This window comes from Butyrivibrio proteoclasticus (assembly GCF_900115735.1).
GTDB classification, from domain to species: domain Bacteria; phylum Bacillota; class Clostridia; order Lachnospirales; family Lachnospiraceae; genus Butyrivibrio; species Butyrivibrio proteoclasticus_B.
In genome coordinates this window covers 1-57,671 of the sequence record NZ_FOXO01000006.1, presented here as the reverse complement: position 1 = coordinate 57,671, position 57,671 = coordinate 1, and the positions used below count along the sequence as shown (strand labels likewise).

42 protein-coding genes and 1 pseudogene (1 of these 43 running past the window's edge) are annotated in these 57,671 nt (G+C 41.3%); 7 read left to right on the top strand and 36 right to left on the bottom strand.

Going from position 1 to position 57,671, the window contains the following annotated elements; genetic code table 11:
* The 10 genes from atpH to BM146_RS19960 all read right to left on the bottom strand — a co-directional run.
* On the bottom strand, positions 1-486 hold the 5' portion of the coding sequence (atpH, locus tag BM146_RS05250; protein WP_074885403.1) for an ATP synthase F1 subunit delta. It extends 54 nt beyond the left edge of the window; only the first 486 of its 540 coding nucleotides appear in the window; it begins with the start codon at positions 484-486; its stop codon lies off the left edge, out of view.
* Positions 487-734: 248 nt separating this feature from the next.
* Positions 735-1,265 carry a F0F1 ATP synthase subunit B gene (gene atpF / locus BM146_RS05245; protein ID WP_242949345.1) on the bottom strand — a complete coding sequence of 177 codons (531 nt, stop codon included), beginning with the start codon at positions 1,263-1,265 and terminating at the stop codon, positions 735-737.
* 30 nt (positions 1,266-1,295) lie between these two features.
* Entirely contained in the window at positions 1,296-1,577 is a 282-nt protein-coding gene (atpE, locus tag BM146_RS05240) for an ATP synthase F0 subunit C (protein WP_022772487.1), read from the bottom strand.
* A gap of 69 nt (positions 1,578-1,646) precedes the next feature.
* Complete coding sequence (locus tag BM146_RS05235) at positions 1,647-2,417, bottom strand: F0F1 ATP synthase subunit A (protein ID WP_074885400.1); 771 nt, start codon at positions 2,415-2,417, stop codon at positions 1,647-1,649.
* A gap of 10 nt (positions 2,418-2,427) precedes the next feature.
* Positions 2,428-2,838, bottom strand: a complete 411-nt coding sequence (locus BM146_RS05230; protein ID WP_074885397.1) for an ATP synthase subunit I — start codon at positions 2,836-2,838, stop codon at positions 2,428-2,430.
* Positions 2,839-2,868: 30 nt separating this feature from the next.
* A complete protein-coding gene (locus BM146_RS05225) occupies positions 2,869-3,132 on the bottom strand; it encodes an AtpZ/AtpI family protein (RefSeq protein ID WP_242949344.1) in 264 nt (87 codons plus the stop codon).
* A gap of 249 nt (positions 3,133-3,381) precedes the next feature.
* On the bottom strand, positions 3,382-5,412 hold the full coding sequence (locus BM146_RS05220) for a methyl-accepting chemotaxis protein (RefSeq protein WP_074885392.1): 2,031 nt from the start codon (positions 5,410-5,412) through the stop codon (positions 3,382-3,384).
* Positions 5,413-5,549: 137 nt separating this feature from the next.
* Positions 5,550-7,139, bottom strand: a complete 1,590-nt coding sequence (locus BM146_RS05215) for an ArnT family glycosyltransferase (protein ID WP_074885390.1) — start codon at positions 7,137-7,139, stop codon at positions 5,550-5,552.
* Positions 7,140-7,346: 207 nt separating this feature from the next.
* Positions 7,347-9,155 carry an aspartate--tRNA ligase gene (aspS, locus tag BM146_RS05210; RefSeq protein WP_074885388.1) on the bottom strand — a complete coding sequence of 603 codons (1,809 nt, stop codon included), beginning with the start codon at positions 9,153-9,155 and terminating at the stop codon, positions 7,347-7,349.
* A gap of 123 nt (positions 9,156-9,278) precedes the next feature.
* Positions 9,279-9,920 carry a hypothetical protein gene (locus BM146_RS19960; protein ID WP_083413411.1) on the bottom strand — a complete coding sequence of 214 codons (642 nt, stop codon included), beginning with the start codon at positions 9,918-9,920 and terminating at the stop codon, positions 9,279-9,281.
* Positions 9,921-10,214: 294 nt separating this feature from the next.
* Here BM146_RS19960 and BM146_RS20160 point away from each other — a divergent pair, with 294 nt between their 5' ends.
* On the top strand, positions 10,215-12,128 hold the full coding sequence (locus tag BM146_RS20160; protein WP_074885385.1) for a flagellin: 1,914 nt from the start codon (positions 10,215-10,217) through the stop codon (positions 12,126-12,128).
* A gap of 17 nt (positions 12,129-12,145) precedes the next feature.
* On the opposite strand, the gene nagE is transcribed toward BM146_RS20160, so the two are convergent.
* Positions 12,146-13,585 (bottom strand): N-acetylglucosamine-specific PTS transporter subunit IIBC, encoded by a 1,440-nt coding sequence (gene nagE / locus BM146_RS05195; RefSeq protein WP_177201595.1) that lies wholly within the window; start codon positions 13,583-13,585, stop codon positions 12,146-12,148.
* A gap of 43 nt (positions 13,586-13,628) precedes the next feature.
* Positions 13,629-14,111 carry a PTS sugar transporter subunit IIA gene (locus BM146_RS05190; protein WP_074885382.1) on the bottom strand — a complete coding sequence of 161 codons (483 nt, stop codon included), beginning with the start codon at positions 14,109-14,111 and terminating at the stop codon, positions 13,629-13,631.
* 228 nt (positions 14,112-14,339) lie between these two features.
* Here BM146_RS05190 and mgtE point away from each other — a divergent pair, with 228 nt between their 5' ends.
* Positions 14,340-15,704 carry a magnesium transporter gene (gene mgtE / locus BM146_RS05185; protein ID WP_074885379.1) on the top strand — a complete coding sequence of 455 codons (1,365 nt, stop codon included), beginning with the start codon at positions 14,340-14,342 and terminating at the stop codon, positions 15,702-15,704.
* 63 nt (positions 15,705-15,767) lie between these two features.
* Here the strand turns inward: mgtE and BM146_RS05180 are convergent, their stop codons facing one another.
* The 15 genes from BM146_RS05180 to BM146_RS05110 all read right to left on the bottom strand — a co-directional run bounded on the left by BM146_RS05180 (position 15,768) and on the right by BM146_RS05110 (position 39,119).
* Positions 15,768-17,303 (bottom strand): glutamate synthase subunit beta, encoded by a 1,536-nt coding sequence (locus tag BM146_RS05180; RefSeq protein WP_074885376.1) that lies wholly within the window; start codon positions 17,301-17,303, stop codon positions 15,768-15,770.
* 62 nt (positions 17,304-17,365) lie between these two features.
* Positions 17,366-21,895, bottom strand: a complete 4,530-nt coding sequence (gene gltB / locus BM146_RS05175) for a glutamate synthase large subunit (RefSeq protein WP_083413410.1) — start codon at positions 21,893-21,895, stop codon at positions 17,366-17,368.
* Positions 21,896-22,149: 254 nt separating this feature from the next.
* Positions 22,150-24,258, bottom strand: coding sequence for a glutamine synthetase III family protein (locus BM146_RS05170; protein WP_074885370.1), 2,109 nt, complete (start codon positions 24,256-24,258; stop codon positions 22,150-22,152).
* A 21-nt stretch (positions 24,259-24,279) separates the two neighbouring features.
* Positions 24,280-25,863 (bottom strand): asparagine synthase B, encoded by a 1,584-nt coding sequence (gene asnB / locus BM146_RS05165; RefSeq protein WP_074885367.1) that lies wholly within the window; start codon positions 25,861-25,863, stop codon positions 24,280-24,282.
* Positions 25,864-26,076: 213 nt separating this feature from the next.
* Positions 26,077-27,846 (bottom strand): ammonium transporter, encoded by a 1,770-nt coding sequence (locus tag BM146_RS05160; RefSeq protein ID WP_074885364.1) that lies wholly within the window; start codon positions 27,844-27,846, stop codon positions 26,077-26,079.
* Between the two features lie 705 nt (positions 27,847-28,551).
* Positions 28,552-29,028, bottom strand: a complete 477-nt coding sequence (locus tag BM146_RS05155; RefSeq protein WP_074885361.1) for a pyridoxamine 5'-phosphate oxidase family protein — start codon at positions 29,026-29,028, stop codon at positions 28,552-28,554.
* An 8-nt stretch (positions 29,029-29,036) separates the two neighbouring features.
* Positions 29,037-29,357: a DMT family transporter gene (locus BM146_RS05150; protein WP_074885358.1), complete on the bottom strand. Its 321-nt coding sequence runs from the start codon at positions 29,355-29,357 to the stop codon at positions 29,037-29,039.
* A gap of 118 nt (positions 29,358-29,475) precedes the next feature.
* The gene (locus BM146_RS05145) at positions 29,476-30,972 is read right to left on the bottom strand and encodes a carboxypeptidase M32 (protein ID WP_074885355.1); all 1,497 of its coding nucleotides are present in this window, start codon (positions 30,970-30,972) and stop codon (positions 29,476-29,478) included.
* Positions 30,973-31,067: 95 nt separating this feature from the next.
* On the bottom strand, positions 31,068-31,862 hold the full coding sequence (locus BM146_RS05140) for a P-loop NTPase family protein (RefSeq protein ID WP_074885352.1): 795 nt from the start codon (positions 31,860-31,862) through the stop codon (positions 31,068-31,070).
* 24 nt (positions 31,863-31,886) lie between these two features.
* Positions 31,887-33,419 (bottom strand): ATP-binding cassette domain-containing protein, encoded by a 1,533-nt coding sequence (locus BM146_RS05135; RefSeq protein ID WP_074885349.1) that lies wholly within the window; start codon positions 33,417-33,419, stop codon positions 31,887-31,889.
* A 261-nt stretch (positions 33,420-33,680) separates the two neighbouring features.
* Positions 33,681-35,891 (bottom strand): beta-galactosidase, encoded by a 2,211-nt coding sequence (locus BM146_RS05130; protein WP_074885348.1) that lies wholly within the window; start codon positions 35,889-35,891, stop codon positions 33,681-33,683.
* A gap of 78 nt (positions 35,892-35,969) precedes the next feature.
* Complete coding sequence (locus BM146_RS05125; RefSeq protein ID WP_074885346.1) at positions 35,970-37,316, bottom strand: MATE family efflux transporter; 1,347 nt, start codon at positions 37,314-37,316, stop codon at positions 35,970-35,972.
* A 37-nt stretch (positions 37,317-37,353) separates the two neighbouring features.
* Entirely contained in the window at positions 37,354-38,397 is a 1,044-nt protein-coding gene (rsmH, locus tag BM146_RS05120) for a 16S rRNA (cytosine(1402)-N(4))-methyltransferase RsmH (RefSeq protein WP_074885344.1), read from the bottom strand.
* Positions 38,398-38,491: 94 nt separating this feature from the next.
* Positions 38,492-38,863, bottom strand: coding sequence for a type II toxin-antitoxin system HicB family antitoxin (locus BM146_RS05115; RefSeq protein ID WP_074885342.1), 372 nt, complete (start codon positions 38,861-38,863; stop codon positions 38,492-38,494).
* Complete coding sequence (locus BM146_RS05110; RefSeq protein ID WP_074885338.1) at positions 38,850-39,119, bottom strand: type II toxin-antitoxin system HicA family toxin; 270 nt, start codon at positions 39,117-39,119, stop codon at positions 38,850-38,852. Before BM146_RS05110 ends, BM146_RS05115 begins: the two co-directional genes overlap by 14 nt.
* 165 nt (positions 39,120-39,284) lie before the next feature.
* Between BM146_RS05110 and BM146_RS05105 the strand changes: the two genes are divergently transcribed.
* Together BM146_RS05105 and BM146_RS05100 are read left to right on the top strand one after the other, a co-directional pair.
* Positions 39,285-39,629: a helix-turn-helix domain-containing protein gene (locus BM146_RS05105; protein WP_074885335.1), complete on the top strand. Its 345-nt coding sequence runs from the start codon at positions 39,285-39,287 to the stop codon at positions 39,627-39,629.
* Between the two features lie 7 nt (positions 39,630-39,636).
* Positions 39,637-40,455 (top strand): TrmH family RNA methyltransferase, encoded by an 819-nt coding sequence (locus BM146_RS05100; protein WP_074885332.1) that lies wholly within the window; start codon positions 39,637-39,639, stop codon positions 40,453-40,455.
* Here BM146_RS05100 and BM146_RS05095 read toward each other — a convergent pair whose 3' ends face one another.
* The 4 genes from BM146_RS05095 to BM146_RS05080 all read right to left on the bottom strand — a co-directional run bounded on the left by BM146_RS05095 (position 40,456) and on the right by BM146_RS05080 (position 46,492).
* Positions 40,456-42,840: a glycoside hydrolase family 2 TIM barrel-domain containing protein gene (locus tag BM146_RS05095; RefSeq protein ID WP_074885329.1), complete on the bottom strand. Its 2,385-nt coding sequence runs from the start codon at positions 42,838-42,840 to the stop codon at positions 40,456-40,458.
* Positions 42,841-42,955: 115 nt separating this feature from the next.
* The gene (locus BM146_RS05090) at positions 42,956-44,617 is read right to left on the bottom strand and encodes an ABC transporter substrate-binding protein (protein ID WP_074885326.1); all 1,662 of its coding nucleotides are present in this window, start codon (positions 44,615-44,617) and stop codon (positions 42,956-42,958) included.
* A gap of 12 nt (positions 44,618-44,629) precedes the next feature.
* Positions 44,630-45,547 (bottom strand): carbohydrate ABC transporter permease, encoded by a 918-nt coding sequence (locus BM146_RS05085; RefSeq protein ID WP_074885323.1) that lies wholly within the window; start codon positions 45,545-45,547, stop codon positions 44,630-44,632.
* A gap of 12 nt (positions 45,548-45,559) precedes the next feature.
* Positions 45,560-46,492 (bottom strand): ABC transporter permease, encoded by a 933-nt coding sequence (locus tag BM146_RS05080; RefSeq protein ID WP_074885319.1) that lies wholly within the window; start codon positions 46,490-46,492, stop codon positions 45,560-45,562.
* A 228-nt stretch (positions 46,493-46,720) separates the two neighbouring features.
* Here BM146_RS05080 and BM146_RS05075 point away from each other — a divergent pair, with 228 nt between their 5' ends.
* Positions 46,721-47,734, top strand: coding sequence for a LacI family DNA-binding transcriptional regulator (locus BM146_RS05075; RefSeq protein ID WP_083413408.1), 1,014 nt, complete (start codon positions 46,721-46,723; stop codon positions 47,732-47,734).
* Here the strand turns inward: BM146_RS05075 and BM146_RS05070 are convergent.
* The 5 genes from BM146_RS05070 to BM146_RS05050 all read right to left on the bottom strand — a co-directional run bounded on the left by BM146_RS05070 (position 47,724) and on the right by BM146_RS05050 (position 55,088).
* Positions 47,724-50,192: an amidohydrolase family protein gene (locus BM146_RS05070; RefSeq protein WP_074885311.1), complete on the bottom strand. Its 2,469-nt coding sequence runs from the start codon at positions 50,190-50,192 to the stop codon at positions 47,724-47,726. The genes BM146_RS05075 and BM146_RS05070 overlap by 11 nt on opposite strands.
* An 84-nt stretch (positions 50,193-50,276) precedes the next feature.
* Positions 50,277-52,061: a type 2 periplasmic-binding domain-containing protein gene (locus BM146_RS05065; protein WP_074885308.1), complete on the bottom strand. Its 1,785-nt coding sequence runs from the start codon at positions 52,059-52,061 to the stop codon at positions 50,277-50,279.
* Positions 52,062-52,142: 81 nt separating this feature from the next.
* Positions 52,143-53,069, bottom strand: coding sequence for a carbohydrate ABC transporter permease (locus BM146_RS05060; protein WP_074885305.1), 927 nt, complete (start codon positions 53,067-53,069; stop codon positions 52,143-52,145).
* 12 nt (positions 53,070-53,081) lie between these two features.
* A complete protein-coding gene (locus BM146_RS05055; protein ID WP_074885301.1) occupies positions 53,082-53,990 on the bottom strand; it encodes an ABC transporter permease subunit in 909 nt (302 codons plus the stop codon).
* Between the two features lie 48 nt (positions 53,991-54,038).
* On the bottom strand, positions 54,039-55,088 hold the full coding sequence (locus tag BM146_RS05050; RefSeq protein ID WP_074885298.1) for a LacI family DNA-binding transcriptional regulator: 1,050 nt from the start codon (positions 55,086-55,088) through the stop codon (positions 54,039-54,041).
* A gap of 238 nt (positions 55,089-55,326) precedes the next feature.
* Here BM146_RS05050 and BM146_RS05045 point away from each other — a divergent pair, with 238 nt between their 5' ends.
* On the top strand, positions 55,327-57,333 hold the full coding sequence (locus BM146_RS05045; protein ID WP_074885296.1) for a right-handed parallel beta-helix repeat-containing protein: 2,007 nt from the start codon (positions 55,327-55,329) through the stop codon (positions 57,331-57,333).
* Between the two features lie 122 nt (positions 57,334-57,455).
* Positions 57,456-57,671, top strand: a pseudogene (locus tag BM146_RS05040) (IS5/IS1182 family transposase); the annotation flags it as partial.

Below are 57,671 nucleotides of genomic sequence, written 5' to 3'. Positions count from 1 at the left end.
TGTTCCGTCAAAGAGCTGTCCCTCAAGATCTACTCTCACGCCACCAAGAACGCTGCCATCAACCTTCTGTCGTAGCAATACTTTCTTGCCGCTTATATTCTCAAGTTTTGCCCTGAGAAGTGAAAGCTGAGAATCATCTAAGGCTACTGCCGTAGTAACAAGGGCATCAGCAATGCCGTGTTCCTCGTTGTAGCATCTTCTGTATCTCTTTTGACATGCAGAAAACTCTCTTAAAATTCCCTTCTCAATGAGAATCTTGATGAAGTTTAAAAGGTACTCCTGGCAACCATCACCAAGTGCCTGGTCAACCAACTGAAGTCTTTCCTTCTTTGGGACTGAGGGTTCCGAGAGGAGTGTTACATAATCCGGATTCTCTTTGAAGATTCCGTTAATTACCTCCATTTCGCCCAATATTTCATCCGATAGGTTTGATTCCGCTGCCAGATCATATAGGCTCTGCCCATAAAGATCTCCAGCTTTACTCATAGTTTCTCCTTCGTCGAAACTCTGATTCGCATGCCATTTAAGTTGCCTTCGGCAAGGGCATGCTCACCCTTGTTTCACTTTCTTACGTCCTCAGCAGTAAATGCTTCGGACTGTTTCTATTTTTTCCTTCGTCGAAACTCTGATTCGCATGCCAACAAATTTGCCTTCGGCAAGGGCATGCTCACACTCGACTCACTTTCTTACGTCCTCAGCAGTAAATGCTTTCGGACTGTTTTTTGTCTCTTAATTTATGCTCCAACTTGATTGATGAACTCATCAATAAGTTTCTTATGATCGGCTTCATTGATTTCTTTTTCAACAACTTTGCCTGCAATATCCATTGCAAGTGAGCCAATCTCGTCTTTGGCCTCGTTGACCGCCTTTTTCCTTTCCTGCTCAATATCAGCAGCCGCCCTGGCTTTGATGCCTGCTGCCTCTTCCTGTGCCTCTTTTACAAGGGCATCAGCTTTGTTCTGCGCCTCTTTCTGCGCGTCAGATACAATCTTCGCAGCCTCAGCATGAGCACTGGTCAGGCTATCTTCGTATTGATCTTTAAGAGAATCGGCTTCTTCCTTGGCCTCTCTAGCTTCCCTGATTGTCTTATCAGCAAGATTTTTTCTCTTTTCAAGAATCTCATTGATAGGCTTGAAAAGAAACTTCTTTATCAGGAACATCTGAATGAACAAGTTGATTATCGTTGCGATAAATGTCCAGGGAACCAATGTAACCAGCTCCTGCGTGTTCTCCGCAGAAAGCATCATTAGAGCCTGTAATTGCATATATATATTCTCCTTTTAAAAAATTAGAGATTAGTTTAAGTATCCCATGAACATTCCAGGTGCTACGAAGATAAGAAGAAGACCTGTAACGAAACCATAAATACCGGTTGTCTCAGCAACGGCACAACCAAGAAGCATAGTACTTGTTACATCGCCCTTACACTCAGGCTGACGTCCAATGGCCTCAAGAGCCTTAGAAACAGCAGTTCCTTCACCAATACCAGGTCCGATACCAGCTATCAGTGCGCATCCAGCACCAATACCGCATCCTGCAAGTGCAATACCTTTTGCTAAAATCTGAAAATCACCCATGTTTTTTGCCTCCTAAAATATGGTTTTTTGATTTAAATAATTTTTCAATATTTAGTTTTTAATTTATGCTTAGCCTTCTTCTGCCGCATTGGCGATATACATTACGGTCAGCATACAGAAAATGAATGCCTGCATACATCCTGAGAACCAGTCAAAATATACGCCTGTAATTGCCGGAATACCTACGCTAAGAATTGGAATATTGGATAAGAATTTTCCAACCACTCCGGGAATGAGTCCGAAAAGTGCTGCGGACGCAAGTCCCAAAGCCCAATAGATAAGTCCGTCGATTACTACGCCCGAAAGAATATTTCCAAAATGACGGCAAGCCATACTAACCGGTGTAGCAAGCTCTGACAGAATATTGAATGGTGTCATTACTGCTATAGGCGTTGTGAATCCCTTTAAGTATCCGCCAACTCCATTGGTCTTGATCTTAGTAGCTGTTATCATGATGAAGACAACTACTGCCCAACCGGCTTCTGTCGATAAGTCTGCTGTAGGACTACGAAGTCCCACAAGGCTGATAAGATTTGATATCACACTTGTGGCAAAAAGAGCTGACACAAATGGTATCAATTTATCAAACTTATTGCCTCCAGTATTGTTACGGACAAAATTATTGCCCATTTCCACAAGCATTTCTGCAAATGCCTGTCGTTTGGAAATATTCTCAATGCGTAGGTCTCTTGTGAGGAAGATACACAACCCTGTGATAATTATCATTACAAGCCAGCTGACGATTAGCGTCTCTGTAATATTGAAGTCACCAAGAATCGGAATTCCTGTGTGGATTGTATAGTATATCTTCGGTCCAACGACTGAGAAATCATTACTCATATCTTCGCCTTCAACCTCCTTTCCCCGCAGACAAGATCCCGCGTAATTTGATTATAATGCTCGGGACGAAAAGCGGTGCAATTCCTGAAGCCAGGTTAAATACCGGCAAGACAATAGCAAGTATCACCCACAGGAACTGGAGCATAGTCCTATATCTATAGCTTACGCTCATAGTCCTTCTTGCTCTCTCTTCATCCTCTATAGATGCAACTTTTTGCACAGATACTGCCATCCAGAAAAAATTTCCGACAGCTACAATATAGCCTCCTATTCCTCCTAAAATGACCTTTATATCAAATGGTGCCCAACTTGGAACAACCATGTGCAAAACATAAAACACAACATATACCACAAGAACCCCAACTGCTGTTCCTGCTGCAATTATCCCCGTTTCTTTCTTAACAGCATCCTGTAATTTCATACTTTCCTAAATCTCCTGTCAATAAAAGCCTCAGAAGTGCTTATTAAAAAAGACTTCTGTGCTGTTTTTTTCTTTTTTCTTTTTCTCTTCTCTGTGAATTACTGCCAGATAAACCTTATAAGCAGTTGTCATAGACCCCCCCAGGCCCAAAATGAACCCCGGTATATAAACCCAGGCACCGACTGAAAGTCTGGTGCATAAAAGATAACAGACAAAAAGGCACATAAGAAGTGGCATAAGGAGCGATAGACCTAGTTGCCCAACCATAGCAAATTGACTTAATATTTCTGACATTCGCTTTGCCTGCATATCCGGCTGATACCCCTTCCCGCTTTTATCGTAAAACCGTATATTGTTAGTGAAACAAATGGTATAACAAGTTAATAATACACTTTTTGCCTTTTTTTCTCAACCTTGTTAGGCAATTTAACTATATATTATATTATTATCAAAAATAAGCCGGATACCGCGTAAATTCTATGAATTTAGCGGCTCCGGCTACAATATTTATAAATATTTTATCAAAATTTCGGTTATTGTTCTTTAAATTTTAAACTGGTTGATGAGCCCTTCAATTGCATCTGATGAGTCAGATACCGCAGCAGCACTACTATCAACACCCTTTGAGTTAACAGCTACCTGCTCAGCACTTGTAGCAAGTGTAGTAGCTGTAGCGCTGACTTCCTGAGTACTTGCTGACTGCTCTTCTGAAATTGCTGCCATAGAAGTTGCAATCTCATCAACATTACCAACTTTGGCAATCATATCGCCAACAATGTCGCTTGCTTCGTCAAGACTTCTGAAGATTTCTTCAAATGTAGACCCTGCTGTTGTAACAGCCTCCATGTTGGAGCTGATTTCTTCCATATTTGTCTTGGACTTATCTGACAGATCCTGAATCTGTGATGTGATATCTTTAATGATCTCTGCAATCTGAGTAGTTGACTCAGCACTGTTATTGGCAAGCTGTCCAATCTCTGTTGCAACAACTGCGAAGCCTTTTCCTGCTTCACCGGCTCTGGCTGCCTCGATAGAAGCATTAAGTGAAAGGAGGTTAGTCTGCTCAGCGATTGAAGTTATCATTTCTATGATAGAGTTGATCTTATTAGCAGATTCTCCTACATCTCCAACAACTCTGTTCATATCTTCCATAGAAGATGAGATATTTGTCATTCCTGTCTGGACAGCTTCCATATCTCGCTGTCCTTCTTTTGCCTTTGTTACCAAGCTATCCATTGTATCCTGAGTCTGATGGCTCTTGTCAGTAAGGTTACTTACTTCCTGCGCAAGTGTTGTTGCCTGATTAGCAAGCTCTGTAACAGCGTCCGCCATATCGTCCATAGCACCCTGAATCTGCTGCATTGCCTTACTCTGTTCATCTGCCTGCTCATTTAAGTCGCTGGATGCATTCTTGGAGTTAGTTGCTTCTGAAGCCAACTTATCCGTAACATTTTTAAGTTCCGACAAAGTATCTCGCATTTGGTTGACATAGTTGAACATGTTGTTGTTCATTACGCCAATTTCATTTTCGTTTTCTCCGCCTTTTTGGATATCAACAGTAAAGTCTCCATTTGCGATTCTTGTAATGTTGTCTGTAAGGCTGCTTACCGGCTTTGTTATCATCTTATTGATGATAATGTACATTACAACACCAATAGCTATTATCATTATCAGGGCTATAAAAACTGTTATTGCTATAAATCTATAAAGAGATGCCAAAACATCAGATACTTTAGTAAAGGATACAAGATACCAGGTTGTTCCTGTTACGTTATTGAATGCAACGTAGTAATCTGTGCCGTCTGTTCCATGAATTGTCTTTATTTCACTAGTTCCACCTGCAGATACAATCTGCGCAACTTCCTGTATAAAAGAATCATTTGGATACTCAGATACATCTTTTCCTATCTGGTCTTCTGCAGGAGATGCGATCATTGTAGTTCCTGAAAACATCATTGTTGAACCTGTTCCAAGAGGCTTAAACGCACTTGTCTCACTTGAAACATCGTTAAGGAACACATCAGATGAAATTACGCCGGATCTTCCATCTTTCAGAGTAATCTTTCTTGATATGGCCGCTACCATCTCACCTGTACTAAGGTCAACTGAAGGTGGATTCAATGTCATTGTGCTGTTAGCACTACCATATGTATACCATGGTCTTGTTGTAGGGTCGTATCCTGCATCGGGAACCCATCCGGATATATCAATATAATCTTTATTGGAAAGTCCAATATAGAAACCTGTGTATGTCTCAGAAAACTGTGACTTCGTGTACTGATAGGCATCAATTAGCTCCTGATCATTTTCAAAAGTGTTATTCTGCACGCTGTCTGCAATTCCATCAAAATAAACTTTGATGCTCTCAATTGTCCCGCTAATCTCAGCAGCATTAGCTCTTGCTTCCTGAGCAAGTCCATTTGTAGCCTGCTGCTCAATTACCCCTTTTGCCTGTATTGCAATAAATACTGTAACAAATGCAATGGCTGCCATCACCATAGGTAACATCACAAGCAAAAGCTGAGCACTAATACTTTTTCCTTGTCTTTTTGCTTTCTTACTATTACCTGACATATCTGCCTCCTTATCTGAAAATGTCACAATAATAGTATACAAAGCAATAATTAACGAAATATAAATTGAATCTATTTTTATTATTAAATAAAAGCCTAGAAAAAATGCGGCTTTACGCCGCATTTAGAATTGAATCTTTATTCATGCAAATAAACTTTATATGGTCCAAAATCATACTCTTTAAAATCAAGTTCAATTAGTGACTCTCTCTCACTATCCTCAGGAAGGTACATCACATAATTACAAGCTGTATCATATGGCTCAGGAGCCCAGAAACTGTATTTTAATCCATCTCCATTGTTGCCATATTTGTTGTGATCGTACTCGTATGGCGAAATTTCTTTTGCCCAAAGATAATAAATATACGCTTCATTAGCACCACCCACGTAAGTAAGCCTTGATTTCACACTTTCCGGTTGGCTATCAAGGAAGTTATACACATCAGTAGGGTCTTCTGCAAAAAGTCTCTGTGGATAAACAGTATCTGCATATTTATTAAAATAGAAATCAACAAACTGAACACCCTTTATCAGGTAGAGCGCCATAAGACAAACAGCAAGGGCAGTTGACGCAAATTTCTGCCTGTTTCTTGCAAAAAGAAATTCTATAGTCGCTACAATAAAGAATGCCAGGCCAAAGAATGCACTGTTTATCCTGTATGTTGTAACACCCTGTATGAACAATCCAAAAAGGAGTACTGAAAAAGTATAGATAAGGATAACACTTTCAAATCTTATCTTCTTTTCGCGAACACTTTTTACAAGTCTTGTCAGCGTAAGAAGCCCACCAAACGCTATAACAGGAAGGGAGAACATATAAAGCGCTCCGAACTGAGGAAATGAATCAAAATCAGTATTATCAGCCCTGAAAAGGCTGTCAAAAGTCCAGCGCAGATTTGGCTTAATCTGATCAAAGACAATGTCATCAAGTCTGTAATTTAAGACAATAGGAATTGTCATAGGCCCGATATGTATTGCCGGAAGTCCGTATATATTCACAATCTGCAAAAGTACCTGCGGAATGGCAAAAATAATAACCGGAACCGCAAAAGAAATTATGGAACTAATCGCGACTTTTTTCCTTGCTGCAATGAGATAAATCACCAAAAAGAGGTAGAACAGCGGAAGTACAACATCGCTGAGAGCATATGAATAAAAGGTTATTCCTGTCACTGTTCCAAGAACAACAAAGCAGATTTTTTTCCCATAGTTCTCGTCTCTAAGACAATATTCCAAAACGTTTAGCATGATGACGCTGAGCCCAAGCATCAGATTACAGTCAAGAGCTATTCGCCCTGCCTGGGTAAAATATGGTATTGCAAGGAAGATAAACAGATAAATGAGACTGGCTCTTTTACCTGATACTATGCGGACAAGGCGCCATCCAAAGATTCCTGCAAGCATTGAAAAAATCATTGAAGGCAGTCTTAACATAAGCGGAGTAAAGCCACCTACAAGAATAAATGGAACTGTCAGATAACAATATAATGCGCTCTGTCCACCTCCATAATTACTTAGATACATCGGAAAACGGTTAAGATATCTGTCTACACCAAAATGAGCTATGCACCAGGAATCATACCCCATGCCTATCTCATCCACATGTAGTCCCCTTGGAATATCGCTAAGTTTATACAATCTGATGATAAGCGCCAAAAGCAGCATGGCCGCGGAAACTACTATATAGAAATATTTTGAGTCTTTTATTTTCTTAAAAGTTGAAATCATTTTTCCCCCAAAAAGTATAATGTAAAAAAGAATGTCGCTTGCGACATTCTCGCGCCGAGCGCGGTTGCATTTATGCAACATCTTCCAATCGCGCGAGTGCGCATCCTTAGCGGAGCGATTTTTTTATAACATAGGAAGCAATTTCCTATGTTATAAAAAAGCACCATCACCATTATATCAGTGACAGTGCTTTTGTTCATCATATTATCAAGCTTCGTCTTCTGTCTTTGTAACAGCAATATGGAGCTCTTCAAGCTGTTTGTCTGTAACGTATCCGGGAGCGCCCATCATAATATCCTGTGCATTCTTGTTCATAGGGAAAGGAATAATCTCGCGGATTGAATCCTCACCTGCAAGAAGCATTACCATACGGTCTACACCAGGAGCAATACCTGCGTGTGGCGGTGCACCATAGCAGAATGCATTGTACATAGCAGGGAACTTAGCCTTAACATCTTCCTCTCCAAGTCTTACCATCTCGAAGGCCTTAATCATGATTTCAGGATCATGATTACGAACAGCACCTGATGAAAGCTCTACACCATTACATACAAGATCATACTGATCAGCAGTGATTGAAAGAGGATCTATTTCACCTCTCTCTGCCTTAAGAAGTGTCTCAAGTCCACCTGAAGGCATTGAGAATGGGTTGTGGCAGAACTCAAGCTCTCCTGACTCCTCACCGATCTCATACATAGGGAAGTCTACGATCCAACAGAATGCATACTGCTCTTTATCCATATGTCCGGGAACAGCAGCACCGAATGTCTTAACGATAACGCCTGCTGTCTTCTGAACTGCACCAAGTTTTCCGCTTGAAAGAACTACGAGGTCTCCAGCCTTAAGTGAAAGAGCTGAAACAACTGCATCCTTAATAGGTGCAACAAATTTGGAAATACCACCAACAAGCTCTCCGTTCTCATCCATTCTGAACCAATAAGCCTTATTCCCTGACTGAACTTCTACATCAGCGATTGTCTTGTCAATGAACTTTCTGCTTTCCTTGAAATCAGAAATAACTACAGCTTTAATCCTTACATTTGTATCGCTGCCGTCCTCTGCCTTTGTTGCAAAAGGTCCAAAGCCGCAATCAGCCAGACTTTCTGTAACGTCATCAACTGTAAGATCTATACGAAGATCAGGCTTATCTGAACCATATTTCTCCATAGCCTCAAGATATGGAATTCTCATAAATGGAGCGCCTGACGCACGGTTGTATGTACCATACTTAGCAAAAATAGGAGGAAGAACATCCTCTAATACTGCAAATACGTCTTCCTGAGAAGCGAAAGCCATCTCCATATCAAGCTGATAGAACTCTCCCGGGCTTCTGTCCCCTCTTGCATCCTCATCTCTGAAGCAAGGTGCAATCTGGAAGTAGCGGTCAAATCCTGCTGTCATAAGGAGCTGTTTAAACTGCTGTGGAGCCTGTGGAAGTGCATAGAACTTACCAGGATGCTTTCTTGCCGGTACAAGGTAATCTCTTGCTCCCTCAGGAGATGATGCTGTAAGGATAGGAGTTGTTATCTCCAAGAATCCATGCTCTGTCATAGCCTGGCGAAGAGCTGCAACAACGTTGCATCTGAGAATAATATTCTTTTTAACTTCAGGGTTTCTAAGATCCAGATATCTGTATTTAAGTCTTGCTGTCTCATCTGCTTCTCTTGAATGATTTATCTCAAATGGAAGCTCGTTGTAACGACAACGTCCAAGAACAGTAATGCTTTCAGGAACAACTTCTATGTCTCCTGTTACCTGTTTAGGGTTCTTGGAACTTCTCTCTCTTACAACACCCTTTACTGAAATAGTTGATTCCTTATTAATGGCCTTAGCTGTCTTAACCATCTCTTCTGTCTCAAGGACGATCTGTGTTGTGCCATAGAAGTCTCTTAAAACTACAAAACCAAGTCCGCTTCCAACTTCACGCATGTTCTCGAGCCAGCCAACAAGAGTAACGCTCTCGCCGACATTTTCCATGCGCAGCTCACCACAGTTATGTGTACGTGATTGCATCATACTTATGTACTCCGTTTCTATATTTTTAAAATGTAACACAAAAAAATAGTTGTGCGTAATTTTGAAAAAATCCAATACTACGCACAACATTTTAGACTATCATCGTAATAGTTTCAAGGTCTTTTATTTTACCTTGTTTCCACCCCATTCAACTACTGTAAATCCATTTCTCTCAGCTCCCTCGATATACTGTGGATTAATCTTCACAAATCTGTCTGTCGGATACCACGCCATAAATACTCTTATAACTGTATCAGGTTCAGGAGAAACTGTAAGTTTAGCGCCATTTTTGTATGTATCAGTTTGGAAACTGACCATATTATATGGGTTGCCTTCCATCATAGGAAGCCAGAAATCAATAAACTCTTCTGTTTCTGCATCGTTAAGTCCAAGAGCATGAAGCTTTTCATCAAGAAACGCTCTTGTATCAGCCCCCGCTACACAGAATCCTGAATAAAAATCATAGGAGAAATTAGGATCGCCTTCCCAGAAAAGGTAGTCATACTGCTTGCCCTCAAAAGTTATCTTTCCATCAGCATTTGCAGTAACATTCCAGGTATTCTCCGCATTAAATTCAGGAATAAGCTCAACTATATTTCCATCATAATCAAGATTTACTGAGATTTCAGTATTATCTTCTGTCGGATACAGATATATTACCGGTTTAAGATCACGACCGGTGACTTCTGTTTTCCAATAAGACAGGCCAACGCCCATTATCAAAAAACTGATTAATAAAACACCCACAATACTCTTCTTACCCATAAAGCAGTACCTCCTATACATATTTATATTATATGCCATTTTCACAAAAATTCAAATGCTAAAATGCAGATTTTTAGCAGATTTTTATAATGTTTCATCATTATTTCCCATAAAAAAATCAAAACACAATATATTCACCTGAAACTTATTCATCCCACAAAATATAGCAGAAAATTAATATCGTTATTTCGCTTATTTTTTGAATATTTATTGCCGATACAATTATTGAAAGCACGGACGCATCATATTGCATGGAAGCTAACCACAAACACTAAATTAAGGAGAGACTTTTACATGGTAATCCAGCACAATATGACTGCGTTGAATTCCAACAGGCAGCTCGGAATAATGCACAACACTAAAGCCAAGTCTTCAGAAAAACTGACTTCCGGATACAAGATAAATCGTGCGGCAGATGATGCAGCAGGTCTTGCTATCAGTGAAAAAATGAGGCGGCAGATACGCGGTCTTACACAGGCTTCTGAAAATGTGCAGGACGGGATTTCCTACGTCCAAGTAGCTGATAGTGCGCTTGCTGAAATAGATCTCATGCTTGCCCGTATGACGCAGCTATGTGTTCAGGCTGCAACAGATACTCTCACTGTTGATGACAGAGACGCAATTGATAAAGAAATCCAACAGATAAAAATGGAATGTAACCGAATTTTCCATGTTACAAGTTTTAACGATAGACCAATTTGGGACGAAAATAATATGAGTCCTATAGTAATAGGCACAGAAAGACGTCCTATTTTTACATCAAGCGTAAATGGTGTGGGCCAAATAACTGAAAAAAACAGGGCAGCCTGGCCCAATGATAATAATTTCCATTTCGAAGCAACTAGCGATGGCGTGAAAATAAAGTGGAAAGGCTTTGACGGAACTGAATATGAAAGCAAGGAAATCAAATGGCCTTCTGAGAATGAATTACGTCAAGGTTTTACCGTAAAAGTAGATGAAACCAGTATGGACTATTCTGTGTATCCGGATGCCAGCAACATAAATCCCAGTTACACTTTTAAGCTTGACAGAGATGCCACTCTGGACATGCTGATCAACAACCTGAATAAAAAATCAGCATATGTTTCATCAAGCTACTCTGTAAGAGGTACTGTTAAAGGCGATACCGGATCATCATCTGTCAGCGGAACATGGCAATACTTATCCGGATTACTGTATCGCAATAATGCTCTAGGTGCTGAAGATAACATGATTCCCGAAAACGGAGGTAATAACCGACAACAAACCAATGTCGCTGATAAATTATCTTTTTCTTTTACCTTCGGAAAAAATGACAATACCAGGCCAAATCCTCCCGACAGCTTTTCTGCCGAAGTAAAATCTACCGGTTCAGTATCTGCAAACAGTTATTCCAAAGATGAGCGCATACGAGGAATCTGGTGGAATTATAATACCAATAGCTCTCTCACTCATTTGATCAGTCAATCTTCAACAGATAGTAACAATCTTGAAAACGCAGTAAGAAGAGCATTTGGCCCACATGAGAATCCATATACACATGAAAAATATGATTTAACTGCTTTTGGAGGAAATATCTCTATTACACTGGGAACATCCTCTCTTGAAACACTGACTTACGGTACAAATGGCTCACAAATCTCGAATGGAAATAATGGTATTGGAACCTTGACACTATCCATGAGTGTTAAGGTTGGAGAAACTGCAGATGATATCATAAAAAGAATAAAGGGAATCACAGGAATCGATCTGACACAAACTACCAATAATGGCTTAAGCCGTGGAAACGTTCCTGTTACTTATTTTGATGGAAACATCTATGGTGGCGCAATGATGCTTAAAATACAGGCAGGTTCTGAAAGCACCCCGGATGATGTCATTCCTCTTATTTATGACGTGCTAAGTACCTATTCTCTCGGAATTGATAACCTCAACACCTTAAATACTTCTGATGCCAAGAATGGTATAGAGCAGATAAAAAGAGCCGGGCAGATTGTTGATGAACAACGCTCTGTCTTTGGTGCATATCAGAACCAAATGGAACATGCCTATAAAAATCTTAAAAATACGGTTGAAAATACTACAAGTTCAGAATCCCTAATACGCGATACTGACATGTCTGCTGAACTTGTAAAGTATTCCAATAGTATGATTCTTGCCCATGCAGGAGACGCAATACTTGCTCAGGCAAATCAAACAAATCAGGGGGTTCTAAGTCTATTACAGTAATTAGTCGATGATGCTTTTCACATCATCTTCTTTATCTCATCATGTACAAACTGAACCTTAGGTCCTACTACAACCTGAACAGTTAATTTGGATGGACGAACCACTCCGGCCACCCCGGCTTTTTTGATTGTTTTTTCATCAACCTGCGTGTAATCAACAACCTCTACACGCACTCTTGTTGCACAATAATCCAGTTCTTTGATGTTTTCCTTTCCGCCAAGGCCTTCCAAAATAATCTTAGCCATTGTAGTGAAATCATCATTTGAAAGCTCAATTTTGTTTTCTTCTTCCTCGTCATCCTCACGGCCCGGTGTCTTTAAATCAAATTTGACGATGACAATACGGAATACAACGTAGTAAATTACTGCGAACACAAGTCCTACCGGAATAAGGAGCCAAGGATTAACTGCCATAGGTGCTTTAAAGCTCAGGAACCAGTCAACAAAACCTGCTGAAAAATTGAAACCAATCCTAAGAGGAAGCATTGCACATACGATGGCAGAAATTCCTGAAAGAACTGCATGTACAAGGTATAGTCCAGGAGCCATAAACATGAATGCAAACTCGAGAGGTTCTGTAATTCCTGTAAAGAATGAAGCAAGAGCTCCGGCAAGGAGAAGAGATGCCGCAGTCTTCTTTTTGCTATCTTTTGCTGTATGGTACATAGCAAGAGCTCCGGCTGGAAGACCGAACATCATAACAGGGAAGAAGCCTGTCATATACTGACCTGTAACACCCTTAACTGCGCCTTCAGCTCCTGACCAGAACAGTCCAAGGTCATTGATTCCAGCTGTATCAAACCAGAATACAGCATTTAACGCATGGTGAAGTCCCAAAGGAATAAGCGCACGATTGAGCATTACATAGATACCTGCTCCTATAGGGCCAAGTCCTAAGATTGCTTTTCCAAAAGCAACAAGCGCACCGAAAATAATTGGCCATATAAAGTAAAGAACGACCGCGCAAACAATCGAAGCTGCGGCAGTTACAATGGCAACACATCTTTTCCCGCTAAAGAAAGCAAGCCAGTCAGGAAGTTTGGTGTCTTTGTATCTGTTGTAGCAACTTGATCCTATAACACCTGCAAGAATACCAATAAAGGCATTGCTGATCTTGCCAAAAGCTGCAGGTACTTCTGATGCATCAACACCTCTGTACATGGCAACTGCGCCTGTGCTAAGCAATGTGGTGATCATAAGGAATGAAACAAGACCTGCAAGAGCACTTGTTCCATCGTGATCTTTAGCCATACCTACTGATACACCAATGGCAAAAAGAATAGGAATCTGGTCGATAATAGCAGAAGCTGCTTTAATGAAAAATGCTGCAACAACGCTGTTAGCGCCCCAACCAGTTGGATCGATCCAATAGCCAATACCATAGAGAATACCTGCTGCCGGTAAAACAGCTACTGGAAGCATCAGGGATTTCCCGATCTTCTGTAAATACTTCATCATACTTTTGTTCCTCCTTATATTATTGTAATTTTCATTACAATGGTCACTGAGTTAAAAGAATTACTGTGTCCCCTGCGGATACGGCTCCGCTCTTCTTTTCGATTTTTGAAAACTTTCCTGAATTAGAAATGATGACAGGCGTAACTGTTTCGAACCCCGCATTCTTAACGCCCTCAAGATCTACTTCGACGATCAGATCGCCTTTTTTCACATCATCGCCCTGTTTGGCATGAATGGTATAGTGTTCACCATTTAACTTAACAGTATCAATTCCTATATGTACAAGTATCTCGGCACCGTCCTTGGTAATCATAGCATATGCATGACCCGTTGGGAAAAGAGCCATAAGTTTCCCATCTGCCGGTGCATAAAATTTTCCTTCAGAAGGCTGAATGGCTACTCCTTTTCCAATCATTTCCTGTGCAAAGGTAGGATCACTAACTGTCTCTATCGGCACCAATTCACCATTTACCGGTGATGATACTTCTATGTCATTTCCTTTAAACAACTTATCAAAAAGCCCCATACAACACCTCCAATGTTACTATTAATATAACGCTAAACCGATAAAAATTCCATTGAAAAACTTTATTTATTTTTAATATAAATTGTGTTACAGTAAACTCGGTATTAAATCTCGTATGAAAGGTGGTGGTTTTTATGAAGTCTGATTCACATATATGCAGTAGTGATTCTGCTCCCGGTCGAAGTACCAGTTTAACCACCATTAACAAATTCATAGGAGATTATTATCATGGAATTACAAGAAGAAAAAACAATCGCTGAAATCTTGCAGGAGCTTCTTGAATCCAGACAGTATACTAAGCTTCGCCAGACTATCTCTGAGATGAACACGGTAGATATCGCTACTGCTATGGGAGAGATGGAAAACGAGGATTCTCTTAAAATGTTCAGAATTCTCCCAAAAGACATGGCTGCAGATGTATTCGCTGATCTGGAATTGGATGCTCAGCAATATATTATCCGATCACTATCTGATCGTGAAGCTTCCAACATTATTGACAATCTGATGGCCGATGATGCTACTGACCTGCTTGAGGAAATGCCCGCAAACGTAGTTAAGCGTATTTTGGCCAATGCAAGCCCTGAGACCAGAGCTGATATCAATCACCTTCTTCAGTATCCTGAGGATTCTGCCGGTAGTATCATGACTGTGGAGTATGTAGATCTCCGCGAAGACATGACTGTAGCAGACGCCATTGAAAGGATCAGGAAAAAAGGCGTAGATTCAGAGACCATCAATATTTGCTATGTAGTTACAAGACAAAAGGTACTGGTTGGTACTGTTGCTCTCAGATATCTGCTCATAATGAAGCCTGATGAGATTATCGGCGACATCATGAACACCAATGTCATCAGCATAAACACCATGACTGACCAGGAGGAAGCTGCAAGAGTCTTCCAGAAATACGGATTCACTGCTATGCCGGTAGTTGATAATGAGAGCCGCATGGTCGGTATCATTACCATCGATGATGTAGTAGACATCCTCGAAGAAGAGGCTACAGAGGATATCGAAAAGATGGCTGCTATCGTGCCATCAGATAAGCCTTATCCAAAGGTTGGTATTTTTGAAACCTACAGAAGCAGAATACCATGGCTTTTGTTTTTGATGATAAGTGCTACTTTTACAGGCGCCATCATCACAGGATTCGAGGATGCTCTTTCAGCATATGTAATCCTCACTGCGTATATCCCAATGCTTATGGATACCGGTGGTAATGCAGGTTCTCAGGCCAGTGTATCAATTATCCGTGGGCTTTCTCTTAAAGAGATTGAATTTGAAGATATCTTCAAGATAATCTGGAAGGAGATCAGAGTCGCTGTTTTGTGCGGTCTGACACTGGCAGGCGCAAACTTCGTAAAGCTTATCTTCCTTGACAGACTATCTATCACAGTTGCCGCAGTAATCTGCTTGACTCTTTTGATAGTAGTTCTTATTGCAAAAATGGTTGGCTGCTGCCTTCCTATGCTTGCCTCAAAACTTGGATTTGACCCGGCTGTAATGGCAAGCCCGTTTATCACAACAATTGTTGATGCCCTTTCACTGCTGGTTTATTTCAACATTGCAACAAGAGCTCTTCATCTGGCTATATAAAAGACATAATAATCCCCCGGGCTGAAAACAAATTCTGCCTGGGGGATACTTATTATAAGACTTTTATAGATTTGTATATCCCATGAGGTACCCATCTACTTCTTTTGCACAGGCTCTGCCTTCGGCAATTGCCCATACTACAAGGGATTGGCCGCGGTGCATATCTCCTGCCGAAAAGATTTTGGTGTTTGGGATGTGGTAACTGTCTTGTTCAGTTACTATGGTGCCACGGGGACTTCTCTTTAGGGAGAAGACATCTGCTGAATAGTCTTCACAGCCGATAAAACCTGCCGCTATAAGTAAGATATCGCACTTTAGTGTTTTCTCTGAACCGGGGACGTCTGTTAGTTTTCCGTCTTTGAAAGAAACTTTTACAGTTTCAAGCTGCTTGATATTACCTTTTTTATCGGTAACTACATTCTTTACAGTAGTTTCAAAAACTCTTGGATCACTGCCATATACATAGACTGCTTCTTCATGTCCATAGTCTGTTTTAAGGATTTTGGGCCACTCAGGCCATGGATTATTTGCTGCCCTTTCAACCGGAGGCTTGGGCATCATTTCCAGTGCTGTTACGGATTTTGCTCCCATTCTGACAACTGTTCCTATGCAATCATTGCCAGTGTCACCTCCACCGACTATGACTACATTCTTTCCGTGAGCATCAATATAACCGCCTTGCTTTGTGAGAGATTCTACAGTTCTGTCTTCACTCTTCAAAAGAGCTTTTGTTGTCCTTGTCAAAAAATCCACTGCAAAATATACGCCCTTTATACTGTCGGGGTCAGCAACAGCAAGCGGTCTTGGCTTTTTTGCACCACAGCACATTACAACCGCATCAAAGTTATCCAAAATATCTTTTGATAATAATTCATTATCCACATTTTTACCTGTTTTAGTCGAATTATCCACAGCGCTACCCCCGATATTTACCCCTGTGTGGAAAATTACGCCTTCCTCTTCCATAAGCTTTCTTCTGCGCTTTATTACGCTTTTATCCAGCTTCATATTAGGTATTCCGTACATGAGAAGACCTCCCACTTCATCTTCTCTCTCAAATACTTCTACCACATGCCCTCTGTGATTAAGCTCATCTGCTACTGCAAGGCCTGACGGTCCGGCTCCTACAACTGCCACCCTTTTACCGCTTCTGATTGCAGGAACAACCGGTTTTATATACCCTTTTGAATAAGCTGTTTCAATAAGGTATAGCTCGTTATCATGAACTGTAACCGAATCACCGTTTTGTCCGCACATGCAGGCTTTTTCACAAAGAGCCGGGCAAACGCGTCCTGTAAATTCCGGAAAATTGCTTGTCTTATAAAGCCTGTCAAATGCGTGTTTTTCATGTCCCTTATATATTTCATCATTCCATTCAGGAATCAGGTTATGAAGGGGACACCCTGTTACCATTCCCCCAAGGTTCATTGCTGACTGACAGAAAGGCACTCCGCAATTCATACATCTGGCAGCCTGCTCCCTTCTTGACTGTGTATCAAGAGGAGTATGAAACTCCTCAAAATTCTTTATTCTTTTTTCCGGTGGCACATCACCATTATTAGTTCTTTTATATTCAAGAAATCCTGTATCTTTTCCCATATTCCTATATTCACCTCTGAAAGCAATATTTTGTCTGCGCTCCTGTTAAAACTATTCCTTAGTCACGCAAGTTCCTTAAATGCCTCAAGAACAGCATGTTCATGGTCTATTCCCTGTTCCTCAAATCTACCGATTGCTGTTATCATCTTTTGGTAGTCGTTTGGAACTATCTTTTTGAAATCAGGAATATATGCTTCAAAGTTATCTAGTATTTCTTTTGCAAACTCAGAGTTTGTTTCTTTTTCGTAATCCTCAAGAATACTCTTAAGCTCTGCGATGTCATACTTCTCGGTTAGTTCATAAAGAGAGGCCATATCCTTGTTCATGCGAAGATATAATGTGTGTTCTTTGTCCAGTACGTAAGCTATTCCGCCGCTCATTCCTGCGGCAAAGTTCTTACCTGTCATTCCAAGGATCACTGCCCGGCCACCTGTCATATATTCAAGTCCGTGATCGCCGCAGCCCTCTGCTACAGCTACTGCACCGGAGTTCCTTACGCAGAATCTCTCGCCTGCAACACCGCATACATATGCCTTTCCTGCTGTTGCTCCATAAAGAGCTACGTTTCCGACGATGATATTATCATGAGCTTTATAGGTTGCTCTCTCGGAAGGTCTTACGATGACTTTTCCTCCAGAGAGGCCTTTACCAAATCCGTCATTGGCATCACCGTAGAGTTTTAAGGTCACGCCCTTTGGAATAAATGCGCCAAAAGACTGTCCGCCACCACCAAAAGCTTCAACATAAACCGCATCATCACTTAAGGTATTGCCAAAGTCTCTTGTAACCCTGCTGCCAAGAAGTGTTCCAAAGCTTCTGTCTGTACTTGATACTTCAACTTTCATTTTTATCTGTGATGAAGCCTTTGACTTTTCAAGGTTCTTCTTGTTCTTCTCATACTCAGGAATAAGGACTCTTGAATCCAAAGTTTTCTCAAGTTCAAAGTTATAGACATCCTTTGGATCAAAATGATTGTCTTTTCGCTCCGTAAATGCCTTGTCAAGAATCCTGCTAAGGTCTGCTGCCTCTTTTCTCTTCTTGATATCAGGGTCTTTGCCATCGTAGCTTCTAACCTTGAGGCAATCTGTACGTCCTACCATCTCTTCTATAGTTCTAAAGCCAAGGACGCTCATGATTTCACGGAGCTGTCTTGCAACAAAGAGCATAAAGTTCATGACATGTTCAGGTTTTCCCTTAAATCTTTTTCTGAGTTCTTCGTTCTGGGTAGCAATTCCCACAGGACATGTGTCTTTTGAGCAGACTCTCATCATCATGCAGCCCATGCATACAAGTGGCGCTGTGGCAAAACCAAATTCCTCTGCACCAAGAAGTGCTGCGATTGCAACATCTCTTCCTGTCATAAGCTTTCCGTCGGTTTCAAGCACAACTCTGCTTCTTAAACCATTGGCCAAAAGAGACTGATGTGCTTCGCTTACTCCAAGCTCCCACGGAAGTCCTGCGTGGTGAACAGAAGATGAAGGAGCTGCGCCTGTTCCGCCGTCATAGCCTGATACCAGGATTACCTGTGCTCCTGCTTTGGCAACGCCGGAAGCTATAGTTCCAACACCTGCTTCGGATACAAGTTTTACAGAAATTCTTGCGTTGTCATTGGCGTTTTTAAGGTCATAAATGAGCTGGGCCAGATCCTCAATTGAGTAAATGTCATGGTGAGGTGGAGGGGAAATAAGCGCCACTCCCGGCGTTGAAAATCTGGTACTTGCAACCCACGGGTACACTTTCTTACCTGGAAGATGTCCGCCTTCTCCAGGCTTTGCGCCCTGGGCCATTTTTATCTGGATCTCTTTTGCACTTAAAAGATACTGGCTGGTAACGCCAAATCTTCCGGAAGCCACCTGCTTAACAGCGCTGTTGCGCTCAGTGCCAAAGCGCTCCACATCTTCGCCGCCTTCACCGGTGTTTGATTTACCGCCAAGTCGATTCATAGCTGTAGCAAGAGTCTCATGAGCTTCCTTTGAAAGTGAGCCGTAGGACATAGCTCCTGTCTGGAATCTTTTTACTATCTGCTCTTCGCTCTCAACTTCATCAAGTGGCACAGGCTCTTTTGCCGGAACAAATGAAAGAAGAGCCCTTAAAGTATGAGGTCTGTCCTCGTCGTCGACCATCTGAGTGTATTCCTTAAAGCGCTCGTAATCTCCCTCTCTTACTGCCCTCTGGAGTGTTACGATGGTCTTTGGGCTATACATGTGGTCTTCTTTGTCTTCACCGCTTCTAAGGGAGTGGAAGCCTATAGAATCAAGTGTCGTATCGCTTGGAAGTCCCAGCGGATCGAAGGCTTTATTGTGCCTTGATTCTACGTCCTCGCCAATTTCTGCGATTCCAATACCGCCAACACGGCTCGTTGTTCCGGTAAAATACTTATCAACAAACTCTTTTGACAGTCCTATTGCCTCAAATATTCTTGCAGACTGATATGACTGGAGTGTTGAGATTCCCATCTTTGCAGCGATCTTCACAACGCCGCCAAGGAGGGCTTTATTATAATCTGCAATAGCAGTGTGGTAATCTTTATCAAGTATTCCTATGTCGATAAGCTCCGCAATGCATTCCTGCGCAAGATAGGGGTGAATGGCTCTTGCTCCAAAACCGAGAAGAGTTGCTATCTGATGAACGTCCCTCGGCTCACCGCTCTCAAGTATAAGAGAAACCGCTGTGCGCTGCTTGGTCCTTACAAGGTGCTGCTCCACTGATGAAACAGCAAGAAGTGATGGAATTGGCATATGGTTTTCATCAACGCCTCTGTCTGAGAGAATGATGATGTTAACGCCATCTGCCACTGCTCTGTCCACTGATACATCAAGCTGCTCAAGAGCTCTTTCCATTGGTGTGTTCTTATAGTACAAAAGAGATATCTTTTTTACCTTAAATCCTGGCTGGTCAAGGGCCTCGATCTTCATCAGGTCAACACCTGTCAGGATCGGATTATTGACTTCAAGGACTCTGCAGTTATCACTTTTTTCTTTTAACAGATTTCCGTCAGAACCTATATACACAGTAGTATCTGTGACCACCTTCTCCCTAAGTGAGTCGATAGGCGGATTGGTTACCTGGGCAAAGAGCTGCTTAAAATAGCAAAAAAGCGGTTGGTGGTGCTGGGAAAGCATAGCGAGAGGGATATCTGTTCCCATTGAAACCGTTGGCTCTATGCCATTCATGGCCATCGGCATGATCTGATTTTTTACATCTTCATAGGAATAGCCAAAGACCTTGTACAGCTTATCTCTCATCACCTGGGAGTGGGTCGGGATCTTTCTGTTGGGAATCGATAGTTTACCCAGATGAAGCAGGTGGCGGTCAAGCCACTCACCGTAAGGTTTTGCCTTTGAGTATTTATCTTTACACTCTTCATCTGAGATGATGCGCCCGGCCCTGGTATCAACGAGAAGCATATGCCCGGGGGACAGGCGTGATTTTTTCACAATGCTCTCTTCAGGGATGTCGAGCACTCCCACTTCTGATGAGAGGATAAGCCTATTGTCATTTGTCACATAGTATCTGGATGGACGCAGTCCATTTCTGTCGAGGGTTGCACCAAACATCTCCCCATCGGTGAAAAGAACTGCTGCAGGGCCATCCCATGGTTCCATCATAGTTGCGTAATAATGATAAAAATCTTTTCTGTCCTGAGCCATGAAGTCGTTGTGCTTCCAGGGTTCAGGGATTGTGAGCATCATCGCAAGGGGAAGGTCCATCCCATTCATGTACAAAAATTCAAGCGTGTTATCGAGCATGGCAGAATCTGACCCTGAAGAAGCTATAACAGGGTATACTTTACCAAGTTCTTCGCCGAATACGTCAGATGACATGGTCTCCTCACGGGCAAGCATTCTGTCGCTGTTACCTCTGATAGTATTGATCTCACCATTATGGGCGATCATCCTGTATGGATGGGCTCTCTGCCAGGAAGGAGTTGTATTGGTCGAGAAGCGGCTGTGAACCATGGCAATTGCTGTAACGTATTCAGGTGATAAAAGGTCTTCGTAGAAATTGCGCAACTGCCCTACCAAAAACATTCCTTTATACACAATGGTTCTGGATGAAAAAGAACAAATATAGGTGTCCTCAGAAGATTTTTCATACTCTCTTCTAAGGCAATAGAGCCTTCTGTCAAAGGGAATCCCCGCTTCAACATCTGATGGTCTTTCTATGAAACACTGCTCAATATGTGGCATGCAGTTTTTGGCAACTTCTCCCAGGATTTCAGGGTGGACAGGTACTTCTCTCCATCCTATGACCTTAAGATTTTCCTTCTGTGCAATAACTTCAAGCATGCGCTTTGCAAACATGCGCTTCATTGAATCCTGTGGAAGAAAGAACATTCCAACTCCATAGTCTCCGGCATTTTTAAGTGTTATTCCATGCTCTTTTGCTTCTTTTGAAAAGAACTTGTGAGAAATCTGAAGAAGTATTCCAACGCCATCGCCTACTTTACCTGTGGCGTCTTTTCCCGCTCTGTGCTCAAGTTTTTCGACGATAGAAAGGGCATCGTCCAAAACTTTATTATCCGGTTTTCCATCTATATTTATTACGGCGCCTATACCACAGGCGTCTCTTTCATTCATCCATGGTTCCATGTGGGCTTCCTTCCTTTTTTGATATAATGACGGCATTTTAAATTACACAATCATTTCAGGGACGCTCCCGCTTCGTCAAAAACGTAGCAGTACTAATGCCCGATAATACTGGGAATAAGTACTGACGTTTTTAAAGACCCTGAAATTGCTTGCGCAATATTAAAATGCCTGTCTTTGTACAGCGAAAAACAAATGATAATATATCTTATTTTGTCAGGTACTATTCTGTGGATAAGTTATCATCTTGGCCATACTTACCTAAGAGAGAACAGCATCTGTCCGTATGTTGGGTAACTAAGATATTTGTCAGGGATAAGGGCTTCGGCCTGATCTGCATATTTTCTTAGTTCATTCATATCCGCAAGAACTATACTCTGATAATATGCCGCTGTTTCAAGTGCATCAGTCTTTTCCTCAGCAATTGTTGTGTCTTCTGCCAGTTTCTCAAGTGCCTTGCTCATTTCAAAGCTTGCATCATCAAGTTTCTTAAGAAGTGATATTTCAAGTAATGCTGCGTTTTCTCCAAGAAGGCTCTTTTTCTGCATTGCTTCTTTTCCAAGATCTTTCTCGTAAGCAACGATGCCTTCTGTAAGGTCTTTTCTTACCATCTCCTGCATGGTGAGAGACTCGATGTGAACTGACTTTGAGTAATTTTCAAGAAGAATCTCGTATCTTGAATGAATCTCTTCTTTTGTGAAGATACCGTGCTTAGTGAAAAGCTCAACTGACTCATCTGAAATCCAGTATGGCATTGCATCAGGAAGTGATTTAAGGTTGGGAAGACCTCTTTTTGCTGCTTCCTCTACCCATTCATCTGTATATCCGTTTCCGTTGAAAAGAACTCTCTTGTGAGCTGCAAGTGTCTCTTTAAGAACTTCTGCAATCTTTGCTTTAAGTTCTTCGCCCTTGAAAGGAGCAAGCTTCTCATAGAGCTTTGCAACTTCTTCTGCAACTGCTGTGTTGAGGACGATGTTGGCATTTGCTACAGAAACTGATGAACCTGGCATACGGAACTCAAACTTGTTTCCTGTGAAAGCGAATGGTGATGTTCTGTTTCTGTCTGTGTTATCTTTTGTAAAGTGTGGAAGGACTGTTGCCCCCATTGCCATCTGAACCTTGCCTGCGCTCTGGTATGCACTTCCTTCTTCTACTGCCTTAAGTACTTCTGCCAGCTCATCACCAACGAAGATTGAGATGATTGCTGGTGGTGCCTCATTTCCACCAAGTCTGTGATCGTTTCCTGCAGATGCAACAGAAAGTCTGAGGATTGGTGCATACTCATCAACAGCTGCAATTACAGCCATAAGGAATACAAGGAAAGGAGTGTTCTCTCCGGGATTTTTGCCCGGATCAAGAAGGTTGATTCCTGTATCTGTGCAAACAGACCAGTTGTTGTGCTTACCTGAACCATTGATTCCTTCAAATGGCTTCTCATGCAAAAGACAAGCGTAATTGTGCTTGTCAGCAACTTTTTTCATAACTTCCATTGTGAGCTGGTTGTGATCAACAGCGATGTTTGCTGTCTCAAATACAGGTGCGAGCTCATGCTGTGAAGGAGCAACTTCGTTGTGCTTGGTCTTTGCAGGGATTCCAAGTTTCCAAAGCTCTTCATCAAGGTCGTGCATGTATGCTGATACTTTTGGCTTGATAACGCCAAAGTAGTGATCTTCCATCTCCTGCCCCTTTGTAGCAGGAGCACCGATAAGAGTTCTTCCTGTGAAAAGAAGGTCTTTTCTCTTTTTGTAATAATCTTTATCAATAAGGAAATATTCCTGTTCTGAACCGATTGTTGTATTCACTCTGTTTACATCCTCATAACCTAAGAGATGAAGGAGTTTTACAGCCTCATAGGAAAGAGCTTCCATTGATCTTAAAAGAGGTGTCTTTTTATCAAGAGCTTCACCGCCGTAGGAGCAGAATGCTGTAGGAATGTAAAGTGATCCGTCTTTGATAAATGCAGGTGATGATGGATCCCATGCTGTATAACCTCTTGCCTCAAATGTTGCACGAAGTCCTCCTGATGGGAAGCTTGATGCATCAGGTTCGCCCTTTACAAGCTCTTTTCCCGAAAACTCCATAATGACTCTTCCGTCATCTGTAGGTGAAATAAAACTGTCATGCTTCTCTGCTGTGAGACCTGTCATAGGCTGGAACCAATGTGTAAAATGAGTTGCTCCGTTCTCAACAGCCCATTCCTTCATAGTTGCCGCTACGCAGTTAGCAACCTCCAGCTCTAAGTGAGTTCCTTTTTCAATTGTCTTATGAACTGCCTTATAAATGTCTTTTGGAAGACGTTCTCTCATTACTTTGTCATTAAATACAAGACTTCCAAATTCTTCTGTTAATTTGCTTGCTTCTATCATCTTTTTCTCCTCCGTTAAAATTTATTTACCTGATGCGCCATAATTGGAAAGGACTCTGGCTGATGGATCGTTGACATTACAGCCTTCCCAGTTCTTATTTGGCATCCAGAAATCTATAACCATATCCGACTGTCCCGGATAGTATTTTTCAAATATCTCTCTATAAAGAAGTGACTCCTTCGTGAAAGGTTTTGCGTGAGTATATTTTTTCCTGAGACTCTCATACTCCGCGTAGGTGTACTTCTCATCTGCATATTCCATGAGGTCGTCCCTAAGGGAATGTCCAACAGCATCTGAGAAAGCCGCTTTTTCTCTCATAAGGATTGAATGTGGTATAACTTCGTCCTTTTCAAAGGCCTTTCGCAAAAGAAATTTACCTATTCCGTAGGTGTTTAATTTCTTTTCAGGGTCAATGCTCATAACATAATCCACAAAATCCAGATCTCCGAAAGGAACTCTTGCTTCAAGTGAATTTACGCTTATGCATCTGTCTGCTCGAAGGACGTCATACATGTGTATTTCTCTGATTCTTTTGGCTGCTTCTTCCTGAAAAGCTTCTGCACTTGGCGCAAAGTCTGTGTACTTGTAGCCAAAGAGCTCATCCGATATCTCACCGGTAAGGACCACCTTGATATCAGTGTTTTCATGAATCCACTTGCACAGAAGATACATTCCTATCGAAGCTCTTATGGTTGTGATGTCGTAGGTTCCAAGAGCATGTATAACAGGTTCTATGGCCTTAATGACATCTTCCTTTGTGATGATAACTTCGTGGTGATTGCTATGGATGTAATCAGCTACTTCTCTTGCATATTTCAGATCAATGGCATCTATGTCCATGCCGATTGCAAATGTCTCAAGTGGCGTATCTGAAAGGCTTGCTGCCACACCGCATACAAGTGATGAATCAAGACCTCCGGACAAAAGAAATCCCACAGGAGCATCAGCGTCCAGGCGCTTTTTTATTCCATTAAGGAGTTTGTCGTGGATCTTCTCGGTTACGACTTCGAGACTGTCTGAAGATACTTCTTTTACCACAGTCATATCTCTATAGCAGACAAACTGTCCGTCTTCATAGTAATGCCCCGGTGGGAAAGGCATTATCTTATCTGTGACTCCCACCAGGTTCTTAGGTTCTGATGCAAAAATGATGTATCCTTCGCTGTCATAGCCGTAGTAAAGCGGTCTGATCCCGATTGGATCTCTGGCAGCGATAAATTTCTTTTTATCTCCGTCGTAGATAACGCAGGCAAATTCGGCATCAAGAAGACCAAACATTTTTGTTCCAAGTTTTTCATATAAAGGAAGCAGTATCTCGCAATCGCTTTCGCTCTTAAAGTTGTAGCCAAGAGATGTCAGGTACTTTTTCAGATCTTTGAAGCCATAGAGCTCTCCATTACAGATAACGGTATTTTTTCCATTATTGAATGGCTGCATACCTTCCTCTGAAAGGCCCATGATTGAAAGGCGATTAAAGCCCATCCATCCGCCTTTTACCTTTTTGATCCTTGTCATGTCAGGTCCACGAGATGCTGTTTTTTCCAGCATTTCTTCAAAGAATTCTTCGCTTACCGATTCTCTTGCGTATGTAAGAATTGCGCACATACTGTTTCCTCCTGGGTGGTTAGTTATATATATATTTGAGTGATATACGCATGACTCCGCTTTGCTCTCGTCATGCTACATACATTCGGAAATCGCACTTCGTGCTTTTTTCCTCATGCTTAATCACTCTGGGATTCTCACTAAGCTCGACAGAACCTCGCTAAGTGTTCACCCATGGTTCGCACTAGGCTCGACAATACCTCGCCAAGTGCTCTACTCAACATCTGCCAGCGCTGCAGCACCTTCTTCTCCGGTGCGGATCTTGACTACATTGTCGAGGCTGTATACGAAGATCTTGCCATCTCCAATGTGGCCTGTATAAAGAGTTTTCTTTGCTGCTTCTATAACGTCTTCAACCGGAATCTTGCTCACAACAACTTCCAGTTTAATTTTAGGAAGGAGTGTGGCATCCATTTCGACGCCACGATACATGTCGCCGGAACCCTTCTGGACGCCACAACCCATGACTTGAGTAACAGTCATTCCGGTTACGCCAAGTTCGTTCATAGCGCGTCTAAGCTTGTCGTAACGGGATAACTTTGCGATAATAACAACTTTGTGAATTCCTGATTCTGTATGTACAGGTGCTGTAACGACAGGAACTGAAGCTTTCTTCTGGAACTCTGAAGCCTCTTCGTAGTCGCTTACACCAAGATCTGTGTTTTCATTTACTGTCATGTTCAATGTGTTTGAAACATCCATGATCGCAAATCCTGAATATGCTGATGCAAGTCCATGCTCTGTAGAATCAAGACCAAGAATTTCTTCTTCCTCTGTAACTCTAAGACCTAAAACTGCTTTGATTAAAAGAAAGGTGATGCTGATTGTAACTGCAGTCCATGCTGCTGTAGAAAACATTCCAAGAAGCTGAATTCCAAGAAGCTTAAATCCGCCACCGTAGAACAATCCAACCATTTCACTTCCTGCAGCATCGACAATTGAATAGCCGGGAGCTGAATTAGTTGCAAAAAGACCTACTGCAATTGTTCCCCAGATACCATTTAGGCAGTGAACTGCGACAGCACCAACAGGATCATCAACGTGAAGCTTGTAATCAAGAAGCCATACACCAAAGCAAACAAGAAGTCCTGCTACGATACCAATCACAATTGCACCAAAAGCATCTGTTACATCACAAGGAGCTGTGATTGCTACAAGTCCTGCAAGAGAAGCATTGAGACACATTGAAACATCAGGCTTTCCATACTTAAGCCATGTAAAGATCATGCATGTTACTGTTGCAAGTGCAGGAGCAATTGTTGTTGTAACAAATACTGATCCAAGCTGCTCTACTGATGTACAGGCTGCTCCGTTAAATCCGTACCAGCCAAGCCAGAGAATGAATACACCAAGGGATGCTGCTACAAGATTATGCCCCGGAAATGCATTTACTTTTGTTACTTTTCCTGCTTTGTCTTTTTCAAACTTACCAATACGAGGTCCAAGGAATGCGGCTCCGATAAAAGCTGAAATACCACCAACCATATGGATGCAGTTAGATCCTGCAAAATCATGGAAACCTATCTGTGACAGCCATCCACCGCCCCATGTCCAATGTGCTTCAATTGGATAAATGATTGCTGAGATAACTGCCGAGTACACACAATAGGAAATGAATTTTGTTCTCTCAGCCATTGATCCTGAAACGATTGTTGCTGTAGTAGCACAGAAAACAAGGTTAAATACGAAGTTTGACCAGTCAAAACCAGCATAATTTGTAAAAATATCAAATCCCGGTTTTCCGATTATTCCGGCTAAATCCTCCCCAAGAAATAATCCGAAACCGATAAGAATAAAAACTACAGTTCCAATACAGAAATCCATAAGATTCTTCATTATGATATTTCCTGTGTTTTTGGCTCTGGTAAACCCCGCCTCACACATTGCAAATCCGGCCTGCATCCAAAATACCAATGCTGCACCTATAAGAAACCAAACACCAAAAACACTACTGTCAATTGCGCTTAAGATTTCCTCACTCATACTTTTTCTCCTCTCTCCCGGGAAAAACATAAAATTCAAACCCTCACAAATCTCCCCAGTAAAAAAAGCGATGCAACGGCACACTACTTTTTTGTAGTATGATGCCCCATTGCATCGCTTAGTCTTAATATACCTGCTGTATTATTTTTTAAGATTTTTACAGAATACATGTATACACAAAAATGTGTAATCCGCGGATCATGCACCCATAATCAAAAAGCGCCTTAGAGAGTACTCTCTAAGACGCCTTTGTCTTTATGAATATGAAGTTTACTCCTGTATAAAAAACATGTCAAGAGATTTTGTATACAATTTTTTCTCAATTTTTCAACTCATTTCTCAATCCGCTTTCTATGTTTGCAGTCATAATTATAAGCACTTGCGATTGACTCAATATCCAATTATACAATTTGCAGTCATATCTAATCATGTTTTCAGATGACTCATAAGCTTCAACCTTCATTTGCGGTCAATCCTTTTCAACTAAATGATTGACTCATTTTGTACCATTGCAATTTGCAGTCAATCTTGATTCCCAAATACAGTGACTCAAATAAGACAAATTGCGATACGAGTCATTTCACCACTGGTAATTGGTTGACTCAAATGAGATGAGGCGTAAATAGAGTCAACTTGCATTTCTATAATATTTTGCTTGAGCCTCAAACACGAAATAAATTCCCGATTCCCGGTTACTTTTTCCACTTATGACTCGTTAACCAGCTTTCCTGTCATATGCTCCGGTGTAAATTCCAGACACTGCACACGAAGGAATGCATTCTTAAGCTCTTTTTCCAGATATTCTTCGTCATCGGTAAACTTCCTGGTTAGTGCAGTACAGATTTCTCTCGCCTTTTTTTCATCTTCAACAAGACTGATCCTGCCAAAAATGATAACACTCTTAATATTTAGAGCCCAATCACCTTCCTTGCGATATCCTTCATCATAAACGCAGTAACTTGCTTTATCGCATGTTTTGATTGCGTCAATCTTATGTCCCTCTTTGGCTCCATGAAAATAGATTTTCCCATCCTCTTCGCAGTACCAATGATCTATGGGAAGTCCATAAGGATAACCATCATCACCGATTAGTGAAAGAACCCCTCTCTTAGTATTCTTCAATATCTCTATACACTCTGAATCTGAAATCTGTTGACCAAATCTTCTCATTTTTCTAAACATGACGTACCTCACTCTTTTGCTAGAATTTTAAGTCCTGCTATTCCAACTACAATCAGAATAACACATATTACCTGAGGAACAGTAAGCTTTTCTTGGAAAAGAAATATTCCCAGCAATGTAGTTCCAACAATTCCCATTCCGGTCCACATAGCGTAAGCAGTTCCAAGCGGCAGATGTTTAAGTGCTATCGATAGAAACACTGCACTTGCTATGTATCCCACTCCGGTTACAATTGACGGAATCAGCAACGTAAAGCCATTAGACATCTTCATAGCTACCGCCCACGTAATTTCAAGAGCTCCTGCAATAAATAGATAGATCCACTTCATTTTTTTACCTCCAAAAAAACGCCATTCCCTTACCTGCTAAGACCTAACGGTAAAGAAATGACGTTAATCCCACTACTCGGTAGCAATGGGCGCCTTTTTATTTAATAATAACATATTATCAAAAGTTATAAATCTTTGCATACTTATCTTTGAAGTGTCTGATAAGCGGCTTTGCAGAAAGTTCTTGTCCGCACACAGCTTCCAGCACTTCGCTTGATATTCTAGTTGCACCATACTGATGTATATTCTCATTGAGCCACTTTGTGATTTTCTTTATATCTCCGGCTGCAAGGATGTCATCAATACTTCCAAGGTCTTTCTCAATTGCTTCAAGGAACATTCCGTCATAGATGCTGCCAAGAAGGTATGATGGGAAATATCCAAAGCTTCCGTCCGACCAGTGCATGTCCTGTAAAACGCCCTGCGCATCAGTCTCAGGAACAACATGAAGAAGCTCATCCATCTTGTCATTCCACATCTTAGGAAGGTCTTTTACATCTGCTCCATCAATGAAAATTGCTCTCTCCATCTCGTATCTGAGGATAATGTGGAGACAGTATGTAAGCTCGTCAGCTTCAGTTCTGACAAGACTGTTTTCAATGTGGTTGATTTCTTTATAGAATTCCTCAAGTGTTACAGTCTTAAGCTCCGGAACAATCTCACAAACCTTTGGCCAGATTGGTTTCCAAAAATTGATGTTTCTTCCAAGGATATTCTCATAGAATCTTGACTGGCTCTCGTGAAGTCCCATGTAACTGATGGACGCGCCTTCAGTTCCCTCGTATTTATGGTCAACATTCTGCTCAAAGATGGCATGTCCACCCTCATGAATAGCTGAGAATATGGCGGAAATGACCTCATTCTCATAGTAATGATTTGTAATCCTGACATCATCAATAGACATGTTAGTAGTAAATGGATGCTCGGTCTCAGCCTGAGCAAATCTTTCCATATCAATTCCCATATACTCCACAAGGAACTTACAGAGCTCAGCCTGCTCGTGAGCAGGTACTTTCATGGTAAACTTGCTGTGATCCGGCTGTGGGCAGGCAAGAATCTTATCCAAAAGCGGGATTAGTTCTTCTTTAAGCTCCTCGAAAACTGCATCAATTTTACCCTGTGTCATGCCTCTTTCATAATCATCGATAAGGGCATCATAGGGCTGCATATCAGGAGAAACATATTTCTTATACTCTTTAACCGCTTTGATAGTTTTCTCAAGCGGTGCTTCGTATGACTTCCAGTCATTGTTCTGTTTAGCCTTTGGCCATGCAATAGAAGAAGCAGTAATGGTTTTTACATACTCTTCGTAGAAATCCTGAGGAACACGTCTCATCTTATCAAGCTGCTCCTTGGTTCTTGTAATGTCAAATTTCATTACGTCATCAAGTTTATCGAATTCTTCTTTTTCAGAAAGTTTGCACACAAGACCATAGAACTCATCGTCTGTTGCTTTCTTAAAATGCTCAGTTGAAAAGAATGAAATGGCATCTGATAATTTCTCTTTTCCACCATCAGGACATGTGGTCTCAAGATCCCAATGCATAAGGGACATTGCATGTCCAAGGTAGTTAAGTTCTTTCTGTTTTGCTTTGTATTTCTCAAGTAATGTCATGTAATTTTCCTCCTATATAATATTTTTCTTTTTCAATATTCAATTTATATTTTCGCAGATGTTTCGGTATTTTTACGAATCTGCTTGTCATAGTATTATAAGCTGTAATTCTTTGAACTTATCACTTTATATTTTCCTTCAAATACTTCGCTGCAGATCCTAAGTTCCAGTTCCTGCCTATGCTTGAAATGATCAAGTAGTGCCGAAGTCCCTGCCACTTTCTTTTCTATAGCATAAGGTGAACTGTCAAAATACCTCATCATAAGCGGAAACCACATTTCATTTCCATTATCATCTGAGCGCTCTTTTCTTATAATATCGATATTGGATGCTATATCATCTGTTTTCAGATACAATATCTGATATTTCCTGCCGGTAAGAGTCTCTTTTACCTTCCTATAAAAATCGATGACCTCTTCGTCAGTGCATTTCTGGAACAGAATCATATCCTCAACAATGTTCTGAAAAATGGAGCATTCGAAGATGTACTTATCTGCGTTCCAGTTCCTAAAACGCTTCAAAATAATATCTTTAAAGCTGTCTTTGTCAATACGCCCGTTATAAATTTCATACTGCTCCAGATCCTTATGAAATCCCGGAATATCAGTAATGATCTGGGTATAACAGATTATCATATGATCATCTGCCGTGGGACTTGTGTCTGTAAAGCTCTTTTCCTCAAAGCTTTTTTCTTCTATCTCACTGCGGATATCACTGTATTTATCAAGAATCTCACTATACTTTCTCTTATCAACATAGGCGCACCAAGCCAGCTCCACCGGTGAATAATCGCCTTCACGTATAGCCTTATAATCAGTATATTTCTCGGAAAGTTTTCTTACAAGCGTACTCTTGCCACTTCCCTGAAGCCCTTCAATAAAATAATTCATATACAACTCCTTTCGAAATGGTCTCTATTCAAGCCCATTCTCTGTCAATGTGTAGACCTTCGTACAAACCTCATCTATGTATTTCCTGTCGTGCGAGATGCTGATAACAGCTCCCGGGAAAAGAGATATCATCTTCCTGATTATTGGCCCTGACAGGGGTGAGAAGTTTCGCGTTGGTTCATCCAAAATAAGAACATTCGCATCAGATAAGCTCATTTTAAGTAGAAGCACCTTTGCTTTCTGCCCGCCCGACAACTCTCTTATAGGGTGGTCCATCTCATCCGCTGTATACTTGAGTGATCCAAGATAAGTCCTGATGCGGGTCCGTACTTTCTTATCTCCTGTTTCATCAAGAAACTCCACAGGCGTCACATTAAGATCAAGAAGCTCCTCATAGTTTTGTGGCATGTACTGAACTTTTATATCACTCCTTGCAAGAAGCTCTTTGACCATCTTCTTTAGAAGAGTCGTCTTTCCAACTCCGTTAGTTCCAACAATGCAGATTTTCTCAGGTCCTCTTACTCTCAGAAATATATCTTTTGCCAAAATTTTCGTATCATCCGGAGTTCTCAGTTCATCAAGGCTATACTCTATAACAGTCTTGCCAGCAGGCATCCTGGCATCATCAGATCCCAGCTTAAAAAATACTGCTTCCTCCTGCTCAGGCATCTTAGTCATATTCTCATCTTCTTTTTCAAAGCGCTTTCCCATGGCCTTAACAGTGTGCATCTTGTCCTTTAGATTTTTACCCTCAGCTGGCGATTGCCTTGAAACATTCGAAAGAGCATGCTCTACACTGTTATATACTCTTGCATACTTCTCATCTCGGCGCTTTTTCTCTTTCCTGTCATTAAGCGCCTGCTGTTCCTGCCTCTGGAAGTCCTCAGCTCTTTTTTCTATATAATTCCTGTAACTGTCCCTGACGATCGTGTACCTGCTCTTAGTCTTCCTCATGATCTGCTCAATATGGATCACCACATTGGCAGTATTCTCGATAAGAGTCTCATCGTGAGATATGAACAAAGCTATGTGCTCCCACCCATTTATAAGCCTCTCCAGAAGTTCCAGCGTACTGATGTCTATATCGTTTGAAGGCTCGTCCAAAAGGAGAACTGTTGGCTTATCCATCAGTATTCTTAACAGCTGAGCCTTTACTTTCTCGCCGCCAGACAGACTTCCCATATTCTGGTCGCTGTAAAAAAAGTCTACGGGTATCCTGAATTCCTTAGCCAGTTCCGCTAGTTCTTTTGGATCCTTGTCAAAAAAGAGATTGGCCTCTGAGAAATACTCATATAGTGTCTTATCTTTATCTGCATCCGGCAGTTCCTGAGGAAGGTATCCCAGAACTTCCCCTGAAGTTATAAGTTCTCCCTCGCATTCTGTATATTCTTCGGCCATTGACGGATCATATATCCACTTCATAAGGGTAGACTTTCCATTGCCCTCTTCTCCTATGATAACTGCCTTATCTTTGTCATTTAATGTTAGATTGAATTTCTCAAGAATAATCCTAAAATCTTTGCGATGTGTTATAGTTAAGTCTTTAATCTGAAGCATATATCGCCTCCTGTTCTGCTGCCTAAAATACCAAAATGAGCCTACCTTGCATACGCAAAATAGACTCACACAAATAGACCCACTAATACAGTAAGGCTAAGAATGCATGATAATCCAGTTTAAGCGTACACAAAACAGCCACTATAAGCAGCCTTCAAAAAAATTATGTGTTCACTCAAGCTAAATTATCTAATAAACATTCCTTCACCTAAACGCAAAAGCGCTCTTTCTTTATATTTTCAAATTATATTCATGATAACATCAGGCATAAGCTGATGCAATATGATTATTACCTAGCTTCAAAACACTTACTCCATATCCTGGAATGGTACACAATCCTGACACCATCTCTCCAGTAATCATATCAGTGACGTTACTCTTAATTGTGTACTTTACTTCGTTCTTTGAATAGTTAAGTATAAATGCGAATTGATTATCTCCATCCCCTCTGACAGCAAGTTCAAGTTCCTCAGGCAGTTCCAGATATTCTCCATATGGGTTCTTCACTCCGAGCTTGTCAAAAAAGACTTCAACTGACTCTTCATTAAAGGCGCTACCGTAATAATAAACTTCGCCATTGCCGTATTTATTTACTGTTAGAGCTCCGTATCCTCGGTAATAATCATCTTCGTAAGTTGCCAGAACTTTGCAGTTCTGTACAGTATTGCTAACATCTTCAGACTTATCATTCATACAACTACTGTCTTCTTCAGTCCGATTTTGTCCACAATCCGCCTCTGATCCGGACTGATTATCCACAGTGAGCTGGTCAGCAAATACACTTGCTGTGAATAATGTATCGTCCCACTTAATATGGACATCACCTGTATCAGGTGCAATGTAGGTATACTCCGGTATATCACAGCCGGTAAGCGGTTTGAGTTTTCCAGGAAGCTTCTCCATTGTACACTTTCCTGTTATTTCCTTGTATCCGCTTCTGCAGCCTATTACAAGCTTTCCGCCCTTCTCAACATACTTTGTAAGAGCAGGTAAAAATCTATCATCAACAATTGTCATATGTGGATAGATCAAAAGATCATACTGGGAAAGCTTTTCAAGCAGCCGCTCTGTGTTCACATGTCCACCGGCATCATCTCTTCTGAGATATCCACTAAGATATACAAAATCAATCGGAGTATGAGTTCTTTGAGAAGCATTTATGATTGCCTTCTGGCTTTGTTCCTCAACGCTTTTATGCCATACATCATACTCAGCATCCCATACATTGTCGTAGTCTTTTAGCACCGCAACTTTTGCAACATATTGGCATCCTGCAACATCAGATAATTTCTGCACTTTAGTATTAATATCAGAAATCTCTTTTAACCTTCTGTTATCTCTTCCAGAATAATCAAGGATTCCATGCCAATACATCTCTGTTCCAAATGTAGCTGTTCTCCATCTAAAGTAGCTGACAAAGTCCGCTCCATGAGCAATTGACTGCATTGTCCATAAAGTAATCTGTCCCGGTCTTGGAGTAGGTGCTCCCATCCCGGAATTCCAGCCATTGGCGCCGGATTGCTGCTCCATAATGCCAAATATAGGTGATATTGATCTTGTCTCTGTAAGATGCCTGCTCCACTTTCTGTCTCTAAGCGCGTCTTCTGAAGGATCATATCCACCAAGAGTATAAGCAAAATTTGGATATGAATCATAGGTTATAAAATCAAGACTTTCGTCTCTCATCCTCTGATAATCCACATGTCCAAATATGCCGTTAGTTGTAATGAAGTCATCTTCTTTTTTGTATTTGCGAATTATATCAGCCTGTATCTTAGCCCAACTGCAGGCGCTATCAGATACAAATCTGTAGTAGTCCAAAGTCTGATGAGGGTTAACAACTCCCTGAATAGTAGTTCTCGGAATGTGAACCTCGTTCCAGTCAGTATAGGTCTGATTCCAGAAAACTGTTCCCCATGCCTCGTTTAATGCATCAAGATTCTTGTATTTATTCTGCAAAAATCTGTTGAAGGCTTTATCATCACTTTCTGAGTAAAACTCGGCTATTTCACAGTTTATCTCATTATCAATCTGCCAGCCTATTACGCTTTTTCTTTTACCATAGTGCTCTGCAAATTTCTCAACAATTATTGAAGACAACCTGCGATAATTTTCAGAATTGTAATTATAATGACGACGCATTCCATGCCTGAAAAGAACTCCATCTTTCCTTGCATTTAATACATCAGGATATTTCTCAGATAGCCACGCCGGAGGCGTAGCAGTTGGTGTTCCCATGATCACCTGCATACCAATTTCATCCGTCAGATCAAGGAACTCATCAAAGAAATCAAAGTTATAGTTACCTTCAGTAAGCTCAACCTTACTCCAGGCAAACTCTGCTATTCTAACTGTCTTTATCCCCACAGACAGCATCCTTTCCAAATCCTCTCGCCACAGCGACTTATCCCAGTGCTCAGGATAATAACACGTTCCAAGAGTTATGCTTTCCCCGTTCAATATTTTTCTCATTTGTTACCTTCCCCTTTTCCATTTGCAGTTGATTCGGTATTTATATTCCAAACCAAAGCCCCAAAAACTCATTACTTCTCACGCAAACACCTTAGTACGCCATTTGCCCTTAAGATATCTTAAGACACAGCCAAGTCCTGTGATTGCCCAGGTAAGTCCGTTTGTATACCAGCATCCCCAAAGTCCAACGCCTGGTATAGCCATGAGTATTGTTGCAAAGCCAATTCTTCCCACTACTTCAATAAGGCCATTTATAAGCGCAAAAGCCGCATCTCCAACACCGTTCAGCATTCCTCTGAATACATATATGAGTCCCAGCGTAAAATAGAATAAACTTGTTATCCTAAGCCCCCTTGCACCAATTCTGATAGCCTCAGCGTTAGGCGTAAAGAATCTTATTATATTTTCTCCGAACGCAAACATAACTATGATCATTAGTATGCTAAATGCCGCAACAAGAAAAACGCTCTTGATACATCCACTTTTTACCCTGTCCAGTTTTTTGGCTCCTGCATTCTGTCCGGCAAAAGTTGAAACCGCAGTTCCAAGAGATCCAAATGGCTGCTGAACAAGCTGCTCAATCCTTCCTGTTGCTGTGTACGCTGCCATTACATTACTTCCAAAGCTGTTAACGACTCTCTGGAGGGCAACGCATGAAAATGCTATAAGGGCATTCTGAAGTGCAAGCGGAATGCCAAGTCTTACCGCTTTATCTATGATATCTGTGTTAAGTTCCTTATGGCTGGGATTAAGTTGAAGATATGGATTCTTTTTAACACCTACAGCTATGGAGCCTATCATGGCAATTGTCTGGGAAAAAACAGTTGCTATCGCCGCTCCCGCAACTCCCATATGAAGTCCTACTACTGTTACAAGATCCAGTACTACATTCACAAAGCATGCCACAACCAGAAAAATGAGCGGTGTCTTGCTGTCTCCAAGTGCCCTTAATATTGAAGAAATCATGTTATAAGCAGCAACCAAAAATGTGGCACCGCAAACTATCCTCATATATAAGAGAGCATCTGCCATACATTCTTCCGGAGTATCCATGATTGTCAGAATTGGTCTTGCAAAGAACACACTTACAACACTCATGAGGATACCTGCCACTAAGGTTATGTATATAGAGTTTCCCACAATCTTTTTTACATATTCATCTTTTCCTGCACCAAAATTCTGGGAAATCATAATACCAACACCGGCACCCATTCCCATACAAAGTGAAAAGAATAAAAAATTCACACTACCTACCGCCCCAATAGAAGCAAGACCATATTCGCCACCAAACTGACCGACTATTACTGTGTCCGCCAGATTATAAAATTGCTGGAACAGATTACCTAAAAGCATAGGAATAGTGAACTTAATAAGAAGCGCTATTTCATTGCCCTGTGTCATATCGGTAACATATCGCTTTTCCATAAAAACTCCTCAATACACCTCAATACAAATTTGATTGTTACGCCTTAATTGCCCATCTCATCTTGGTAGACTTACTGCGAGGATTCAGCCTGCACTCTTCTGCTGACGGTCTTGTGACATCCTCCGATATATCACTGTAAATTCCACCCTTTTTCAGTTCTTTAAAGGACTTCTTTACAAGTCTGTCTTCCCCTGAGTGGAAAGTCAAAATCGCAACTCTTCCACCTGGATTAAGTATTCCGGGGAGCTTTTCCAAAAATGAATAAAGAACTTCAAATTCACTGTTTACATCTATTCGAAGCGCCTGAAAAACTCTGGCACAACTCTTTTTAATAGCCTGTTCTTTCTCTTCCTTGGGAACTTTCCACAGAGCACCTTCAATTGCTTCTCTGAGGGCAGTTGTGGTGTCCATTGGATTCCCCTTTTTCATCAGGTTAAAAACTTTGTCGGCAATTTCCTCAGCATAGGGCTCATCTGAGTTCTCAATGAGCATTCCGACAAACTCATCCCTTGTAATGTTATGGAGCCTTTCTGCTGCAGATACTCCATGCTCAGGATCAAGCCTTAGATCAAGCGGTCCGTCGACCTTATAAGAAAAGCCTCTCTTGGGATCGTCAATCTGCATAGAGGAAACTCCAAGATCTGCCAGAACAAAGTCAAACTTCCCGGCTTCTTTAGCCACTTTATCTATATTGGCAAAATTGATGAGTCTGAATTTGAAATTCTCCTCTCCAAAACCTGCATTTCTTAACCTTTCCACAGTCTTTTTTGACTCTATGGGATCGACGTCAAGGCCATAAACACAGCCCTTTCCCTGCAGCTGCTCCAGCATCTTTCTGGTATGTCCGCCATATCCTAGTGTACAGTCGAGCCCCTGCTCGCCGGGCTGAATTTTAAGCACATCAAGAATTTCTTTTACCATGATGGAAATATGCATACCTGCAGGCGTTGAGCCCTTTGAGATAACCTTCGCCACTGTATCTGCATACTTCTCAGGATTCTGCTCTTTATATTTTTCTTCAAACTTTCTGGGATATTTCCCGGAATAATGTACTCTGCGCTTATGCTGTTTTTCTTCCATTTAACCTCCAATAAAAGGTAGTATTATGGAATAATTGTAATATTATCCTTGCATAAAAGAAAGATATGAATAGTTCAGATCCGTTTGTAGAAAATTAATTCAGTTTATTTGTACTAAGAGCAATGTTTCTTGAAAGGAGATATACACAGTACTGATTCATGCTGATTCCTTCGCGTTTTGATTGCTCAGCCAGTATCCTGTGCAAGCTTTTGGGAATCCTAAGCTTAAATTGACCAGAATACTTTTCTTTATTTTCAGGAATACTTATTTCTATTTGCTCTTCAATTGCAGCCTCTAGCCACGTACGTTTTGCGTCCTCAGCATTCTTTATCGCCTCTTCAATTGTTTCCCCTACTGTAAGGCATCCTGGTAGATCTGGAAAAGAAACTACATATCCGCCTTCATCTAAATCTTTTACTATTTCCATCTTGTAAGGTAGGTCTACATAATCCTCAATCTTTTTCATTCTCATCTTCCTCATCGTCCTCTTCTTCCTCCAAGACTACATTTCTAACCATCTCTACATAAATCTTTTTAATAGGTTCATGAGCAGGGATTGTTATTGGATTTTTGCCAGGTTTTCTAAATGTAAAATGACTACTCCCACCTTTTGTTCCCTGCATAACATACCCATATGCCTCTAAAACCCTCTTAAGCTCTTCAAATCGCATATTTCCTGACATTTTGAGTATATTATTTATTAGTTTTTCCCATCTTGACATTCTCTTTTTCCTCATTGTAATTGGTATCGTATTTGGTGTCAAATGAATATCGTTATTTAGAACAATTCTAAAAACATCTTACTTGTCAATAACAAAAAAATCTGATACTATATAACCGTTGGTTATGTTATCGCAACCATTGGTTATATGTCAAGGAGGAAAATAATGAGCTTTAATTCTAGACGATTAAAGGAAATTCGCGAAAATTTAGGTATTAGTAAAGCTGAAGCCGCGCGACGACTAAACATGACAGCAATGGGATATGGAAGGTATGAAAACGGACAAAGAGAGCCATCCTTTCAGACTATCAGCTATATAGCTCAGGTTTTTGGCACATCCTCTGATTATCTATATGATAAAGTAAATAATCCATCAGCTAATTGCATCACGATATATAAATCTGATGACCCTGTGCTATTTGATCTTATTCAAACCTATCAACAAAATTCCGATTCAGCCATTCGAATTGCAAACTACTATCAAAAACTCAAAAATAATAAAAAGGAATAACTATATAATGGCAAAAACTTTAATCAAAATAGAAAGCTTAAATACTCCTGATCTTCGTGTTTATCACGAGTACTCCGAGAATCAGTTATTTCACATAAATGAACCAGACCTTGGGATATTTATTGCAGAGAGTCCCAAAGTAATAGGCAGAGCTCTGGATGCAGGCTACGAGCCCATATCTCTTTTACTGGAAAAAGATCAGACTGAAAATGAGGCAAAGGAAATAATAGAGAGAATCACCAGTAGATTCGATGTTCCGATATACGTTGCTGAATCTGAAGTTTTGACGCAGATCACAGGCTTTCACCTTACAAGGGGCGTGCTCTGCGCTATGAGGAGAAAAGAACTGCCTTCTGTAGCTGATGTATGTCAAAAGGCCAGAAGAGTTGCAGTTCTTGAAAATGTTACCAACCCAACAAATCTCGGAGCCATCGTAAGAAGTGCTGCTGCCCTTTCAATGGATGCTGTTCTTTTCACACATGGCTGCACTGACCCGCTCTACAGGCGCGCTGCCAGAGTCAGCATGGGAACTGTATTCCAGGTGCCCTGGACATTTCTCCCTGAGGGAAAAGAGTTTGAGAGTTTAAAGGAGCTTGGATTTAAGAGCGTCGCAATGGCACTTAGAAACGACACTAAGGATATTAGCGATGATGAACTCCGAAACGCAGACAAACTGGCCATTTTCCTCGGTGCTGAAGGTGATGGGCTTTTAACTGAAACAATAAGCGCCTGCGACTATTGCGTTAAGATTCCAATGGCACATGGCGTTGATTCTCTTAACGTTGCAGCCGCAAGCGCTGTAGCTTTTTGGGAATTATCAAAATGATCAGATATCAATATTCAGTTCTGATAGTCCTTCTGCCTTAAAACAAACTGTTGCCCTAGAGCCCTGTTCTTTTTTCCTGAAAACTGCCAACAGTTTTCCGGCGAGCATGGCTCTCTTTTCTTCTTTATAACAGGACAGATCAAGCATGTTACCTGCATCCATTCCAATAAACTCGGCTGCATCATCATACTTAACAGCAACTACAGAATCTTCGTTCAGAACACAATTGCCATTTTCATCTGCAGCACTTATTTCCACAAACGTAAACTCTCCGACATTCTTCACATCTGCTGCCAGTTTTGACATTTTGCCTGTAGTTTTGACCACACACTCTTTTACAAGCTTATCTCCTATATAGCCCTCTGCCCGCAGCTCGCCTGCTTCATATGGCACATCCCAGGATAAATGAAGGTCTCCTGTAGTCGGATGATATCTTCTCATCTCATCATCCCAGCTCTGTGTAGCTCCATATCTTGGGCACGCAGCACCGGACTTTTCTGAAATAAGTCGTCCGTTCAGATAGAGCTTAACTCTTTCGCAATTAGTGTAGCAAAGAACCTGCTTAAACTCTCCTTCGTCTCCTTTAAAGTTCCAATGAGGCAAAAGATGTAGTGTCACATCATCCTTATTCCATATAGATCTGAAATAGTAAAATGCATCCTTTTTAAATCCGGCAGTATCGATTGCTCCAAAGTTGGCGCCGCGTCTTGGCCAATGAGCTTCCCCGAGGTAATCTATTCCTGTCCAGATATAATCCCCAGCCACATAATCCCTGCTTGCAGTGAATCTCCACAAAGCTTCGTGGGTCAGTGTCGCTGTAGTATAGTTTGTGTTATTTGGCCCTTCTAAGCTGTAGTCGCCTCTGTCCCCGCAAACAGAGGGATTCTCTGTTCCGATAAAAAGCCTCTCCGGATGAGCAATCTTGTCATCCTCATAGAACCTTTCAGCTCTTTCACGCCACCTTCCTACGTAGTTATATCCCACTACATCCAGAGCCTCAAGGAAGCTGTCTTTGGTGGCAATTGCAGGAAGGGATGCGATGTTATCGCAGGCACTTGTAACAAGCCTTTGTGAATCCTCTGAGTGCACTATGTCAGAGAGCATTTTTACTATCTGTGCCCCAGACGCATAGCCCTGCTCCGGAATCTCATTTCCAATGCTCCAAAGAACAATACTTGGATGGTTATAGTCGCGCCTTATCATGGTTCTTAGCTCTTTTTCCGCATCCAGTGAAAAGAACTGACTAAAGCCGTAGGATGGTTTATCCGAATAATAGTTCTCATTTTTATTCTTGCCCAGGGTCCACTCATCACAGATTTCATCCATTACGATAAAGCCCATTTCATCGCAAAGATCGAGGAAGGCTGGCGCCGGAGGATTGTGTGAGCATCTGATTCCATTTACACCCATATCCTTAAGTGACTTAAATCTTTCACTCCAGACCTCTTTGTGGAAAGCTGCGCCGAATAATCCGCTGTCATGGTGGAGGCATACGCCTTTTATCTTCACCTGCTCTCCATTTAACACAAAGCCCTTATCTTTGGTAAAAAGAGCTTTCCTTATTCCTATTTTTTCTATGCGTCTGTCAACTAATGTTTCGCCTTCGTATACTCTTGTCTCAAGGGAGTATAAATATGGATTTTTTTCAGACCACAAAACAGGGTTATTAACAAACATCATGCTTGCTGCTTCTGCGCTGTCTTTTGACTTTATCCACAGGGATGCCCCTGTAGCAGCAATCTCTTTTCCACTCTTATCTTTTATTGTCCATCTGATAACTGAGTCTTTGTCTGTATCAGAATAATTGTCTATCTTAGTTCTTAAATCCAGTGTAGCTAAGGTTCCATCATCTGTAACTGTATTTGTATCCACTTTTACCCCAAACAGATTGGTGCAGATATCTCCGTGTTTTCTTAAGTAAACATCTCTGTATATTCCGGAGCCTGTATACCATCTGCTGTTTGGCTGCTTGCTGTTATTAACTTTAACAGCTATGACATTTTTTCCTGGAACTATTTTGTCTGTGATATCCACAGAAAAGGTTGTGTATCCGTAGTTGTTTCCACCTACCTTTTTGCCGTTAACAAACACGGTACTCTCCATATAGATTCCCTCAAAAATGAGTTCATATCTTGATTCTTTGACATCCTCGTCTTTTAAGGTCACTTCTTTTCTGTACCATCCGGTTCCGGCCTTTGCATAGCCGCCACCGGCACCGCTTTTGTTATCCTTATCAGGAGCAAAAAAAGTATCCCAGTCGTGGGGCAGCGTCAACACTTCCCATGATGAATCATCATATTCAGCTCCTGCAAAAATATCTCCATTACAATCTTCCAAGTTGAATTTCCAATTTTGATTTATTAAGCTGGTATCTTTTAACTCCATTTCCTCTCTCCTGATAAAGTTTAAAAATATAGGGAGCAGGATTATCTGCTCCCTGAATAATCATTTCGTGCATTTTTGTTGCGCATCACACAAAATCACGATACTGCATATTTTTTTATCTTGTTGCAAGCCAAGCTTCATACTGACTGTAGAATTCATCAAGTACTGTCTGAAGTCCTGAATCGTAGCACTCTTTTATCATCTTATCAAGAGTAGCATCAACATCATCTACAAGACCAAGCTCAAGCATTGGAACATAAGAATTCAATACTGTATTAACTGCTGCTTTTTCATTGGAAACATTTGTGTCATCAAATACAAATGTGATAGTAGGGTTGCTTACAACTCTTTCTTCCCAGCTGTCAGAAACCTCTTTTTCTCTAGGATCTCCGCCTGCCTCTGAAAGCTCGCCGTTCTTGATTGCCCAGGATGCTGAAACTGTCATTGGAGGATAGTTTTCTGTTGCTCCATCAACTTTTGTATACTCGTTGTTTTCATTGATAGTGTAATGCTTACCTTCCTCACCAAGAAGAATGAGACGGTTCACATAAGTATCCATCTTCATAATATCAAGAACCATAGCTGCTCTCTCAGGATTCTTGGAGCTTGCAGTGATAGCCATGTCGTTGTTTGAATATGCTTCGCATCCTACAAGATGTGGCTTTGTAATATCATATGCTGCGCCAACTACACCGTCTGTCTGCTCTGCCTGTCTGATGTATGTGAATACTGAGGCATTCCATGCAATTGATGCACCCTGAAGTGCTCCGAAAGCATCGTCATCTGTTACTGTATTTGTAAGAGCTGATCTGCTCCAGCAGCCTGCATCAGCCATTTCCTTCATGTCTTTTGCATACTGACGGAAAGGTTCATATTCGTATACCAGCTTGATATCGTCCTTTGTAGGAAGTGATCCTTCCTTATACTCATAGATCATGTCAAAAAAGTCTGAATCCAGGGCAAGGAATGTGTCATACTGCTCTCTGTATACATCCCAGAGCTCGTTGTTATCCCCTGCTGCAGCAAGTGCATACACACCTGTCTCAGGAGTTTCTTTTTCTGCAACTGTAAGAGAGAAGTTCTTGTAATCATCCCAGCTTTTAAGCTCTGAAATTCCATACTTGTCAGCAATATCCTGTCTGATTGCTACAATCTTACCCATTGGCTGAGCTGTGTTTGATGGAACTGCTATGGTCTTACCTGAAAGAGTTGTCTCATCCCAGCTCTCTGCTGCCTGATACTTATTTGTAAGTGGCATACATTTTGCAATAAAATCAGAATCCAGTGTATAGAAAGATCCCTTTGCAGCTTCGGTGTACATGTAGCACCATGGAGCTGTGAAAATAAGGTCTGCGTCTCCTCCCTGAAGAACAAGTGAATACATTGTTGAGTAATCACTCCAGCTAAGGAATGTTACATTAAGATCTGTGTTAAATGGCTTAAGATAGTCATTTATGAGGCCAAGTACCTCGTCCCAGTCATTTGGTGTATCGCCGATAAGATACATCTGAACTGTGTAGGGCTTACTTAAGTCAATTCCTGAGTACATCTCAGGTGTTGCGGTTACTGTTCCTTCTCCGATTGCTGCCGGAAGACCTGCCAACAGATCGGTTGATTCTGCTGCTGGTGCCTCTGCTGAAGTCTGTGTCTGCTCTGCCGATCCTGCGCTCTGTGTTGTTGTGTCTGTGCTTGTTGTAGAAGCGCTCTCACCACAAGCTGTTAATACCCCCGCTGTCATAGCGACAGACAAAATAATCGATAATACCTTCTTTTTCATTTATACCTCCTTTTATCCTTTCACTGCTCCTATAGTTAACCCCTTTACAAAGTATCTTTGTACAAATGGGTAAAGCAACACGATTGGTCCTGTAGCTATTACTGTCATGGACATCTTCATACTCTCGATTGGAATTGACGGAAGAGCAATTCCTGACTTTTCGGCAACTATTCTCATTGCTTCCGCACTTCCCAAAAGTCTCTGCAGGTAGTATTGAAGTGTAAATTTATTTTCGTCAGTCACATATAACATGCAGTTATACCAATCATTCCAGTAAGCCAGCGCTGAGAAAAGAGATAAAGTCGCAAGAAGCGGCTTTGAAAGCGGAATGATAAGTTTTGCAAATATGACCAGATCATTGGCTCCGTCTATCTTTGCTGACTCTGTTATTTCCATAGGCAGCCCTGACATGAATGATTTGGCTATTATCATGTTCCAGACAGAGAACATCAGTGGCAAAATAAGTCCCGCATAGTTGTTTTTAAAGTTAAGGTATCTAACACAGAGCAGGTACCATGGAACAAGTCCGCCATTGAACAGAGTTGTGAAGAAATAGAAAAATGCGAACTTATTTCTCCAAGGAAAATCTTTTCTTGAAAGAACGTAGCCTGTCATTGTAGCCAAAAGGACTGATAAAAATGTTCCGACTACCGTAACTCCTATTGTTGTTCCGTATGCCTTAAGTATCGCAATCGGATTTTTAAGGCTGAGTTTATAACTGTCCAAACTAAAGTTTTCAATTGACGGCAAAAGCGGATAACCATTTCTTATAAGTGATGTCTCTGAGGTAAAAGAAGCTATGATTATCAGGTAAAAAGGAATTACACAGATCAGAGCAAAAATACCTATCAGAACAACGCCGACTATATTTACCGCAAGCTCATCTTTACTTAGCCTTCTGCGCTTATTTATAACTACTTGATTTGCCATTTTTTCCTCCCATCAATACAGTGCATAATCAGGATTAGCTTTTTTAACTAAGCCATTGGATATCATTATGGTTATGAAACACAGCACTGACTGATATAAGCTTGCTGCCGCAGATACTCCGATATCTCCGTTGTCTATGAGGAGTCTGAACACATATGTATCAATAACGTCAGTTGTTGGCTGAAGCAGTGCGCTTGACCTTACTGTCTGATAGAACAGACCAAAATCTCCTCTGAAAATATTTCCTATTCCCAAAAGAACCAGTATCATCATTGTCGGCATGAGAGATGGGATAGTAAGATATCTTATCTTCTGCCAGGCGCTGGCTCCGTCAATTGATGCCGCCTCGAACATTTCCTGGTCAAGACCTGTAATGGCTGCCAGATAAACAACTGAGCCATAGCCTGTCTGTTTCCAGATTTTCAAAAAGATTATGACTATGATCCATGCTGACGGTGTGTTGTAGAGGTCAAATGCATTTGCTCCAAGGGATGTGAGCACGTGGTTAAATACGCCTTTTTCATAGTTAAAAATGTTGTACATTATGGCGCCTGCTACAACCCAGCTTATGAAGTAGGGCAAAAACATAAGTGACTGAGTAATCTTTTTAAAGTATTTGGAGAACAACTCGTTGAGCAAAATTGCGCTACCCATTTCAAATAAGACACCCAAAGTTATAAAGGCTATGTTGTACAGCAGCGTATTTCTTGTAACCATCCCAAGTTTCCCTGAGATCAAAAGAGCTTTGAAGTTATTCAGGCCATTCCAGGGAGAAAAGTAAATTCCTCCTGCATACTGATATTTTTTAAAAGCCAGAATTATTCCTGTCATTGGAACATAACTGAAAATGATCACATATAAAAGACTCGGTAAAAGCATCAGTAGAAGTAGCCAATGCCTTTTTATTACCTTCATAAATGGAGTCTTCGTTTTACTTTTTTCCATACCCTCTCCTATGTGCAGTATTTATAAATTTTCGAAATCCATGATTATATTTTAGTAATTGTGCCCAAAAGCCTCTAGATGAATTATTTTCAAATAATTCAAAGTTTTTATATCAAATTTACGAATATTTTATAATCTGTGCGCAATTTTGCGCACCATCCGCGCAATTTCAATTTTTTTGTGCAAAATTGATTGTCATTTTGAATTTGCCAAACTATAATCAAAACTATGGGAAAAGAAATACGGTTAAACGAACTAGCTGAAAAATTGAATATTTCCACCACAACTGTTTCAAGGGCCTTATCCGGAAATGGAAGGGTCTCAGAAGAGACAAGAAAAAAGGTCATTGAAGCCGCAAGAGAACTGGACTACAGCTCTCCTTCTCAGAACAGGCAAAAAAATACCACTCCTTCCAATGGAAAAAGTGGTAATGTTGGCGTAGTCTTATCAAGAGATCTTTTGTATGAATCAGAATTTTTTCACCTGTGTCTTCTTGGAGCCGCAGGGGCTCTGGCAGATCACGGCTATGAAACACTTCTGATCCTGTGTAATACCGATGAGTATGAACCTCTTATCCCCGCTGTGGAAAAAGGGGCACTTGACGGCGTGATATATACTCGCGCCATTACCGGTGAAAAGAGCCACTCATATCTTAAAAAGAAGAATATACCTGTTGTAGTTGTAGGTTCCGGAATTAAAAATGCCGTAATGGTGGAACCCAATACAGCCCTTGCCTGCAGGGAATTAACGTCAAACCTTATGAACAATGGCTGCAAGCGCATAGCCTTTATAGGCGGAAATATGAATTACAACGTCAACATAAAAAGACTTGAAGGCGTTATGATGGGAATTTCTGACTTCTGCATCGATCCTGACCCCAATCTTATTTTCAGAGACGTCTCCAATTACAATTCCTGTAAAATAGCTGTAGAAACAGCTGTTCAGCGCCGTTGCGATGGAATAATCTGCTGCGATGATGTAACTGCCGGCTGGTCCTGCGATGCCCTTACAAAAATGGGCTTATCTGTTCCGGGTGATGTACTCCTGGCTGCCTGCTACGACAGCAGTGACCTTGCGCACCATTCGCCTTCCATCACCGCCGCTCACTTTGACGCACGTCAAATGGGTGCTTATGCAGGCGAAGCCATGTATGGTCTTCTTACCGGCACAGAGAAAAGAACTCTCATAACAGTTGAGCACACCATCCACCTTAGGGAATCCACAAGAGTCTTTACTGTTTGATGGAATTCATCAGATCTTTTTGAATATCATTTAAAAGATCCACAATGTTTACTTCATCTCCAAAAGTAAACACATATCCATGAAGGGATTTAGCTTTCTGCATCAGGTTTTTGGAGTGCTCCCATACGAATATTGCAGATTTACCCTTTCCATTTTTTGCTTCCTGAATGAGATTTGCAGCAGCACTGTTGCCATCAAAGGCAATAACTGCGGAAGGTCTTCGCTCAAATATCTCGTAGTTGAAGCTCTTATATATTCCCATTCCCTGGGCTTCCGGTGATACTCTTACCTGTACTCCGCAAGCTTTAATTTTATCTATTTCTTTTTTATCCATCAGCGAAGGAACGACACTGTATATCCTGAATCCCTTCTTGTTATGATTTATCAGGTACTTTTCATACCCGGCCAATTTGTGTCCGATAACAAAGCACACCTCTTCAGGATTTAAGTACTCCAACAGAGAATCCATCTGCTCTGCTGCCTTTTTGCTGACCTTGGTCGCTCTGCTCTCAGTGTTAAAGCTTCCTCCAATAAGCACAACCGGGAATCTGTCCCATGTGATCTCGCTGATCTGTTCTTTTAATTCCTGATTAGAATCCAGTTTTGGCTCTTTTTTGGTTTTGCCTTTTGAAATCTTTACAGTCTGCATTTTTTCCAAAAGAACTTCTTCCATGTCTCTGTCTTTTATGAGATCAGCAAAGAAAGCTTTCTTTAAAGAATATGCTTCCTGAGCTTCTTTTATTATCTGTGTCTCAGCATCTTTCATGAGCTGAAGCTCAGCATCTGACAATCCAAGCATTTTTGCCAGTGACAGCTGCTCATCAATTGATGATGTTCCGTACAAAGCCGCTCCATCTGTACCCTGAACGCATCGTATGCCCTGTTTCAGATACTGCTTAAGAGGATGATGTTCCAATGAATTTAAGTTATTAAGTCGCACATTACTTGTGATCTGGAATTCAAGGACGACATTATTTTCCTTAAGCTGCTTTAATACCTCTTTTCCTTTCTTGGAAGAAGGACTGTAGGTGTAAAGGCCATGCCCAAGACGCATCCTTGGCATCTTTTGGCCAGGAGCAAGAGAATCTTTTACGCAGGCAATGCTGTGGGCGATATTATCTTTCTGGCTGTCGTTTTCTCCGGCATGGACTCTTATAACAAAGCTAGGGTCCTTGGCTGCGATTTTTACGATTTCCTGAAATGCAGGTTTTAGCGTGATTATGTCATTTATCTCTTCACCGACAAAATCGCATCCTGCGACATATGGATCAAGCGCTGTAGCTTTCAAAACCTCAAGGTTCTGTTCAATGTAATCAGACGGAGTCACTGCATCTTTTACAATGGTCAGAGGAATTCTACGCATAGCTGCCAGGAACCTGATCATTACGCCGGTTTCACGGTAAATATGAGGCATTACCTCATGAAGTTGCCTTAGCATTTCAAGTGACTCATACTTTTTAACAAGAGTAGTATCACTAATCTCTGCGTAATAAACGCCCTGTGCTTTGTAGTTTCTTGCTATCCACAGGAGTTTATCCTGAAAGATTGTATTTTTACAGTAATAAGCATTTTCCTTATCAGTAAGCATCTGCTTAAGATAAGCCTTTACATCTGCATCCGGGATCAGGTCCACACTGTGCAGATTTATTTTTTCTTCGCTCTCTTTTCCCTTGCAAAAGACATAGCGATAAAGATAGACTTTCTCAAGGTTTGTGAAAACGGCCTGCCCATCCTTAATAACAGCAAGGGAACCGCGGATTTTAACTATATTCATCTCTGCGTTATCAAGATTATTTAAGATAAGGTCCGCAAAGTTAATGAACGTATTGTCATTGATTCGTCTGTCGAGATATTTTCCCTGAAGTCCTGATGTAACAAACTGTCTTGCTACCTTTTCTCTCTGGGCATTAACTTTCTCCCACTGCATGGGTGTGAGCTTTAGATCAAGTTTTTTTACATAATAAAGAGGATATCTTATCTGATGAGCTATTCCCAATGCAATAAGCACATCACCCGGAAGATTTCCGTTCATATGCGTGTGAAGGTCCGCACGGAACTTAAGGTCCTTGCGAACTCTGGTCTTAAATATTGTCTTGTCCAGTTCCAGCTTAAAATCTTTTGTCTGACTCATAAGAGTCTTGGCAATTGCAGGTATGGTTGCCTTAACAGTGACATGACCATCCGGGTAAATACTGGCTATCTCTGTTCCACCAAGCATGAAAACGTAGCTCTCTGAATTGCAGGAATCCACAAAGCATGGCACTTCACCGCGAATGACAAGCATGTCATTATCCCCCTTGGAAAGAGGAAGTTTGCATATGCTTGCAAGGTTTCGAATAAGGTTCCCTGTGCCGTGATTGGGCGTTGTCAGTACGTAATACATCTTACCCAGGTCTTTGTACAGGTTTACGATTATATCTTTTTCATTATCCAAAAAGAAACATGTGAAATATGTCATACATTAATCCTCAATAAGCTCAAAAAAACACTCTATGCTTATATTTTAGCATAGAGTGTTTCTGTATTTTTTGCAATGTTGTTATTACTGTGCTGCTTTTCTTGCCTCAAGCATTGGACCATACTTCTCTGTATCAAATGCTGTAAGGTCTGCCCATCCAAGGCCTTCGAGCTGTGAAGTCATGTCATCCCACTGCTTCTCGAAATCTGCATCATCTGTTGCAAATACCATTCTCCAGGAAGCATCCTTGATGATATCGCCGCACTGCTTACGAATAAGGCTGATATCTGTTGTATCGATTGCAAGTGCAATGTTGATACTTGGAACTACTGTCATCATGTTGTTCTTTAAGAGATATTCAACGTCATCAGCTGCGCCAAACTTCTCTGACCACTCTTTTGTAGTCTTTGTCTCGTTCATCTTGATTGTTGATGACCACATATCTGTTCCATAAGGCTCGTTTGTATCTGGATTAATATCGCAGCTTGCTACGATCCACTGGTTGATCTGGTTGTTACCATCGTTCCAGTTTCCGCCGCCCTGATCTTCAGGAACTGCAACTTCTGCTGAGAATCTGTTAAGTCCGTCTTCTGTAAGAACATACTTGCCGTTTTCTACAGTGTAGATAAGGCCTTCTGTGCCGCCGTGCTGGATCTGTACACCTTCTGGTGAAGCATACCAGTCAAGGAACTCCATAAGTCTTGCAAAGTTCTCGTCTGAAACCTGTGAACCAACTGCGATAACACGTCCGTCACCATAATATGTATCTGATGCCTGGTAGAGGTTTGTATCTGCTACAGGAATCTCGATGTAGTTAACACCTTCCTCACCCTTTGCAGGAGTGTTCCAGAATCCATACTGCCAGCTATACCAGTAGAGGTATACTCTCTTGTCCTGCATCTTTGAAACCATCATGTTCCAGTCCTGAGTAGCTGAGTCAGGATCTACAAGGCCCATCTTGTTAGCCTGATAGAAGAATTTAAGCATCTTGTAATATGCACCGGCCTTGTCTGTAAGGGGAACGATTGAATTATCTGTTCCGATAAGAACTGATCCGTTTACTTCCTGTCCATACCACTTTGTAAGCTGAGCTACACACTCCATATACTGGCTATCCCAGTCTTTCCAAAGACTGATAGCATATGCAGGGTCACCTTTATCGTTCTGTGGATGTGCCTTCTGGATATCTGCAAGACAGTTAAGAAGGTCATCTGTGTTCTTGAGCTCAGGAGCACCAACTTCATTGTACATATCCCATCCCATACGAGGATATGTGTAAACGTGAAGCTGTTTATAAGCTGTAGGTCCGTTTGTATTCATCTCAAGTGGAATAGCGTAGATCTTGCTGCCATCACCAAGCATTGCGTTAAATGCCTTGATCTGTTCCATATACTTGGAAAGGTTAGGATACTGAGCGATAACATCTGTAAGATCATGGATAAGTCCTGACTCTACGCATTCCTGCATATCAGCGTTATCAAGAATGATCAGATCTCCAAGAGCACCTGCTGCGCAGCGTGTCTGATAAAGAGCTGCTCCATCGCCTGATACCTGTGGTGCAATGATGTTAAGGTTCATGTTGAATTTGTCTTTTACAATCTTGCCATACCAACCTGACTGTACACCCTGGAAGTTAGCTGCTACATCATAGAAATCTACAGTGTACTCAGAGTCATGTGAAACTTCACTTGCTGCGGCAGTATCCCCACCTGCTGTCTCAGTAGTTGTTGCTGTTGCTGTTTCTGTTTTTGTTTCTGTCTGGTTACTGGTTGTTCCTGTGCTCTCTGCTGCTCCACTTCCACATCCGGCAAGCATTGATGCTGCCATAACTGTGGAAAGAGCAAGAGAAGCAAATTTCTTAAACTTCATTTTCATTCCTCCTTTTTAACCTCTTTTAACATTTATATCAACCCAGGATTGGGTTGGCTTCATAAGGAACTTACGCTCTCGCTAGCCTTTGACTGCCCCAATCATGATTCCTTTTACGAAGTACTTCTGGAAGATTGGGTATACAAGCATGATTGGGAGCACGACGATTACTGTGATGGTCATTCGTACACTGGTTGTGGTCTGCGTTGTGGCTGCTGCAGCTGCAAGTGATGATGTGCTTGTGTTGCTCTGGGCAAGTGATGCAAGTGAGCTTGCCTGATTCAAGTACTGATAGAGCACAAACTGCAGTGGATAAAGCTTTGTATCTGTCATAAGAAGAAGCGTATCCTGGAAGGCATTCCACTGACTTACTGCTGAAAAAATTGCTACTGTTGCCATAATAGGCTTGATTACAGGAATAATTATCTTAAAGAACACTGTCAAAACTCCTGCGCCGTCCATCTCGGCTGCTTCCTGCAGCTCTTTTGGCACTGACTCAACGAATGTTTTGGTCAGGATCAGGTTGAACGGTGATACAATTGCCGGAAGTATGTATCCCCAGAAGTTATTTGTAAGATGCATGGTCTTAATTACGAGGAACCATGGGATAATTCCGGCATTGAAATACATTGTTGCCACAATAAGTCTGTACCAGAACTTTCTAAGCCACATCTTTTCCTGAGTAAACATGAATCCAAGAAATGCTGAAGCAAATACTGTAAGTGCAGTACCAAGAACTGTTCTCATAAGAGATATCTGAAAGGCCCTTAAAAGTCCGTCAATTCTGAAGGCTGACAGGTAGTTCTTAAAATGAATTCCCTGTGGCCAGAAGAGAATATCTCCCTTGGCGCTCAAGTCATTGGCACTGATTGTGTTGATAACTATGTAATAAAACGGATAAAGACACAGGAATGCTGCTATAGAGAAAACTATGTAGCAGACAATTTCAACTGTTCTGTCTCCCGCGCTTACTTTTATTGTTGAACCTTTTTCTTTTGACTGTCCCATCTCAAACCTCCATCAAAGTATGCTCTCGCCACGGATTCTCTTTGATGCTCCGTTAACTATGACCAAAAGCACTACGCTTACCAAGCTCTTAAGCATGCTGATTGCAACTGAAACTGAATAACCGCCGCTGCCCATCGCCATGTTGTAAACATAAAGATCAAGAACCTGGATATATTCTTTGTTGAAAGCGTTCTGGAACACGTAATACTGCTCCATTCCATTATTTAGGAAGTTCGCTACGTTAAGTACCAGAAGAACAAAATAAGTAGGCAAAAGACTTGGAATAGTAATGTGCCATATTATCTGCATTCTGGTTGCTCCATCAACTCTCGCAGCCTGGATCATTTCATCATCAATGCTCGAAATTGCAGCGATATACATGATTGCTGCCCAGCCAAGGTTTTTCCATGTGAGCCATAACCACTGAGTAAACCAAACATGGCTTGATGACTGTAAAAAGAGAATGGGCTGTTCAATGAGTCCTGATTTTAATAAGAGAGAGTTGAGCATTCCTGTGCTGTTAAACAATGAAAATGCTATGGAATAAACCATTACCCAGCTCACAAAGTTTGGAAGTGTTGTAACTGTCTGTACAAACTTTCTGAATTTCACTCCTCTGATCTCATTGAGGAAAACCGCAAAGATCATTGGAAGCCAGCTGGTACCGAGTGTTAATCCACTCATGGCAAATGTGTTTTTCAGCACCTGAACAATCTGTTGAATTTTAGTCTCACTATTTACCAGTGATGCAAACCATTTAAGTCCTACAAATGGACAGTTTGCCAAAGTTTTTGGTGGTTTATAATCATAGAATGCATACATCCAGCCATATAGCGGATAGTAGCTAAAGAGTAGAACCAAAACAATAAACGGTAGTACTAATAGAAATAGTTTCAGAGAATAGATCTTCTTTTTTGACACCCCTAATACCTCCCGATGGTTTAACGTTAAACCTTATAGCAAAAAAAATTACTTTTCAGAAACTGATCTTCTTATTATCATCTTGCACGGATACTTGTAAACTTTCGGTTCATCCCCAATTTGCGAATCCCCATTCGCGCCTTCAAGCTTATCAAGTAAGAGTTCGGCTGATTTTGCTCCGATTTCTCTAAGCGGTAATTCAGTTGTAGTGAGCTTTGGTCTAAAAAACTCGGCAATACTCTCATTATCAAATCCCGCTACCGAAATATCTTTTCCCACGATCAGCTCTTTTTCCTCAAGATAGTCATATACGCCGCCGGTCATCCTATCTGAAATTCCAAATATTGCTGTTACATTCCGTTCAAGTAATGCCTTGGCACCTTCATGCCCGGCTTTCCTTGACCAGTCGCCATAGTAAACAAGCTTTGGATCAAACAAGAGACCGTTTTCATACATTGCTTTTTGATACCCCATCAAACGCTGCGCTGTATGAATATTGTCCATTCGACCCCCTATGAATCCTATTCGCTCATGCCCCATTTTTATGAGGTAGGACACCATTTCATAGGAGCTCTTTTCATCATCGATCACCACTGACGGTATGTGTGGCGATTCGGAGTAGGCGTAACACATAACTATAGGAAGATTGAATCCTGCGTTAAATGTTTTTATGATCCTGGCATGTCCTGCAAGATAGATAACTCCGTCTATCTGAGCGGAAAGAATATCTTTTATCACAGGATCAAGGACTGAGTGATACTCATCCTCCTGGCCGTACCAGGTATCGGACCACCTGTCGTAAAGTCTGAGGTTATGGACAACGACCCTGTAGCCCTTTTTTTCGCAGGTCTCCATGATGCTCTCAATCATTGGCGGTGATGTGAACTGCGCAATATCCTCTGCTATTACGGCTATTGTTCTGGTCTTTTTTACTCTAAGCCCCTGAGCAATTGTGTTTGGCTTATAACCAGTTTCTTTTATCACCTGCATTATTCTGTTTTTAGTTTCTTCGCTGGTCTTTGCCTTGCCATTAATAACGTTGGAAACTGTTGTGGCAGACACGTTGCATCTTTCTGCAACCTCCTTGAGTGTCACCATATTACTTCCCCATGTGTGATTTGTAGTAAATCGTTAAACATATGTATATTATTACGCTTGCGCCACTTTGTTGTCAATACTTTTTGTGCAATAACACCAATTTGATTGATAATTGTGCCGTTTTTTGTGCAATTGTCATTGACTTTTAGGAATTTCAATCATAGTATAAATACATATTTGATGTTAATCGTTAAACAAAACTAAACTTTATTGTCTACTTTGTATGAAAGGAGTTTTTATGATCTACTACGTTGACGCCAATGCTTTTCGCGATGGAGACGGAAGCATAAACCGCCCATTTAAGTGCATTGGTGCGGCTGCAAATATAGCGCAGTCTGGGGATGAAGTCGTTGTTAAGCCCGGTATCTATAGAGAATACGTTGCTCCTAGGAATGCAGGAACATGTGAAGCTCCTATAGTTTACCGTTCTGAAACTCCTCTTGCTGCTGTTATCACAGGTGCTGAGGAAGCCAAAAACTGGAAAAAGGTTAAGGGAAATCTCTGGAAAACTACTGTTAAGAATAGTATCTTTGGAGATTACAATCCATACACTACAAGAGTTTACGGAGACTGGTATTTTGCCCCTATCGTAAGGCATACCGGAGCTGTTTTTATCAATAACAGCATGATGTTTGAAACTACATCTCTCGCAGAATGTCAGAAAGGAAAACCGGATCCTTTGGCCTGGGATCAGGAGGCCGCAAAATATCTCTGGTACACAGAGCAGGATGGCGATGAGACTGTTCTGTATGGTAACTTCCAGGGCCTTGACCCCAATAAAGAAAATGTGGAATTTTTAGTAAGGCGAAACTGCTTTATGCCTGAAGGGAATGGCATAAATTACATAACTGTAAGTGGCTTTACAATTTGTAAAGCAGCTACCACTTGGGCTCCTCCTGCTGCTTACCAGGATGGCATGATCGGCCCTCACTGGAGCAAAGGCTGGATTATTGAAGATTGCGAGATTTACGGAAGTAAATGCTGTGGAATCTCTCTTGGAAAATATCTTGATCCGGAAAATGATATGTACTTCACCAAGAGACACGTTAAGAGCCCAACACAGATGGAAAGAGATGCTGTCTGCCGTGGTCAGTACCATGGTTGGTTAAAAGAAAACATCGGTCATCATCTTATCCGTCGCTGCCACGTTCACCACTGTGAACAGACAGGTATCGTAGGTAGGATGGGAGCTGTATTCTCAACTATTGAGGACTGTGAGATTCACGACGTCTGCACTTCTCAGCAGCTTGGCGGCGCTGAAACAGCTGGAATCAAGCTTCATGCAGCAATCGATGTGACAATCAGAAGAAACCATATCCATCACAGCATTATGGGAGTATGGCTCGACTGGCAGGCACAGGGTGCAAGAGTAAGTCAGAACCTTATGCACGACAACACCAGACCCGATGGCGTACAGCAGGGTCCCGGTGCAATGTTTAACACTGACGTATTTATAGAGGTTGGCCATGGCCCTACTCTTATAGATAACAATATTCTGCTCTCACCTGTTGCAATCACTATTCCAAGTGAAGGAATCGCAGTTCTGCACAACCTTATCCTTGGCGGCTTCAGCCTGATAAATTCAGGAGTAGACAGTATTATCAATGGTCAGCGTGAGCCAAGATATACTCCATATCACATTCGCCACCGAACAGAGGTTGCCGGCTTTATGACAATTCTTCATGGTGACGACAGGATCTACAATAACATCTTTGTTCAGCAGCACAAAATTGATGACAAAAAGAAAACTGCTGCAGATGCTGACTACAAGACTGTTGGAACTGCCCCATTTGATATCTTTCCGACTTATGAAGAATGGGCTGATCAGTTTGACCTTGAAAAAGACCCTGATATGGGCCATCTTGCAGAAGCTCACTTTGGTCACCTCCCTGTATGGGTTGATGGAAATGCTTACTTCAATGGAGCAACTGTTTATAAGAAAGAGAAAAATAAGCTTGTAGATAAGAAATCAAAAGTAACTATCGAACTAAAAGAAAAAGATGGCGACTATTACTTGAAAACCAATTATGACAAAGCCCTCAAAGACTTCTCATGTGGAATACTCTCTACAGAATGTCTCGGTGTCGCCTTCGAGCCAGAGCAGAAGTTTGAAAATCCAGATGGCACACCAATCACTTTTGATCGCGATCTTCTCGGTAACCACCGCTCATCAGAGACCATACCAGGACCACTTAGCACCGCTTCATCCAAAGAAGTCCTCATATGGGAACGCTTAGTTTTATAATAAGAATCTAAGAATAAAAAAAGGGGCTGTCGCACTAAGTAATTAGTGCTCAGCTCCCTTTTTATGCCCAAAACACAAAAACCAGGCTTCGAAAAGCCTGGTTTTTGCTGTAAAATATATTTATGCTACTAAATAAAATCTTACAAGGAAATTATAGCCTTTCTTCCTTAAATCATCAAATAAAACTTCCGCTCGACATAGACCTATCAGTAGCAGATGACGATCCGGTACGCCTGGTAAGCGCATTCGTGGAGGAGATGGACCTTTCTGATCTTTATGCAACATATGAAAGAATCAGAAAAGGCCAGGCAACGCCCCGTCATATGATGAAGATAGCA

Excerpts from the sequence above, each read along its gene's own strand:
- atpF (WP_242949345.1), bottom strand. The coding sequence starts at position 1,265 with ATGCAATTACAGGCTCTAATGATGCTTTCTGCGGAGAACACGCAGGAG.
- atpE (WP_022772487.1), bottom strand. The coding sequence starts at position 1,577 with ATGGGTGATTTTCAGATTTTAGCAAAAGGTATTGCACTTGCAGGATGC.
- BM146_RS05235 (WP_074885400.1), bottom strand. The coding sequence starts at position 2,417 with ATGAGTAATGATTTCTCAGTCGTTGGACCGAAGATATACTATACAATC.
- BM146_RS05230 (WP_074885397.1), bottom strand. The coding sequence starts at position 2,838 with ATGAAATTACAGGATGCTGTTAAGAAAGAAACGGGGATAATTGCAGCA.
- BM146_RS05225 (WP_242949344.1), bottom strand. The coding sequence starts at position 3,132 with ATGTCAGAAATATTAAGTCAATTTGCTATGGTTGGGCAACTAGGTCTA.
- BM146_RS05220 (WP_074885392.1), bottom strand. The coding sequence starts at position 5,412 with ATGTCAGGTAATAGTAAGAAAGCAAAAAGACAAGGAAAAAGTATTAGT.
- BM146_RS05215 (WP_074885390.1), bottom strand. The coding sequence starts at position 7,139 with ATGATTTCAACTTTTAAGAAAATAAAAGACTCAAAATATTTCTATATA.
- aspS (WP_074885388.1), bottom strand. The coding sequence starts at position 9,155 with ATGATGCAATCACGTACACATAACTGTGGTGAGCTGCGCATGGAAAAT.
- BM146_RS19960 (WP_083413411.1), bottom strand. The coding sequence starts at position 9,920 with ATGGGTAAGAAGAGTATTGTGGGTGTTTTATTAATCAGTTTTTTGATA.
- BM146_RS20160 (WP_074885385.1), top strand. The coding sequence starts at position 10,215 with ATGGTAATCCAGCACAATATGACTGCGTTGAATTCCAACAGGCAGCTC.
- nagE (WP_177201595.1), bottom strand. The coding sequence starts at position 13,585 with ATGATGAAGTATTTACAGAAGATCGGGAAATCCCTGATGCTTCCAGTA.
- BM146_RS05190 (WP_074885382.1), bottom strand. The coding sequence starts at position 14,111 with ATGGGGCTTTTTGATAAGTTGTTTAAAGGAAATGACATAGAAGTATCA.
- mgtE (WP_074885379.1), top strand. The coding sequence starts at position 14,340 with ATGGAATTACAAGAAGAAAAAACAATCGCTGAAATCTTGCAGGAGCTT.
- BM146_RS05180 (WP_074885376.1), bottom strand. The coding sequence starts at position 17,303 with ATGGGAAAAGATACAGGATTTCTTGAATATAAAAGAACTAATAATGGT.
- gltB (WP_083413410.1), bottom strand. The coding sequence starts at position 21,895 with ATGGAACCATGGATGAATGAAAGAGACGCCTGTGGTATAGGCGCCGTA.
- BM146_RS05170 (WP_074885370.1), bottom strand. The coding sequence starts at position 24,258 with ATGATAGAAGCAAGCAAATTAACAGAAGAATTTGGAAGTCTTGTATTT.
- asnB (WP_074885367.1), bottom strand. The coding sequence starts at position 25,863 with ATGTGCGCAATTCTTACATACGCAAGAGAATCGGTAAGCGAAGAATTC.
- BM146_RS05160 (WP_074885364.1), bottom strand. The coding sequence starts at position 27,846 with ATGAGTGAGGAAATCTTAAGCGCAATTGACAGTAGTGTTTTTGGTGTT.
- BM146_RS05155 (WP_074885361.1), bottom strand. The coding sequence starts at position 29,028 with ATGTTTAGAAAAATGAGAAGATTTGGTCAACAGATTTCAGATTCAGAG.
- BM146_RS05150 (WP_074885358.1), bottom strand. The coding sequence starts at position 29,357 with ATGAAGTGGATCTATCTATTTATTGCAGGAGCTCTTGAAATTACGTGG.
- BM146_RS05145 (WP_074885355.1), bottom strand. The coding sequence starts at position 30,972 with ATGACATTACTTGAGAAATACAAAGCAAAACAGAAAGAACTTAACTAC.
- BM146_RS05140 (WP_074885352.1), bottom strand. The coding sequence starts at position 31,862 with ATGAATTATTTTATTGAAGGGCTTCAGGGAAGTGGCAAGAGTACGCTT.
- BM146_RS05135 (WP_074885349.1), bottom strand. The coding sequence starts at position 33,419 with ATGCTTCAGATTAAAGACTTAACTATAACACATCGCAAAGATTTTAGG.
- BM146_RS05130 (WP_074885348.1), bottom strand. The coding sequence starts at position 35,891 with ATGAGAAAAATATTGAACGGGGAAAGCATAACTCTTGGAACGTGTTAT.
- BM146_RS05125 (WP_074885346.1), bottom strand. The coding sequence starts at position 37,316 with ATGGAAAAGCGATATGTTACCGATATGACACAGGGCAATGAAATAGCG.
- rsmH (WP_074885344.1), bottom strand. The coding sequence starts at position 38,397 with ATGGAAGAAAAACAGCATAAGCGCAGAGTACATTATTCCGGGAAATAT.
- BM146_RS05115 (WP_074885342.1), bottom strand. The coding sequence starts at position 38,863 with ATGAAAAAGATTGAGGATTATGTAGACCTACCTTACAAGATGGAAATA.
- BM146_RS05110 (WP_074885338.1), bottom strand. The coding sequence starts at position 39,119 with ATGTCAAGATGGGAAAAACTAATAAATAATATACTCAAAATGTCAGGA.
- BM146_RS05105 (WP_074885335.1), top strand. The coding sequence starts at position 39,285 with ATGAGCTTTAATTCTAGACGATTAAAGGAAATTCGCGAAAATTTAGGT.
- BM146_RS05100 (WP_074885332.1), top strand. The coding sequence starts at position 39,637 with ATGGCAAAAACTTTAATCAAAATAGAAAGCTTAAATACTCCTGATCTT.
- BM146_RS05095 (WP_074885329.1), bottom strand. The coding sequence starts at position 42,840 with ATGGAGTTAAAAGATACCAGCTTAATAAATCAAAATTGGAAATTCAAC.
- BM146_RS05090 (WP_074885326.1), bottom strand. The coding sequence starts at position 44,617 with ATGAAAAAGAAGGTATTATCGATTATTTTGTCTGTCGCTATGACAGCG.
- BM146_RS05085 (WP_074885323.1), bottom strand. The coding sequence starts at position 45,547 with ATGGCAAATCAAGTAGTTATAAATAAGCGCAGAAGGCTAAGTAAAGAT.
- BM146_RS05080 (WP_074885319.1), bottom strand. The coding sequence starts at position 46,492 with ATGGAAAAAAGTAAAACGAAGACTCCATTTATGAAGGTAATAAAAAGG.
- BM146_RS05075 (WP_083413408.1), top strand. The coding sequence starts at position 46,721 with ATGGGAAAAGAAATACGGTTAAACGAACTAGCTGAAAAATTGAATATT.
- BM146_RS05070 (WP_074885311.1), bottom strand. The coding sequence starts at position 50,192 with ATGACATATTTCACATGTTTCTTTTTGGATAATGAAAAAGATATAATC.
- BM146_RS05065 (WP_074885308.1), bottom strand. The coding sequence starts at position 52,061 with ATGAAGTTTAAGAAATTTGCTTCTCTTGCTCTTTCCACAGTTATGGCA.
- BM146_RS05060 (WP_074885305.1), bottom strand. The coding sequence starts at position 53,069 with ATGGGACAGTCAAAAGAAAAAGGTTCAACAATAAAAGTAAGCGCGGGA.
- BM146_RS05050 (WP_074885298.1), bottom strand. The coding sequence starts at position 55,088 with ATGGTGACACTCAAGGAGGTTGCAGAAAGATGCAACGTGTCTGCCACA.
- BM146_RS05045 (WP_074885296.1), top strand. The coding sequence starts at position 55,327 with ATGATCTACTACGTTGACGCCAATGCTTTTCGCGATGGAGACGGAAGC.